Raw genomic sequence first — 57,671 nt, 5'->3', positions numbered from 1 at the left:
TCTGTCGTCTGCACGCGGGCGGCAAGTTCTCTAACAAGAACTACCAGTTCTCCGGCGGTCTGCACGGTGTGGGTATCTCCGTCGTCAACGCCCTGTCCAAACGTGTGGAAGTGAACGTGCGCCGCGACGGGCAGGTATACAACATCGCGTTTGAGAATGGCGATAAAGTGCAGGATTTACAGGTTGTCGGTACCTGCGGCAAACGCAATACCGGGACCAGCGTGCACTTCTGGCCGGATGAAAGCTTCTTTGACAGCCCGCGTTTTTCTGTTTCGCGCTTAACGCACGTACTGAAAGCAAAAGCGGTACTGTGCCCAGGCGTTGAGATCACTTTTAAGGATGAGGTCAACAACAGCGAGCAGCGCTGGTGCTACCAGGATGGTTTAAATGACTATCTGAGCGAAGCGGTGAATGGCCTACCGACGCTGCCGGAAAAACCGTTTATCGGTAATTTCAGCGGTGAGACGGAGACGGTGGACTGGGCGCTGCTCTGGCTGCCGGAAGGCGGCGAGCTGCTGACCGAAAGCTATGTGAACCTGATCCCAACCATGCAGGGCGGTACGCACGTTAACGGTCTGCGTCAGGGACTGCTGGATGCGATGCGCGAGTTCTGTGAATACCGTAACATCCTGCCGCGTGGCGTGAAGCTGTCGGCGGAAGATATCTGGGATCGCTGTGCTTATGTGTTGTCGGTAAAAATGCAGGATCCGCAGTTTGCCGGACAAACCAAAGAGCGCCTCTCTTCGCGTCAGTGTGCGGCATTCGTCTCTGGCGTGGTGAAAGATGCATTCAGTTTGTGGCTGAACCAGAATGTGCAGTCAGCCGAACTGCTGGCAGAGATGGCGATTTCCAGCGCGCAGCGTCGTCTGCGTGCGGCGAAAAAAGTAGTGCGTAAAAAGCTGACCAGCGGTCCGGCGCTGCCGGGTAAACTGGCGGATTGTACCGCACAGGATCTTAATCGCACCGAACTGTTCCTTGTCGAAGGTGACTCGGCGGGCGGATCGGCCAAGCAGGCGCGCGATCGTGAATATCAGGCGATCATGCCGTTGAAAGGTAAGATCCTCAATACCTGGGAAGTCTCTTCCGATGAAGTGCTGGCTTCACAGGAAGTTCACGATATTTCCGTGGCGATCGGTATCGATCCGGACAGCGACGATCTGAGCCAATTGCGCTACGGCAAGATCTGTATCCTGGCGGATGCGGACTCCGATGGCCTGCACATCGCCACGCTGCTGTGCGCGCTGTTTGTGAAACACTTCCGCACGCTGGTGAAACACGGTCACGTCTACGTGGCGCTGCCGCCGTTATACCGTATCGACCTTGGTAAAGAGGTGTATTACGCGCTGACGGAAGAAGAGAAAGCGGGCGTACTGGAGCAGTTAAAGCGCAAGAAAGGCAAGCCGAACGTGCAGCGCTTTAAAGGTCTGGGTGAAATGAACCCGATGCAGCTTCGTGAAACTACGCTGGATCCGAACACCCGTCGCCTGGTGCAGCTCATTATCGATGATGAAGACGATCAGCGTACCAACGCAATGATGGATATGCTGCTGGCCAAAAAGCGTTCTGAAGATCGTCGAAACTGGTTGCAAGAGAAAGGCGACCTGGCGGATCTCGAAGGGTAATTGCATGTAGAAAAGCCGGAGACGGGCGTAAAATGCCTTATCCGGCTCTCATCTGACGAAGCGATTTATGCCGGATAGCTAAGCGTCACCCGGCAAATCGACAATCTTAAATGCCCGACTCCAGAATACGAATATTCATGTCCAGCACGTCACCTTTCACGGCTTCGCTGTAGGCTTTCATATGCGGGGTCTGCAAATGCGCTTCAAGATGCGCGATGCTTTCCCACTGCTCAACCATCACGATTGAATCTGGCGCTGTGGTCTGAAAACTCACACCCGCGGCATGATCCACCATCGGCGCATAGCCGTGGCAGCCTTCTTCTTTCAGTACGGTCGGAACGATTTTAGCAAACTGATCCAGTACCGCCTGGCGGTGATGTTGACCTGGACGTGTACGGATTTCTGCAATAACGGTAAGCATGGTTAACTCCTTCTAATTCCAGGTTACCAGTTAACCAAAAATTTCGGTCAGATGCTTGCGATATTCTGCGATATAACGCGGGACGTCCGGCATTTTAATCACGTCATTGGTGATAAAGGTCGGCAGCGCTTCCATTCCCAGGAACTGGTTTGCTTTATGGAACGGGAGATAGACGCCATCAACGCCAACGCCATGGAAAAACTGGTCTTTTTCAGTGAAGGCTTCCATCGGTGCGTTCCAGGTCAGGGACAGCATGTATTTTTTGCCCTGAATCAGCCCGCCGGAGCCGTATTTTTTAGAGGCATCTGAACGTGTGCGGCCGTCGCTGGCGTACAGCGTACCGTGACCTTCGGTAAACACGTCATCGATGTATTTTTTCACGGTCCACGGTGCGCCCATCCACCAGCCAGGCATCTGCCAGATAACCGCATCGGCCCAGACGAAATTCTGCACTTCTGCTTTTACGTCATAATCGCTGTCTGCGCGTACGACTTTAACATCATGCCCGAGGTCGCGCAGGATACCGTCCGCGACCTCGGTCAGGGTGTCATTCAGTTGACCATTAGAATGGCCGAATTTTTTCGCCCCGTTGATAATTAGAATGTTGCTCATTTTGTGTCCTCAAGGAAATACGTTTGAGGACGATTTTACTCCCACCAGCGGTGCGGTGAAATTAGCAAAATGTGCAAAGTCTTTTGCTATGTGAGCAACAATAACGCAATTACCAACTGACTTTTGCTTCAAAGCCACCTTCCGGGGCATTGCCAAACGAGGCTGACATTCCATGCAGTGTTGCGATACGGCGGACAATCGACAGACCGAGACCGCTGCCAGTCACGCTTTGTCCCGGCGGACGATAAAAGCGTTCACCGATGTGTGTAAGTACCTCCGGCGCAACGCCAGGACCATTATCTTTGACGCTGAAGTTACGGGCGTTGAGTGTCACTTCCACAATGCTCCCCTGCGGACTGTAGCGAATGGCATTATCCAGCAGATTTCGTACCATCAGGCTCAGCAACAGCGGCTGTCCTGTGCGCGTTATATTGTGTGCGTTAATCTGCAAACGTACGTCAATATGCGCCTGCTGGGCCGGGTGGTAGATATCCATCACCGCGGATTGCAGTAGCTCCTCCAGCGAGATTTCTGCCACATCCTGAAGATTATCGAGGGAGTCGAGGCGCGAAAGCGTCAGGAGCTGATCGACCAGTCGGGTGGCGCGTTCAATTCCCGCATGCAGCTGCACCAGCGCTTTTTCCCGCGTTTGCGGGTCGTCGTCTGACAGTTGCACCACTTCGGTTTGCACCTTCAGCGCGGTCAACGGACTGCGTAGCTCGTGAGCAGCGTCAGAGGTAAAGCGTCGTTCGCGGACCATCATAGAGTGGATACGGGTAAACAGCTGATTAAGCGATTCAACCAGCGGGCGCACTTCGCTTGGCACACCTTTCGGGTCGAGCGGTTCTTCTGACTCCGGGGCGCGCCAGCGCAGAGCTTGCGCCAGTTTTTTTAGCGGCCTGAGTTCGCGACTCAGCATGACCACCAGGATCAGCAACATCAGCGGCAGCGCAACCAGCCACGGGGTTAACTGTGCGGTAAGGATCGACAGCGCCATATCCTCCCGGTATTCCCACTCCTGGCCCACCACAATGCGATATTTTCCATCAGCGGAATTCAGCCACAGGAAGCGCCAGGAATCGTTGTCGCCCCTGAGTTGGCCGTCGCTAAACCCCTCCCGGCTGTAGCTGTAGGGAATATCCTGGCCATTGTCGCCATCGTGTAGCACCATTTTGCCGTCGGTGGAGTAGATGGCAAACGCCAGTGCGTCGTCATCAATATGGCCATGTTTCAGTTTTTTTGGCGTGCGGGCCATCGTGCTTGAGGTGGTGACATCGCTGATATCCAGCGTGCTAAGCCGCTTGGCGAACAGCATCAGCTGCGTATCAAACAGTTCATCGACATTATCGGTAGTCTGCCTCCAGGCCACAAAACTGGATACGGCCCAGGTCGCTGATGCCAGAATCAGAAAAATAAGCGTTAGCCTGACTCGCAGGCTGAGGCGTTGTGTGAGTTTCATGCGTCACCCAGGGTATAGCCAATGCCATGCACGGTACGGATAAAGTCGCTGCCGAGCTTACGGCGTAAGTGATGGACGTGGACCTCAACCGCATTGCTGGAGACATTTTCGTCCCAAGTATACAGTTTTTCTTCAATCAGTTTGCGGGGCAGGACGCGACCTTTGTTGCGCATCAGCAGTTCCAGCAGCGCGAACTCTTTAGGTTTGAGTGACAAAGGTTCACCCGCCGCCGTGGCGACCAGCGCGCCGGGATCGAGCGTTACCTGGCCATGGCACAATGTGTTGCTGGCCTGGCCGCTGGCACGACGTACCAGTGCCTCCAGTCTGGCGGCAACTTCGATCAGCGCAAAGGGTTTGCACAGATAGTCATCTGCGCCCAGGCGCAGGCCTTCAACGCGTTCTGCCAGCGCGTCGCGAGCGGTCAGAATCAGCACAGGCTCCTGCTTTCCGTTGGCTCGCCATTCGCGCAAAATGTCCCGTCCGTCTATGCCCGGCAGCGTCAGGTCGAGGATTACCGCATCATAAGGTGCGCTGTAGAGTGCTTCTTTCCCTTGGCGACCTTCGGTAAACCAGTCGATGCTGAAACCCATTTTACTCAGACCTGTTTTCAGGCCATCGCCAATCAACGTGTCATCTTCGATCAGTAAAATACGCATATGTTCATCCCTGCGATAACTCATTTGCAGTCAGTAAACCTGTGGCTACAGTCTCTGTACAGCAAAAAAAGTATCTTTTTTTGCCTTAAGAACTTGTTAAGGATTAACTTATTTAATAGTCGTAAACCAACATGAAAGGGAGACATGACGATGAAAAAATTAGCTGCAATGGTTGCCGTAATGGCACTGTGTTCCGCACCTGTTCTGGCAGCTCAGCAGGGCGGCTTCTCTGGGCCAACGACAACCACCACGCAGAGCCAAAACGGCGGATTTGTCGGCCCGAACGGTAGCAGCACGACGGTAGAAAGCGCCAAATCACTGCGTGATGACACCTGGGTTACCCTGCGCGGGAACATCGTTGAGCGTATTTCCGACGACCTGTACGTGTTTAAAGATGCGACCGGCACGGTGAATGTGGATATCGACCACAAGCGCTGGAACGGCGTAACCGTCACACCGCAGGATGTGGTTGAAATCCAGGGTGAAGTGGATAAAGACTGGAACTCCGTTGAAATCGACGTGAAACAGATTACCAAAGTTGCTAAGTAATCCCCATCAGGGCCGCATTCGCGGCCCTTTTCTTTGTGACTCAACACGCCAGATAGGGTAGTATCTGCGGCAATATTGCCCTTCAATAGAGGGGTACAAAGTTGAGGAACCACGATTAATGAGCGATATGGCAGAGCGCCTGGCGCTGCATGAATTCACGGAAAACGCCTATCTGAACTATTCCATGTACGTCATCATGGACAGGGCGTTGCCGTTTATTGGCGATGGTTTGAAACCCGTTCAGCGTCGCATCGTGTACGCGATGTCCGAACTGGGGCTGAATGCCAGCGCCAAATTTAAAAAATCCGCCCGTACCGTCGGTGACGTGCTGGGTAAATACCATCCGCATGGCGACAGCGCCTGCTATGAAGCGATGGTGCTGATGGCGCAGCCGTTCTCTTACCGTTACCCGCTGGTTGACGGGCAGGGGAACTGGGGGGCACCGGACGATCCGAAATCCTTCGCGGCGATGCGTTATACCGAATCACGCCTGTCTAAATATGCGGAAGTCTTGCTGGGCGAACTCGGTCAGGGAACGTCGGACTGGGTGCCAAACTTCGACGGCACCATGCAGGAGCCGAAGATGCTGCCTGCGCGTCTGCCAAATATTCTGCTGAACGGCACGACCGGTATTGCCGTTGGTATGGCAACGGACATTCCGCCACATAACCTGCGTGAAGTGGCAAAAGCAGCGATTACCCTGATTGAGCAGCCGAAAACGACGTTGGATCAGTTGCTGGATATCGTGCAAGGGCCGGATTACCCGACCGAAGCGGAGATCATTACTTCGCGCGCGGAAATTCGTAAGATTTACGAGAACGGACGCGGCTCCGTACGTATGCGTGCGGTATGGACGAAAGAAGACGGCGCGGTGGTGATTTCCGCGCTGCCGCATCAGGTTTCCGGGGCAAAAGTGCTGGAGCAGATCGCTGCTCAAATGCGCAATAAAAAGCTGCCGATGGTAGACGACCTGCGCGACGAATCGGATCACGAAAACCCGACCCGTCTGGTGATTGTCCCGCGCTCGAATCGTGTGGATATGGAGCAGGTGATGAACCACCTGTTTGCCACTACCGATCTCGAAAAAAGCTACCGTATCAACCTGAACATGATCGGTCTTGATGGTCGTCCGGCGGTGAAAAACCTGTTGGAGATCCTCACCGAATGGCTGGCGTTCCGCCGTGATACCGTGCGTCGCCGCCTGAATTATCGTCTGGAAAAAGTGCTCAAGCGCCTGCACATCCTTGAAGGTTTGCTGGTGGCGTTCCTCAACATTGACGAAGTAATCGAAATTATTCGTCATGAAGATGAACCTAAGCCTGAGCTGATGTCGCGGTTTGGCATTTCTGAAACCCAGGCTGAAGCCATCCTTGAGCTGAAATTGCGCCACCTTGCCAAACTCGAAGAGATGAAAATCCGCGGTGAGCAGGATGAGCTGGCGAAAGAGCGCGATCAGTTGCAGGCCATTCTGGCTTCCGAACGTAAAATGAGTAACCTGCTGAAGAAAGAGCTGCAGGCCGATGCAGACGCCTATGGCGACGATCGTCGCTCTCCGTTGCAGGAACGTGAAGAAGCGAAGGCGATGAGCGAGCACGACATGCTGCCATCTGAGCCGGTGACCATTGTGTTGTCCCAGAGTGGCTGGGTGCGTAGCGCCAAAGGCCACGACATCGATGCACCGGGATTAAGCTATAAAGCGGGCGACAGCTTTAAGTCGGCAGTGAAGGGTAAGAGCAACCAGCCGGTGGTGTTCGTGGACTCGACCGGACGCAGCTATGCCATCGACCCGATTACGCTGCCGTCGGCGCGTGGTCAGGGTGAACCGCTGACCGGGAAGCTCACGCTGCCGCCAGGCGCGACGGTTGAGCACATGCTGATGGAAGGTGACGATCAGAAACTGCTGATGGCCTCCGATGCGGGCTACGGTTTTGTCTGCACCTTCAATGACCTGGTCGCACGTAACCGTGCTGGTAAGGCGTTGATTACGCTGCCAGAAAATGCGCGCGTGATGCAGCCGGTGGTGATTGAAGATGAAACCGACATGCTACTGGCTATTACCCAGGCCGGTCGCATGTTGATGTTCCCGGTGAGCGATTTACCGCAGTTGTCGAAAGGCAAAGGGAACAAGATCATTAATATCCCTTCAGCGGAAGCGGCGAAAGGCGAGGATGGTCTGGCGCAACTTTACGTGCTGCCGCCGCAGAGCACGCTGACCATCCACGTCGGTAAGCGCAAAATCAAACTGCGTCCTGAAGAGTTGCAGAAAGTGACCGGTGAGCGCGGTCGTCGCGGCACGCTAATGCGTGGTCTGCAGCGTATCGACAGCATTGAGATTGACTCGCCTCGACGCGCCAGTCACGGCGACAGCGAAGAATAACGCTACCGTCCGGCTCTCCCTGTTAAAGCCCAGGGAGAGTCAACGTTAAAAATTCCCGTGAAACCGTTGTTTATTCGTGCGTTGCGATTAACAATACGCTTTTCCAGAGAGCCGCCCTTAACAAAGCCCTAACCTGATACCGCATGATGAATCAGGTGACGTAAAATGCCAGGCTCTTAGGCCTTAGAGGTTGTTATGCTATATATTTTTCGTTTAATTATTACTGTTATTTACTGCGTTCTGGTCTGTATTTTCGGTTGCATATACTGTCTGTTCAGCCCACGAAATCCAAAACACGTCGCAACGTTCGGTCATATGTTTGGCCGCCTGGCTCCCCTTTATGGCCTGAAGGTCGAGTGCCGCATGCCGGCAGACGCGCAGAACTATGGTAATGCTATCTATATTTGTAACCATCAGAACAACTATGACATGGTTACCGCTGCGAATATCGTTCAGCCGCCGACGGTGACAGTAGGTAAAAAAAGCCTGCTGTGGATCCCTTTCTTCGGGCAGCTGTACTGGTTAACCGGTAACCTGTTGATTGACAGAAACAACCGCGCAAAAGCACACAGCACCATTGCTGCCGTGGTGAATCATTTCAAAAAACGCCGCATTTCTATCTGGATGTTCCCGGAAGGAACGCGTAGCCGTGGTCGCGGTCTGCTGCCGTTTAAAACCGGCGCGTTCCATGCAGCGATTGCTGCTGGTGTCCCGGTCATTCCGGTGTGCGTTTCCACGACCTCGAACAAGATAAAACTCAATCGACTCAATAATGGTCTGGCGATTGTCGAGATGTTGCCGCCGGTGGATATTAGCCACTTTGGGAAAGATCAGGTTCGTGAACTGGCAGCGCATTGCCGCACGCTGATGGAACAAAAAATCGCAGAACTCGATAAAGAAGTTGCTGAGCGGGAAGCCGCCGGTAAGGTTTAATCCGCGCAATTCGGGTTTTTTACAGGAAATGACTTCCTGCGTGTTAATAGCCAGTTTTTTATGGAGTTTATATGTCATTCAGTCGGCGTCAGTTCATTCAGGCATCGGGGATCGCACTGTGTGCAGGTGCTGTTCCGCTGAAGGCTAATGCTGCCGGTCAGCAACAACCGTTACCCGTGCCTCCGCTGCTGGAATCCCGCCGGGGGCAGCCGCTATTTATGACGCTGCAACGTGCGCACTGGTCCTTTACGCAAGGCACGCGCGCACCTGTCTGGGGAATTAACGGCCGCTATCTGGGACCGACAATCCGCGTCTGGAAAGGGGATGACGTCAAGCTTATCTACAGCAACCGTCTGACTGAAAATGTCTCGATGACCGTCGCCGGGTTACAGGTACCTGGCCCGCTGATGGGCGGCCCGGCGCGCATGATGTCCCCGAATGCTGACTGGGCGCCGGTGCTACCGATTCGCCAGAATGCCGCCACGTTGTGGTATCACGCTAATACGCCAAATCGTACTGCTCAGCAGGTCTATAACGGTCTTGCCGGGATGTGGCTGGTTGAAGATGAAGTGAGTAAATCACTATCTATTCCCAACCACTATGGCGTGGATGATTTTCCGGTCATTATCCAGGACAAGCGGCTGGACAACTTTGGCACGCCGGAATACAGCGAGCCCGGCAGCGGTGGCTTTGTCGGTGATACGCTGCTGGTCAATGGGGCGCAAAGCCCGTATGTCGAAGTCTCCCGCGGCTGGGTGCGCTTGCGTTTGCTGAACGCTTCAAACTCGCGTCGTTACCAGCTGCAAATGAGTGATGGCCGTGCTCTGCATGTGATTTCCGGCGATCAGGGTTTTTTACCTGCGCCTGTTTCGGTGAAGCAGCTCTCGCTGGCTCCGGGCGAGCGTCGTGAGATCCTGGTGGATATGACTAATGGTAATGAGGTCTCTATCACCTGTGGTGAGGCGGCCAGTATTGTCGACAGGATCCGCGGGTTCTTTGAGCCTTCCAGTATTCTCATCTCCACGCTGGTGCTGACTCTGCGTCCAACGGGGCTTCTGCCGCTGGTGACCGATAGCCTGCCAATGCGCCTGCTGCCAACGGAAATCCTTAGCGGTTCGCCGATTCGCAGCCGTGATATCAGCCTGGACGACGACCCTGGCATCAACGGTCAGCTGTGGGACGTCAACCGTATGGATATTACCGCTCAGCAGGGCTCCTGGGAGCGCTGGACGGTGCGGGCGGATATGCCCCAGTCCTTCCATATTGAAGGCGTCTCGTTCCTGATCCGTAATGTGAATGGCGCGATGCCGTTCCCGGAAGACAGAGGCTGGAAAGATACCGTCTGGGTAGACGGCCAGGTTGAATTACTGGTTTATTACGGTCAGCCTTCCTGGGCCCATTTCCCGTTCTACTTTAATAGCCAGACGCTGGAAATGGCGGATCGTGGCTCAATCGGACAGATGTTGGTGAACCCGGCGCCGTAATGCGCCGGGGTTCCCGTTACGCCCGCCAGAACATGCGCGAGAACAGGATCAGAATGGGGTAGATCTCCAGACGCCCCATGATCATAGCCGCGCACATCAGTAGCTTTGCTTCCTCATTTAAGGTGCCAAATGTCGTGGCGGTGACGCCAAATCCTAGCCCCATATTGTTGATGCAGGCGGCAACGGTGGCAAAAGAGGAGAAGAGATCGTAGCCCATCAGATTGAGCGCCCAGATAAAAAAGCTGGTGAACAAAACGTAGAGAAAGAAAAAGCTCCATACCGAACGCACCACCCGGTCGCTTACCACGCTATTGCCCACTTTGATGTTAAGCAGGGCACGGGGATGCGCGAGCTGGTGTAACTCCTGACGGCACTGCTTGAACATAATCAAAAAGCGCAGCACCTTAATCCCCCCGCAGGTCGATCCCACACAACCGCCGAAGAAACTGGCGCTGAGCAGCATGAAGATCGTGTGCGAAGGCCACAGCGCGTAATCCGCCGTCGACAGGCCATTATCTGTCAGCATCGAACTGGCCAGAAAAAAAGCATGCACCAGGCTGTCCGTTAATCCGTACATACCTGCCCGCCAAACTTGCCAGGTGGCGATCAGAGTGACCACCAACGCAATAAGCAAAAAGAAACGCAATTCGGCATTACGACGAAAGGGTTTGAAGGTACGTTTCACGATAGCAACGTACCAGAGGGTGAAGTTAAATGCAGACAGCAGTGAAAATATCCCGGCGACAAGCTCAATGGCATGGCTGTTATAAAAGCCGATGCTCTCGCTGCGAGTGGAAAATCCGCCGAGAGAGACCGTCGAAAGCCCGTGGCATAAGGCGTCGAAAAACGACATCCCGGCAGCCCAGTAGGCCAGAGTACAGATCAGACCCAGAATGACATAGGTCATCCACAGCGTACGTGCAGTATCAGCAAGTCTTGGCGTGAGGCGTTCTTCTTTAAAAGGGCCTGGCATTTCAGACTGATACAGCTTCATGCCACCAATACCCAGCAGCGGCAATACCGCTACGGCGAGGACAATAACACCCAGACCGCCAATAAAATTGAGCTGAGCCCGATAGTACAGATACGACTTCGGCAAGGCGCTGACGTCATCAATCACCGTTGCGCCTGTAGTGGTAATTCCAGAAACTCCTTCAAACAGGGCATCCGCAAAAGAGAGGTTTAAGCCATCGTCCATCCACATCGGCATCGCGCTGATAAACGAAAACAACAGCCAGAACAGGACGATAATGACGAAACCATCCCGGGTGCGCAGTTGAATACCCGCATGTTTGGTTGCCAACCACGCCCCGCCGCCGAGGGTGAAGAAAGTCATAAATGTGCTGAAAAAAGCGAACAAGCTCCGCTCTTTATTTAACAAAGCGATGAGCATCGGTGGCAGCATAGAAAAGCTGTAGAGAAGAACCAGAAATCCGCACAGGTGAACAACAACCCGTAACTGGGAAATATGCAGTGAATCGTTGAGTCGCAATGAAAAATCCCCCGCCGAAAAAGAGTTATCTCAGCTGGCTGGCATGGTGTTAATTATGATTGATAAAAATGATCGTCGTAAAATTTAACAATTTATATAACTTTCTACTGGTCTGGTTCAGACTCCACTTCATTTCTTGCCGATATACAGCGTATAATCCTCGGCCTTTGATTATTTTTTTACCATTTTTGGAAGCATTATGAGCGCAATATCCCTGATCCAGCCGGACAGAGACCTTTTCTCCTGGCCGCAGTACTGGGCTGCCTGTTTTGGCCCGGCACCGTTTTTGCCGATGTCACGCGACGAAATGGACCAACTTGGCTGGGATAGCTGCGACATCATTCTGGTTACCGGCGATGCATACGTCGATCATCCCAGCTTTGGCATGGCAATTTGCGGACGTATGCTGGAAGCACAAGGCTTTCGCGTAGGGATTATCGCCCAGCCGGAGTGGAACAACAAAGACGATTTTATGCGTTTGGGTAAACCGAACCTGTTCTTTGGTGTGACCGCAGGCAACATGGACTCGATGATCAACCGCTACACCGCAGATCGCCGACTGCGCCATGACGATGCCTACACACCGGACAACGTTGCGGGCAAACGTCCGGACCGCGCCACGCTGGTCTATACCCAGCGCTGTAAAGAAGCATGGAAAGATGTGCCGGTTATTCTCGGCGGTATTGAGGCCAGCCTGCGCCGTACCGCGCACTATGACTATTGGTCTGATACCGTTCGCCGCTCTGTTCTGGTGGATTCCAAAGCCGACATGCTGATGTTCGGCAACGGCGAACGTCCGCTGGTGGAAGTGGCGCATCGTCTGGCGATGGGCGAAACCATCGATCAGATCCGCGACGTGCGTAACACTGCGATTATGGTTAAAGAAGCGCTGCCGGGCTGGAGTGGGGTGGATTCCACGCGCCTCGACACGCCGGGCAAGATTGACCCGATCCCGCATCCGTATGGTGAAGATCTGCCGTGTGCTGACAACAAACCGGTCGCACCGAAAAAGCAGGAAGCGAAAGCGGTAACCGTACAGCCGCCGCGCCCGAAACCGTGGGAAAAAACCTACGTGCTGCTGCCGTCCTTCGAAAAAGTGAAGGGCGATAAAGTGCTGTATGCGCATGCGTCGCGTATCCTGCACCACGAAACCAACCCAGGCTGTGCGCGTGCGCTGATGCAAAAGCACGGCGATCGCTACATCTGGATCAACCCGCCAGCCATTCCGCTCTCTACCGAAGAGATGGATAGCGTCTTTGCGCTGCCGTACAAGCGCGTGCCGCATCCGGCGTATGGCGACAGCCGCATTCCGGCCTATGAGATGATCCGTTTCTCGATCAACATTATGCGTGGCTGCTTTGGCGGCTGTTCGTTCTGTTCGATCACCGAGCACGAAGGTCGTATCATCCAGAGCCGCTCTGAAGACTCGATCATCAATGAAATCGAAGCCATTCGAGACACCGTTCCGGGCTTTACCGGCGTGATTTCCGATCTCGGCGGCCCAACGGCAAACATGTATATGCTGCGCTGTAAGTCACCGCGCGCGGAACAGACCTGCCGTCGTCTGTCATGCGTCTACCCGGATATCTGTCCGCATATGGACACCAACCACGAACCGACGATTAACCTTTATCGTCGAGCGCGTGATTTGAAAGGCATTAAAAAGATCCTCATCGCTTCGGGCGTGCGCTATGACATTGCGGTTGAAGACCCACGCTATATCAAAGAGCTGGCGACCCACCACGTTGGCGGTTATCTCAAGATTGCGCCAGAGCATACCGAAGAAGGCCCGCTGTCGAAGATGATGAAGCCGGGGATGGGCAGCTACGATCGCTTTAAGGAATTGTTCGATACCTACTCTAAACAGGCGGGTAAAGAGCAGTATCTGATCCCGTACTTTATTTCCGCGCACCCAGGTACGCGTGACGAAGATATGGTGAATCTGGCGTTGTGGCTGAAGCAACGTCGTTTCCGTCTGGATCAGGTGCAGAACTTCTATCCATCGCCGTTGGCGAACTCCACAACCATGTATTACACCGGGAAAAACCCGCTGGGTAAAATTGGTTATAAGAGTGAAGATGTGGTGGTGCCGAAAGGTGATAAGCAGCGTCGTTTGCATAAAGCCCTGCTGCGTTACCACGATCCAGCTAACTGGCCGTTAATCCGCCAGGCGCTGGAAGATATGGGTAAAAAGCATCTGATCGGCGGTCGTCGCGAATGTCTGGTCCCGGCACCTACGCTGGAAGAGATGCGCGAAGCGCGTCGCCAGAACCGTCATACCCGTCCGGCGTTGACCAAGCACACACCGGTGGCGCATCAGCGCCAGACGCCTGCTGCAAACAAAAAACGCGGGAAAGTGGCAGGGCGCTAATCTGTCTTGCCCGATGGTGAAAGCTAATCCGGCCTACGTACAACACAGTTTTGTAGGCCGGATAAGTTCCTTGTACCGCCATCCGGTAGAAAGACGCAGTATTTATGCTTCACGAATTCTGGCCGCTAATGCGGCCAGTTTTGCATCATCCGCTCGTTCGTGGTCATGTGACGACAGATATCCTTCATATTGCTCGAAAAATTTATTCTGCCGCGCTTCAATCGGTTTCCAGTGGGTTAGATCGCCAGTGCCATGCATGGGGCTTAATTTGCTGTGTACATGGTCTACGCCGAAACCTTCGAAGAACATCCCTGTACGACTGACATCCGGGAAAGCCTTATCCAGTTTCTTAGCCACTTTTTGGGTTGCCAGCATCAGATCAGCCAGTGCCTGCGGCGGCATATCGAAGGCATAGCTGGGATAATGCTTTTTCGGGATCACCACGGTAAAACCGTCGGTGTTCGGGAAAATCGACAGAAAAGCCAGATGATGCTCGTCTTCCCAGACCTTATGGCAGGGGGCTTTACCTTCAACTATTTGACAGAAAATACAGGTCATTCCTTTTCTCCGCAGGTAAGGTGATTCGTCTGGACGCAGTCAGTTTAGTACAGACCCAACACCTTCCACCACATCAGACCCACGGTGATAAACACCGCCTGGTTAAACAAGCTGATGATAAATCCTGTGCGCCACCAGACGCCCGTTGGAACATACCCGGCACCAAACAGGATTGGACCGCGAGCGTGGGTGTACTGGGTGAGCGAGCAGTACAAACTGCTGGTGAAGGCCAGCATTAATGCCGTGGGGGCTGCGGGAATATTCAGATGCAGACCGACGCCGAGGAAAACGGCGTACAGCGCGGCAATCTGTGCATTACCGCTGGCAAAAAAGTAGTGGGTATAGAAGTAGGCGGCGTTCAGCAGCAGCAGGACGATCACCCAACTGGTACCGTGCATAGTACTGCTCAGGCTATCGCCGATCAGATTGCCAAACCAGGTGGTGAAGCCCAGTTTTTTCAGCTGGTTCGCCATCATCAACAGCGCGGCAAACCAAATCAGTGTGTCCCATGCACCTTTCTCGCTCTTCACATCTTCCCAGCTCAGAACACCGCTTAGCAATAAAATGGACAGCCCCACGAACGAGGCAGTGGTGGCGTCGACGCCTAACGTATCGCCAAAAATCCATAGCACCAGCAGTACGCCGACGGTAGCCAGCATCAGCCATTCGCCGCGAGACATACTGCCCATTTCCGCCAGCTCTTTGTGCGCCAGATTCGGGGCATCCGGCGTGTGCTTAATTTCCGGGCGCACGATCCAGTAGACCAGCAGTGGAACCAGCAGTAAGGACACCAGGCATGGCAGCAGCGCCGCCATAAACCAGCCGCCCCAGGTCAGCGTGACGCCTGCATTGGCCGCCAGTTTCACCGCCAACAGGTTGCCGGTATAGCCGGTCATAAAGAGCGCGGCGGTGACGTCGTTGACGTTGCCAATACAGGTGATAAGAAAGGTACCGATTTTACTGCGGGACTCATCTTCCGGGTTCGAATGGAAACTGCGTGCCAGAGAGTCAGCAATCGGATAGATGACGCCGCCGCAGCGTGCTGTATTACTCGGCATTGCCGGGGAGAGGATCAGATCGGCAAAAGCCAGACCATAGGCGAGTCCCAGCGTGCGCTTGCCGAGCAGACGGATCATCTGCAGCGCAATGCGTCGTCCGAGGCCAGTTTTGATAAATCCGCGGGCAATCATAAAAGCCACGACGATAAGCCAGATAAGTGAACTGTTCAGCTCACTCAGTGCCGTGGTGATAGCGCCGCTGGCGGTTTTATCCCCGGCAGCATAGGCGAGTGCAAAAACCGTAATCCCAATAATGCCGACCGCGCCGATGGGTAAAACTTTTGCCACGATAGAGGCAATCGTCGCGACGAAGATAATTGCCGAATGCCAGGCTGGCGCACTTAACCCCGAGGGAGGGGTAAGTTGCCACAGTCCGGCAGAAATGAATATTATAAGAATTAATGGGAGCCATTTGACTCCGCTACTTTTTTTCTCAGTCACGCTTACGCACCTATGGATATGGTGAATATATTCATTAAATAAATATATTTATTTAATAATTAACAGGTTATGTTGCGTAATGCTGCTCCAGCGACTGCAAGAAATACATCAATATATGTGCGTGAATTGTTTCCTGATATTTCAAATCAGTAAAGGCCCGACGAGAGTGTCGGGCTGGAGGGAAGAGGTTAACCGCCGAACTGATCCGGGTCTGGCCCCAGACGTTTGCCCTGATCGAGTTTCGCGATTTCGCCTAATTCGTCTTTATCCAGGCGGAAGTCCCAGACGTTAAAGTTTTCTGCGATACGCGCCGGGGTGACTGATTTCGGAATCACCACCAGCCCGCTATCCAGGTGCCAGCGGATGACAATCTGCGCCGGTGATTTGCCATATTTCTCGGCGAGGTCACGGATGATCTTTTGATCAAAGACGTCTTTGCCGCCCTGCGCCAGCGGGCTCCAGGATTCGGTCTGGATTTTATGCGTTGCGTTCCAGGCGTGCAGTTGGCGCTGTTGCATAAGCGGATGAAGTTCGATCTGGTTAATCACTGGAGGTACGCCGGTTTCATCCATCAACCGCTGGAGATGATTGATCTGAAAGTTGCACACGCCGATGCTCTTAATCAGACCTTCTTTTTGCAGGTCGATCATGTTTTCCCACGCTTCAACGTAGTGGTCGATCGCCGGAACCGGCCAGTGCATCAGGTATAGATCGAGGTAATCAAGCTGGAGTTTTTCCATGCTTTCGAGCAAGGCTTCCCGGGGGCGTTTTTGGTCATCATTCCACAGCTTGGTGGTGATGAATAACTCGTCCCGTGGTACGCCAGCATCGCGTATTGCTTTGCCGACACCTTCTTCGTTTTTGTACGCAGCAGCGGTATCAATTGAGCGATACCCCACTTCCAGCGCTTTATGAATGGCGGTGATGACTTCTTCGTTACTTGCCTTCCAGACCCCCAGGCCCAGTTGCGGCATGACGTTACCATCCTGTAGTTTGATAATGGTTGGACCGGTCATAATTCCCCCCCTGGATTACAGTCACCGGGGCAGCCCCCGGTGAGTTAGGTGTGACTTAAGCCTGGTATAAATACCCAAAAACGAAAGGCGGAGGTTAAAAAACCTTAGCGGGCAGCTTCGTAAATCCGACGGCTGACTTCAAGCGTAATGTCCTGATGTTCACCCAGTTGCGTACCACCGTGTGCTTCCAGTTTTTCCAGTAACGCCGGGATAGAGCTACCGTCCAGGCCGTAGTCAGACAGGCGAGTGGGTACGCCCATTTGTTCGAAGAAAGTGCGGGTAGCGGCAATGGCGGCGTCGATGCGCTGGTCGTCGGAACCTTCGGTGATATTCCAGATACGCTCTGCGTATTGCAGCAGTTTGGCACGCTTGGTATCACGTTTTTCATTCCACAGCGCTGGCAGAACGATGGCCAGCGTTTGAGCATGATCCAGACCATGCATTGCGGTCAGTTCATGGCCCAACATATGCGTTGCCCAGTCCTGCGGTACGCCTGCGCCAATCAGGCCGTTCAGCGCCTGGGTTGCCGCCCACATGACGTTCGCACGCACGTTGTAGTTTTCCGGCTCCTGCAAGGCTTTCGGACCTTCTTCTACCAGCGTGAGCAGAATGCCTTCGGCAAAGCGATCCTGAATTTTCCCGTCTACCGGATAAGTCACATACTGTTCCACGGTATGAACAAAAGCATCCACAACGCCGTTTGCAACCTGACGCGGCGGCAGGGTGTAGGTGTAAACCGGATCCAGTACGGCAAATACTGGCTGCACAAACGGGGTCATAAAGGCCAGTTTATCGCCGGTGGTTTTACGCGAAATTACCGCGCCGGAGTTAGATTCAGAGCCGGTTGCAGGCAGGGTTAATACGGAGCCCATCGGGATGGCGCTTGTTACGTCGCTGCCGTGGGTTTCCAGAATGCGCCATGGATCGATGCCGTCAGCGTACTGTGCCGCTGCCGCGATGAATTTGGTGCCGTCCAGCACTGAACCGCCACCTACTGCCAGCAGAAACGTCACTTTGTCATCACGCACGATTTTTACCGCGTTCATCAGCGTTTCATAAGACGGGTTTGGCTCGATACCGCCAAACTCCAGCACGTCCAGGCCTTTCAGCGCGTCCTGAACCTGTGCCAGGACGCCAGTTTTTTTCACGCTGCCGCCGCCGTAGGTAACCAGTACGCGAGCGTCCTGAGGAATTTGATCGCGCAGCTCAGCAATCGCGCCTTTACCAAACAAAATACGTGTTGGGGTATGGAGATTAAAGTTGTTCATTGCTCGTTCCCTTTGGTGGGTAATAAAAGAGGGCAGGAGAGTGTCTGCCGGATGATGAACATTGTGGTCGCCCGCCGCGCTGCTCTCAATGCTCATTTCTGCCGATGTCTTGCCCATTTCTACAGACTGCTGGAGAAAACGGATAAATCTGCGCATTATGTCAGGGTTGAAAACCGATGATGAAATGGTGCTCCATGAACCGTGATGAGATCTGCCTTCTGCTGACAGATAAAATTAAGCAGCTGAAAAACAATGAAAATAAACTTAACGAACTGCTGCCAGATGTCCGCCTGCTACACGGTACGGAGCCGGCGGCGCGTACACCGGTCATGTATCAGCCAGGCATCATATTTCTCTTTTCGGGACATAAAATTGGTTACATCAATGAGCGCGTATTTCGTTATGATGCCAACGAATACCTGCTGCTAACCGTACCTTTACCCTTTGAATGTGAAACCTATGCGACGCCGGAGGTTCCTCTGGCCGGTATTTACCTGAATGTCGATATTCTGCAATTGCAGGAGCTGCTGATGGACATTGGGGAAGACGAACTGTTCCAGCCCGCCATGGCTGCCAGTGGGATTAACTCTGCGACACTCTCTGACGAAATTCTCTGTGCCGCAGAGCGCCTGCTGGATGTAATGGAGCGGCCGCTGGATGCTCGTATTCTGGGGAAACAGATTATTCGCGAGATCCTCTACCATGTGTTGACCGGGCCGCGTGGCGGTGCCTTGCTTGCGCTGGTCAGTCGCCAGACGCATTTCAGTTTGATAAGCCGGGTACTGAAGCGGATTGAAACCAAATACACCGAAAACCTCAATGTAGAACAGCTGGCGGCAGAGGCGAACATGAGCGTGTCGGCGTTTCATCATAATTTTAAAGCGGTTACCAGCACGTCGCCGCTGCAATATCTTAAGAGTTATCGCCTGCATAAAGCGCGGATGATGATGATTCACGATGGAATGAAGGCCAGTGCGGCTGCCATGCGCGTCGGTTATGAGAGCGCATCGCAATTCAGTCGGGAGTTCAAACGTTTCTTTGGCGTAACGCCGGGGGAAGATGCGGCAAGAATTCGTATGATGCAGGGGAGTTGATTGCTTGTAGGCCTGACAGGTACACCGTAGGCTATAAAGCTGCGCGCCATCAGGCAAAATGCCGGGGATTACCCCGGCTACGGATAATACTCAGGCGCTACAGTATTTTTTTTTAATCACCACGAACAATGTTCCCAACAGACCTGCGGTTAACAGGGCAATCGGCAGGATCATTAAAAAGGTCATCACCTGATCTTCATGGCGTTTAACGAACGGGATCATGCTCAGCGCATAGCCGAAACTGGTGACGACGGTGACCCACAGCAGGCCACTCAGCCAGTTAAAAAACTGGAACCGACGGTTAGGAAGCCCTGAAATGCCCGCCATCGTTGGCAGCAAGGTGCGAACAAACGCCAGAAAACGCCCTGCCAGCAGCGCCATCAGACCGTGTTGGTCAAACATGCAGGTTGCGCGCTGATGGTATTTTTCCGGTAATTGCGCCAGCCAGCCTTTCACCGTGCGCGTGTTGCCCAGCCAGCGTCCCTGAATATAACTCAGCCAGCAGCCCAGACTGGCTGCGGCCGTCAGAATAGCTATGGTAGGTAAAAAACTCATCACGTCCTGAGCGATCAGCGCTCCTGCCAGTAATAACAGGCTGTCTCCGGGTAAAAAGGAGGCTGGCAGCAGGCCATTTTCTAAAAACAGCGTGGCGAACATGACGAAGTACACCACGCTCACAACGTGCGGATCCGCCAGTGCGGCAAAATCGTGTTGCCAGAGTGCGGAGACAATATCTTGAATGACTACCATGGACTTTCCTGTGGAACAGCGTTTATGTGTGGATTGTACTCCTGAATTGCCCGGGATGCCTTGATCCCGGACGCAACAATTGCAGACTTTTCCACCAGAAGTGTCTGCATATATGTCCATCTGTGGCAATTTTACTCGATTCGGGCAAATCCTGCGGCCAAATCGGCAATCAGATCGTCAACATTCTCTAAACCGATATGTAAACGGATGAGCGTTCCGCTGAAATCCACCTCGCCTTGCGGACGGATTGCCGCAATGTGTTCCGGCTGGTTGGCGAGAATCAGCGACTCAAAACCGCCCCAGGAGTAGGCCATGCTGAACAGGCTGAAGTGATCCAGATACGCAGCAAGCTCCTCATTATTGAGCTTCTTATTCAATATAAAGGAGAATAGGCCGCTGCTGCCGGTAAAATCACGCTTCCAGAATTCATGGCCTTTACTGCCGGGCAGTGCCGGGTGGTTCACGCGGGCGACCTGCGGATGGCTGGCCAGCCACTCGGCGACCTTTAAGCTGCTTTCATGGTGCTGACGCAGGCGAACGCTCAGCGTACGCAGTCCACGGCTAGTCATATAGGCGGTATCGGCGTCCAGCATTTGCCCCATCAGATAGGCATTTTCGCGCAGTTGATCCCAGCAGCGGGCATTAGATACCGCCGTGCCGACCATGCCGTCAGAATGACCAATCAGATATTTGGTGCCTGCCTGAATAGAAATATCGATGCCAAAATCCAGTGCTTTGAACAGCACCCCGGCAGCCCAGGTGTTATCAATCATGATGATTGCATCCGGCGCGACGCTTCTGACGGCGGCAACAATAGCGGGAACATCATGCACTTCCATAGTGACAGAGCCGGGAGATTCCAGAAATACGACTTTCGTGTTCGGCTGTATGTGCTTAACGATATCGGCGCCAACCAGCGGATCGAACCAGCCGGTGGACACGCCGAGCTTGCCGAGAATTTTGGTACAGAAATCCTGACTGGGTTCATAGGCGGTATTGGTCATCAGCACATGATCCCCTTGCTCCACAAAGGCAAGGATGGTGTTGGCAACGGCCGCCGCACCGCAGGGGAACAGCGCGCAACCCGCGCCACCTTCCAGTTCGCACATCGCTTCCTGAAGAGAGAAATGCGTCAGGGTTCCGCGACGTCCATAGAAAAGCGCGCCGTTCGCCCGGTTGTGCGTGGCCTGTTTTTTGGCCTCTACGGTGTCAAAAACCAGCGAAGAAGCGCGCTGGATAACGCTATTTACCGAGCCCAGCGTGTACTTTTTACTGCGTCCTGCGTGAACGAGTTTGGTTTCAAGTTGCTTATCTGCCATGTTGTCTTACCTGTTTTTATACGTCTGGATGTCTAAACTACCATGAATCAAAGATGACGCATCCTGCAGAACGGCCATACAGTAGAAAATAATCTCAAAATGCTTCTGGTGACTTTTTTACTGCGTGAGCGCAAGGAAAAGAAACCAAAGGTGCGGCAATATGTAAATAGTAATGAGAACGACTATCAATTCGACGTCGTTTTGATATGATTACGCTCAGATTTTGTGATTTGCGTCCTGGAGATACAGAGTGGGTAATAATTTGATGCAGACGGATCTTTCCGTCTGGGGTATGTATCAGCACGCCGATATCGTGGTTAAGTGCGTGATGATTGGGCTGATTTTGGCGTCAGTGGTCACCTGGGCTATCTTCTTTAGTAAGAGCCTTGAGTTCTTTACTCAGAAACGCCGCCTTAAGCGTGAACAGCAACTGCTGGCGGAAGCCCGCTCTTTAGATCAGGCAAGTGAGATTGCCGCAGGATTCGATGGCAAAAGCCTGGGCGCACAGTTGATTAACGAAGCGCAGAACGAGCTGGAACTGTCAGAAGGCAGCGAAGATAACGAAGGCATTAAAGAGCGTACCGGCTTCCGTCTGGAGCGTCGTGTGGCTGCGGTAGGTCGCCATATGGGCCGCGGTAACGGATACCTGGCCACCATCGGGGCTATCTCTCCTTTCGTCGGTCTGTTCGGTACCGTATGGGGCATCATGAATAGCTTCATCGGGATTGCACAAACCCAAACGACCAACCTGGCCGTTGTTGCGCCGGGTATCGCAGAAGCGCTGTTAGCGACCGCAATCGGTCTGGTCGCAGCAATTCCAGCGGTTGTTATCTACAATATTTTCGCACGTCAGATTGGCAGCTATAAAGCGATGCTGGGCGACGTCGCGGCACAGGTGCTGTTGTTGCAAAGCCGCGATCTGGACCTGAACGCGAGCGCATCCGCGCATCCGGTACGTGCAGCGCAGAAATTACGTGTAGGATAATGTTCCATGGCAATGAGCTTTAATGAAAACCTGGACGATAACGGTGAAATGCATGAAATCAACGTGACGCCGTTTATCGACGTTATGTTGGTTTTATTGATCATCTTTATGGTTGCCGCGCCGTTGGCAACCGTAGATGTGAAGGTGAATCTCCCTGCCTCCACCAGCACGCCGCAGCCGCGTCCGGAAAAACCGGTTTACCTGTCAGTTAAAGCCGATAAGAGTATGTTTATTGGCAACAATCAGGTGACGGATGAAACCATGATTAACGAGCTAAATGCGCTAACTGAAGGGAAGAAAGACACCACGATTTTCTTCCGGGCAGATAAAACCGTTGATTATGAAACCATGATGAAGGTGATGGATACGCTGCATCAGGCGGGCTTCCTGAAGATTGGTCTGGTTGGCGAAGAGACTGTGAAAGCGAAGTAATCCTCATCATTGCCGGGTAATGGTTGCCGCCTTACCCGGCGTGCCTCTCCTGATTCAACTCCCTCGCACACTTGTTCTTATCTGTTCTCATCTAACGCGACCGTGGTTATTCTGGTGGGTTCGTAGTTCCCTTCAGACAGCTTTCGCGTCAGGCGTAAGGTGGCCGTTTCCCGCGCGAGTATATGCTGGTAGGTGCTTTCCAGTCGGGCCATGATTTTGTCCCGCAGTTCTGGTTGCTGCTCCATAATGGCTTCGATCGCGGCACCGTAGATCTCTTCTTTAGCCTGTAGCGAGTAAATTTCACGGCGATTTTGCCATTTCATCCGCACCAGTGCAGCGGGAATAGAGACTATCTCCTGAGCAACGCTTTCCAGTGTCGTGTTTTTATTAGCAATCAACACGGCTAAATTTTGCTTTAAGACAAACTCATCGCTTTTATGGTTATCTAAAGCCAAATAAACATTATTATCCTCAACATCTTTCATTTTATTTCTCTTCCAGAGAATAAAAAATAGGGTCGCTGGTTTCACGGGTAATTAAATTAAGCCAAATTTTGTTGCCCTGTTCATTTATGATGGCTGTTTTTTGAGTCAAAATTTTACTTAATTCTTGAGCATTAATGTCGCCTTCTGCCTGTAGTGAATTGAGCAGGCGAGAGAATGACTCAATTTTTGCTGCACGAAATAGACGCTCTTTTAAATGGCGGTCGCACTCTTCAAATAGCATATTCCGTGACTGACCGGTAGCGGTTGAGCTAATCAAAATATCGGATTCGTAATCGCTTAATGTTATCTTCCCCTGAGTCAAATTTTCACTATTATCTGTAGAGGTGGTATTGTCAGGTGAGCTGGATAAGTGAAAACGCGAGGGAACAAGATGCTCGGGAAGCATGTTGAAATATCCTTTGATGCCAATGATATGTTGTTTTAAATAAACCATGCCGCGTTGACAATAGCATGGCGTAATTTTAAAATCAAAAAAAATGGAGCCAGTATATGAACAGTATATTTTATTCTGTTATTACCCTGCTATTGCTGACTTGCGGGGTACTTTTGTTGATGCACAGTGCAAATAAAAACCGTAATGCAGAAAATGGATACGCTGAAAACCAGCCGGAAATACTGAGTAAAGAAGAGGGTGAAGATCATTTCTCGGTACTGATGAATTCGATTACTCCGGTTTGGTATTGGCGTGTCAATCACGAATATATCGATTTTATCCACTCGACGATCAAACGGATGACAATGGTGGAGCTGAATGAGACGCCAGGGCTATTTGATGCACAGCGGCGTTGCAGCGATCTCAACTCTGCGGTGTATAAATATTACGACAATATTAAAAAACGCTGCCTGAGTGGCGAGAAAGTCCCGCATGCCGATCTGGACGTGCTTAACTTACGTCAGTGCTTCAGGGAGTTCAGCCTGGAAGCCTATCCTGCACTTGTTGCGCTGGTGTGGCCGGAATATCAGCGCCCAGAAATCAAAGCAGAAGAGGTGTGAGGAGCTGGCTGGCCCGTATTACGTGCCGGGAAGAACAACGTTGCTACCCGGCACGGGATTACCTACGGTTATTTGTCAGATGAGGCCTGCCACAGGTTCAGCTTACCGTCCGTGACGTGCTTATCGATCTGCGCCAGTTCTTCGGCGCTGAACGTCAGATTCGCCAGCGCCTGAACGTTCTCTTCCAGTTGCTCCGGTCGACTGGCGCCAATCAATACCGACGTTACCCTGTTGTCTTTTAGCAGCCAGCTTAAGGCCATTTGTGCCATCGACTGTCCACGCTGTTGCGCCATCTCATTAAGCAAACGCAGGCTGGTAAGGTTTTCTTCCGTCAGCATGTTTTCCGTTAACCCACGAACTTTTTTCCCTTCACGCTGCATGCGTGAACCTTCCGGAATACCGTTAAGGTATTTCCCCGTCAGCAGTCCCTGAGCCAGCGGCGTAAATGCGATGCAGCCCATACCGTTGGATTCCAGCGTATCCAGCAGGCCGCTGCTGTCTACCCAGCGGTTAAGCAGGTTGTAAGACGGCTGATGGATCAGCAATGGAATTTTCCATTCCCGCATCAACTCGGCCATTTTCTGCGTACGTTCCGGGGAATAGGATGAGATGCCGACATACAGCGCTTTACCGCTTTGCACGGCGTGGGCCAGCGCCGAGGCGGTCTCTTCCATTGGCGTATTTTCGTCAACGCGGTGAGAGTAGAAGATATCGACATAGTCGAGACCCATGCGTTTCAGACTCTGGTCGAGGCTGGCGAGCAGGTATTTGCGCGAACCGCCAGAACCATATGGCCCAGGCCACATGTCATAGCCTGCCTTGGTGGAGATAATCAGTTCATCGCGATAGTGTGCAAAATCCTCGCGCAGCAATCGGCCAAAATTCTCTTCTGCGCTGCCTGGTGGCGGCCCATAGTTATTGGCTAAATCAAAATGCGTGATGCCTAAATCAAATGCTTTACGCAACAGGGCTCGCTGTGAATCCAGCGCCTGAACGTGCCCAAAACTGTGCCATAAACCCAGCGATAGCGCGGGTAAACGCAAACCGCTGCGCCCACAGTAGCGATAGAGCATCTGCTCGTAACGTTCAGGATTGGCAAACCAGGCCATGAGATCTCCTAAGTGCAGGTGAATTTCGAAACAACGTTTCTATTCTAGCGGGTTCACGGTGAATATCCCGTTCACCAGGTCACACTGAGATGAAAAACTGGGCAAAAACAGGTCACTGTGCTTTGCTTAAAAAAACATCAATCAGGAGTGCGACGATGCCGCGTTTGACTGCCAAAGATTTTCCGCAAGAACTGCTCGACTACTATGACTATTACGCGCATGGCAAAATAACGAAACGCGAGTTTCTCAATCTGGCAGCGAAATATGCAGTGGGTGGCATGACGGCGTTGGCCTTATTCAATTTATTGAAACCCAACTATGCCCTCGCAACGCAGGTAGAATTTACCGATCCCGATATTCTGGCGGAATATATTACCTATCCTTCGCCTGAAGGGCATGGTGATGTGCGGGGGTATTTAGTTAAACCTGCGAAGGTGACGGGGAATGTTCCGGCGGTGGTGGTAGTACATGAAAATCGTGGGCTGAATCCGTATATTGAAGATGTGGCGCGACGGGTGGCGAAGGCGGGCTTTATGGCACTCGCGCCTGATGGATTAAGTTCGGTAGGGGGATATCCAGGCAATGATGATAAAGGTCGGGAATTGCAGCAGCAGGTTGACCCCGTAAAGTTAATGAACGACTTTTTTGCCGCCATTGAATTTATGCAACATTATTCGGGGACCACGGGAAAGGTAGGTATCACCGGATTTTGCTACGGTGGTGGCGTATCGAATGCCGCCGCAGTGGCATTCCCGGAACTGGCCTGCGCGGTGCCTTTTTATGGGCGTCAGGTTCCTGCGTCAGATGTCCCTAAAATAAACGCGCCTTTATTACTGCACTATGCGCAATTAGATACCCGAATTAATGAGGGATGGCCTGCCTATGAAACGGCACTGAAGGCGAATAAGAAAGTCTATGAAGCCTATATCTATCCCGGCGTTAATCATGGTTTTCATAATGATTCGACACCGCGTTATGATAAAGCAGCTGCTGATTTAGCCTGGGAGCGAACTCTTACGTGGTTTAACAAATATTTACGATAGAAAACAATAGATTATTTAATGCTCTTAATTAATCACCTGAATAATAATGCTACCTAATTTCATTAGCATTCATATTGATATAGTGTGGAGAGGGAGTGGATGTACTTAAGAAAGTAAAAAAATAAAGAACGCATTATATCTTCTCTGTTGCCTGCCGATAACAAGGATAAGTATCGCCTGATGGCGAATTCCTCATCAACGGCAAGGAAATTATTATGCGTTTGCTGAAAAACTTCACTATTCGTATTGTCATGTTGGCAATACTGGGACTTTTTTGCCTGCTCTGGTCAGGCGTGGGTTTATTCAGTCTTCATTCGTTATCAAAAATATCTGAAGGCAATGATATTGACCGTCATCTTGTCCATCAGATGACGGTTCTCAGTCAGGGCAACGATCAGTACTTTCGCTTCGTAACGCGCTTAAGTCGCGCCATGGATGTCAAAATGAGCGGCGGAACGCCTGATTTTGCGCCGGCGCAACAGTCCCTTGAGAATATGAGCAAAAAACTCCAGGAGATGAAAACATTATCTCCGGGCCCTATGGACCCTGACGTCGCTAACGCAGTACTGACGAAGTGGCAGGCGCTGCTGGACAACGGCGTGATCCCGCAAATGCAGCTGGCGCAGCAGGGTACGCTTACGGCCTTTGCGGAGCATGCCAGCACTATTACACCCGCGTTGAGCCGTGAATTTGGCGCCAGTGCCGAGCGTTTTAACGCCACGGCTGGCGAGCGACTCGATACCACCCGCGTGATGGTCGATGGCAAAACCTCTATCATCCGGACGCTAATTATCACCGCCGTTATCCTTGGGATTGCCCTCCTTTTCTTTACCGACCGCTACCTTGTTTCCATGATGGTGAAACCGCTGGGACGTATTCGCCAACAGTTCCAGCAGATTGCGCAGGGCGATCTCAGCCATCCCATCGAAGATTTTGGTCGTAACTGTGTGGGTCAACTGGTGCCGTTATTGTGCGCGATGCAGGATAGCCTGCGTGAAGCCGTCAGTACCATCCGTTCAGGTAGTGACAATATCTGGCGAGGGGCGACGGAAATTTCGACCGGGAATAACGATCTCTCCTCACGTACTGAAGAACAGGCTGCGGCACTGGAAGAGACCGCTGCCAGCATGGAGCAGCTGACCGCAACGGTAAAACTGAACGCAGAAAATGCGCGTGAAGCCAGCCAGCTTGCCGATACGGCCACAGAAACGGCAGGCAAAGGGAGCACGCTGGTTTCGGAAGTGGTTGAGACGATGGACGGCATTGCCGCCAGTTCTAAACAGATCGCTGAAATCACGTCAGTTATTAATAGTATTGCTTTCCAGACCAACATTCTGGCGCTGAACGCGGCGGTTGAAGCAGCCAGGGCAGGCGAGCAGGGGCGCGGTTTTGCCGTCGTTGCCGGTGAAGTACGCAACCTTGCCAGTCGCAGCGCCGGGGCGGCGAAAGAGATTGAGACGCTGATTGGCGAGTCATCTCGTCGTGTCGATCAGGGTGCTCGTTTGGTTAAAGAAACGGGATTAACCATGGAGGCGATTCTGCGCGGTGCCACCGAAGTGACTGTCATCATGAAGCAAATTGCCTCAGCCTCGGAAGAACAGAATAAGGGCATCTCGCAGGTGAGCGTGGCGATCACGCAGATGGACAGCGTAACGCAACAGAATGCTGCGCTGGTAGAACAAGTTTCCGCCGCGGCAGTAGCGTTGGAACGACAAACAGAGGAGCTGCAACGCTCGGTGCAACAGTTCCGCCTCTCAGCGAATGATGTGCAGTACGCCGCGGCCAATACCGCTTCCCCTTCAGCAGACAGCAAAACGTCTGCGGCAGCTAAAACGGATGAATGGGTGTCCTTTTAAGCCGTTATAAAAAGTTCGTGATACCTCTGGTCTTTGCTTAAAAAATCGCTATATAATTTATTATATAGCGATTGGAGGTTATGCATGGACAACCATTTTGGTAAAGGTCTGATGGCCGGATTAAACGCCTCAAGTGCGGATAGTGCACGCTCGGTGGCGAATTTTTGTGCGGATTATAAGCGTGGTTTTGTGCTGGGATTTTCACATCGAATGTTTGAAAAAACGGGCGATCGACAGCTCAGCGCGTGGGAAGCGGGGATCCTGACGCGCCGCTATGGGCTGGATAAAGAGATGGTGATGGATTTCTTTAAAGAGAACCAGTCCAGTACAACAATTCGCTTTTTCATGGCCGGCTATCGACTCGAAGCTTGATCCGAAAGGGGTATTATCTTGCTTTAATTAATTACACTATTGACCTACACCTTCGTTTTGTTGCTCCGCCGAAGTATTATAATGCACATAACCATATAAAAAGTGTGGTAATGGCGCGCCGATCGCAATATGCAACATGCGAATGGTGCAAAATAAAAAGCCAGGTCTTCGCAACGGAATAACTATAAAATGACTGGAGATAACTCTCTCATCAATTCGAGCGGCATTAATCGCCGTGATTTCATGAAGCTTTGTGCAGCACTGGCCGCTACCATGGGGCTCAGTAGCAAAGCCGCCGCAGAAATGGCCGAATCAGTTTCTCGTCCTCAGCGCCCACCGGTTATCTGGATTGGTGCTCAGGAGTGTACGGGTTGTACTGAATCGCTGCTTCGCGCGACACACCCTACAGTGGAAAACCTCGTTCTGGAGACAATCTCTCTGGAATACCATGAGGTGCTCTCTGCCGCCTTCGGCCATCAGGTTGAAGAGAACAAACATAACGCTCTGGAGAAGTACAAAGGGCAATATGTTCTGGTAGTGGATGGTTCTATCCCACTGAAAGATAATGGTATTTACTGCATGGTTGCCGGTGAGCCGATCGTGGATCACATCCGCCGGGCCGCAGAAGGCGCAGCCGCTATCATTGCCATCGGCTCTTGCGCCGCGTGGGGTGGTGTTGCTGCCGCTGGCGTTAACCCAACGGGTGCCGTCGGCCTGCAAGAAGTTCTGCCAGGTAAAACCATCATCAACATCCCCGGCTGTCCGCCGAACCCGCATAACTTCCTCGCAACGGTCGCGCATATCATCACTTATGGTAAGCCGCCGAAGCTGGATACCAAAAACCGTCCGACATTCGCCTATGGCCGTTTGATTCACGAACACTGCGAACGTCGCCCGCACTTCGATGCTGGTCGCTTTGCTAAAGAGTTTGGCGATGAAGGCCACCGTGAAGGTTGGTGCCTCTACCATCTGGGCTGTAAAGGACCAGAAACCTACGGCAACTGCTCAACGCTACAATTCTGCGATGTGGGCGGCGTGTGGCCGGTGGCTATCGGTCACCCTTGCTACGGCTGTAACGAAGAAGGCGTCGGCTTCCATAAAGGTATTCACCAGCTTGCTCATGTGGAAAACCAAACGCCGCGTTCCGAGAAACCTGACGTCAACATGAAAGAAGGCGGCAATGTTTCTGCCGGAGCGATTGGACTGCTGGGTGGCGTAGTAGGACTGGTTGCCGGTGTCAGCGTGATGGCGGTTCGTGAACTGGGGCGTCAGCAGAAGAAAGATAACGCTGACTCACGGGGAGAATAACCGTGAACAGACGTAACTTTATAAAAGCAGCCTCCAGCGGGGCATTGCTGTTGGGCGCAGCGCCGTCCATCAGCCATGCGGCTGCAGAAAACCGTCCGCCGATCCCAGGTTCTCTTGGGATGCTCTATGACTCGACGCTGTGCGTAGGCTGCCAGGCCTGTGTCACCAAGTGTCAGGATATCAACTTCCCGGCGCGTAACCCGGAAGGCGAGCAAACCTGGTCGAACAACGACAAACTGTCGCCGTATACCAATAACATCATTCAGGTGTGGCGTAGCGGAACAGGCGTTAACAAAGACCAGGAAGAAAATGGCTACGCATACATCAAGAAACAGTGCATGCACTGTGTTGATCCGAACTGCGTTTCCGTTTGCCCGGTCTCCGCGCTGAAGAAAGATCCGAAAACCGGCATCGTCCATTATGACAAAGATGTCTGCACGGGCTGTCGTTACTGCATGGTCGCCTGCCCGTACAACGTGCCTAAGTACGACTACAACAACCCGTTTGGTGCGCTTCACAAATGTGAACTGTGTAACCAGAAAGGCGTTGAGCGTCTGGACAAAGGTGGTTTACCGGGTTGTGTTGAAGTGTGCCCTGCCGGTGCGGTGATTTTTGGTACGCGTGAAGAGCTGATGGCTGAGGCGAAAAAACGTCTCGCGCTGAAGCCTGGTAGCGAATACCACTATCCGCGTCAGACGGTGAAAGCAGGCGATACCTATCTGCATACGGTACCGAAGTACTACCCGCACCTGTACGGCGAGAAAGAAGGCGGTGGTACGCAGGTTATGGTACTGACGGGTGTTCCTTACGAGGATTTGGATCTGCCGAAGCTGGATGATCTTTCAACTGGTGCGCGTTCCGAACATGTTCAACATTCCCTGTACAAGGGCATGATATTACCCCTGGCTGCGCTGGCGGGCTTAACCGTGCTGGTTCGTCGTAACACGAAAAACGACCATCACGATGGAGGAGACGATCATGAGTCATGATCCTAAACCGCTGGGCGGAAAAATAATCAGCAAACCGGTCATTATTTTTGGGCCGCTTATCGTCCTGTGTATGCTCCTGATCGTGAAACGTCTGGTCTTCGGACTGGGCTCAGTCTCCGATCTGAACGGCGGTTTCCCATGGGGTGTATGGATCGCGTTTGACCTGTTGATTGGTACTGGCTTCGCGTGCGGCGGTTGGGCGCTGGCATGGGCGGTGTACGTTTTCAACAGAGGACAATACCATCCATTGGTTCGTCCGGCGCTGCTGGCGAGCCTGTTTGGCTACTCGCTGGGTGGTCTGTCGATCACCATTGACGTCGGTCGTTACTGGAACCTGCCGTATTTCTACATTCCGGGCCACTTCAACGTGAACTCGGTACTGTTCGAAACGGCGGTCTGTATGACCATCTATATCGGCATCATGGCGCTGGAATTTGCTCCGGCTCTGTTTGAACGTCTGGGGTGGAAAGTTTCCCTCAAACGTTTGAATAAAGTGATGTTCTTTATTATTGCCCTCGGCGCGCTGCTGCCAACCATGCACCAGTCTTCAATGGGTTCATTGATGATTTCTGCGGGTTATAAGGTGCATCCGCTATGGCAAGCTTATGAAATGCTGCCGCTTTTCTCGGTATTAACCGCCTTTATTATGGGCTTCTCGATCGTCATCTTTGAAGGCTCGTTGGTACAAGCCGGTCTGAAAGGTAACGGTCCGGACGAGAAAAGTTTGTTCATCAAGCTGACGAATACCATCAGCGTGCTGCTGGCGATTTTCGTCGTCCTGCGCTTTGGCGAACTGATCTATCGCGACAAGCTGTCCTATGCGTTCTCAGGCGATCTTTACTCCCTGATGTTCTGGCTTGAAGTCGTGCTGATGGTCTTCCCGCTGGTGGTGCTGCGCGTCACTAAGCTGCGTAATGACTCGCGCATGCTGTATCTGTCTGCGCTGAGCGCGTTGCTGGGTTGTGCAACATGGCGTCTGTCCTATTCGCTGGTGGCGTTCAATCCTGGTGGTGGCTACCACTACTTCCCGACCTGGGAAGAGCTGTTGATTTCTATTGGTTTTGTGGCTATTGAGATTTGTGCATACATCGTACTCATTCGTCTACTGCCGATACTTCCTCCTTTAAAACAAAACGATCAAAATCGTCATGAGGCGAGCAAAGCATGAGCCAGAGAATTACTATTGATCCGGTAACCCGTATTGAGGGTCATTTACGCATCGACTGCGAAATCGAAAATGGCGTGGTATCTAAAGCATGGGCTTCCGGTACCATGTGGCGTGGCATGGAAGAGATCGTGAAAAACCGCGATCCGCGCGATGCCTGGATGATTGTGCAGCGTATCTGTGGCGTTTGTACGACCACTCACGCTATCTCTTCCGTTCGTGCAGCAGAAAGTGCGCTGAATATTGATGTTCCGGTGAACGCACAGTATATCCGTAACATCATTCTGGCCGCGCACACCACGCATGACCACATTGTTCACTTCTATCAGTTGTCTGCGCTGGACTGGGTGGATATCACTTCTGCACTGAAAGCCGACCCAGCGAAAGCGTCTGCCATGCTGAACGGCGTGTCCTCCTGGCACCTGAACAGCGCAGAAGAGTTCACCAAGGTTCAGAACAAGATCAAAGATCTTGTTGCCAGCGGTCAGTTAGGCATTTTTGCTAACGGTTGCTGGGGTCACCCGGCAATGCAGCTGCCGCCGGAAGTGAACCTGATTGCGGTCGCACACTACCTGCAAGCGCTGGAATGCCAGCGTGATGCCAACCGCGTTGTGGCACTGTTAGGCGGTAAAACGCCGCACATCCAGAACCTGGCGGTAGGTGGGGTTGCTAACCCAATTAACCTTGACGGCCTCGGTGTGCTGAACCTTGAACGCCTGATGTACATCAAGTCCTTCATCGATAAGCTGAGCGACTTCGTTGAGCAGGTGTACAAGGTTGATACCGCGGTTATTGCTGCGTTCTATCCTGAGTGGCTGGAACGTGGTCAGGGTGCGGTTAACTACCTGAGTGCGCCGGAATTCCCGACAGACGGTAAAAACGGCAGCTTCCTGTTCCCAGGCGGTTACATCACCGATGCCGATCTTTCGACCTATCGTCCGATCACCTCTCACTCCGATGAGTACCTGATCAAAGGGATTCAGGAGAGTGCGAAACACGCGTGGTACAAAGACGAAGCGCCGCAGGCTCCGTGGGAGGGTACAACGGTTCCTGATTACACCGGTTGGTCAGACGACGGCAAATACTCCTGGGTTAAAGCGCCGACTTTCTACGGTAAAACGGTTGAAGTGGGTCCGCTGGCCAACATGCTGTGTAAACTGGCGGCCAAACGCGAGTCTACTCATGCCAAGCTGAATGAAATCATCGCGATTTACACCAAGCTGACTGGTAAAACTATCGAAGTGTCGCAGTTGCACTCTACGCTGGGCCGTATTATTGGCCGTACAGTTCACTGCTGTGAACTGCAGAACGTTCTGCAGGATCAGTACAACGCGCTGATTGTGAACATCGGTAAAGGTGACCACACCACCTTCGTGAAACCGGATATTCCGGCAACGGGCGAATTCAAAGGTGTTGGTTTCCTCGAAGCGCCACGCGGTATGCTGTCTCACTGGATGGTGATTAAAGACGGCATTATCAGCAACTACCAGGCGGTTGTACCGTCAACCTGGAACTCTGGCCCACGTAACTTTAATGATGAAGTGGGACCGTATGAGCGCTCGCTGGTAGGTACGCCGATTGCCGATCCAAACAAACCGCTGGAAGTGGTTCGTACCATTCACTCCTTCGACCCTTGTATGTCATGTGCGGTGCATGTGGTGGACGTTGACGGGAACGAAGTGGTCTCAGTTAAGGTTCTGTAATGCGGATATTAGTCTTAGGGGTCGGCAATATTTTGCTGACCGACGAAGCCATCGGGGTACGTATCGTTGAGGCATTAGAGCAACGGTACATCCTGCCAGACTTTGTTGATGTTCTGGACGGTGGTACGGCTGGGATGGAGCTTCTCGGCGATATGGCGAACAGGGATCATCTGATCATTGCTGACGCCATCGTGTCGAAGAAAAACACGCCAGGAACGATGATGGTCCTGCGGAATGAAGAGATCCCGGCGCTGTTTACCAACAAAATCTCACCGCACCAGCTTGGCCTGGCCGACGTATTGTCGGCCCTGCGTTTTACCGGCGAGTTTCCGAAAAAGCTGACCTTAGTCGGTGTGATTCCGGAATCACTGGAACCGCATATCGGGCTAACGCCAACGGTTGAAGCGATGATTGAACCTGCGCTTGAGCAGGTTCTTGCCGCGCTTCGCGAATCAGGTGTTGAAGCGATCCCTCGGGAGGCGGCTCATGTCTGAGGAGTTTGTCGGTTTTCAGACGGCCCCGAAGATGCAGATTCAGGCAGCGTTTGAAGAGGTTGCCCAGCGTTCGATGCACGATCTCTCTTTCTTGCATCCGAATATGCCGGTATATGTCTCTGATTTTACTCTTTTTGAAGGACAGTGGACGGGGTGTGTTATCACACCCTGGATGCTCAGCGCACTGATTTTCCCCGGACCGGACCAGATCTGGCCGGTGCGTAAAGTCAGCGAAAAAATCGGGCTGCGTCTGCCGTATGGCGAGATGACCTTTACCGTTGGTGAACTGGATGGCGTATCGCAATACCTTTCCTGTTCACTGATGTCGCCGCTTTCGCACAATATGTCGGCGCAAGAGGGTGTGCGTCTGACTGACGATTGCGCGCGAATGTTGTTATCGCTGCCGGTGAGCGATCCGAATGCGCCGCAGTTAAATCGCCGCGCGCTGCTGCTGGGCCGTCGGAACTGCGAAAATGCATGAGCTGTCCCTTTGTCAGAGCGCGGTTGAGATTGTTCAACAGCAGGCAGAGCAGCACGGTGTCAAACGTGTAACCGGCGTTTGGCTGGAAATCGGAGCGCTCTCGTGCGTTGAAGAGAGCGCCGTCCGTTTCAGTTTCGACATCGTCTGTCAGGGCACGCTGGCGCAAGGGTGTGAGCTGCATATTGATTACAAACCAGCCCAGGCATGGTGCTGGGATTGCAGTCAGGTTGTGGAAATCACCCAGCATGATGCGCAGTGTCCACTATGTCAGGGCGATCGTCTGCGGGTTGATGCAGGCGATTCACTGAAAGTGAAAAGTATTGAAGTCGAATAACCCATAGGTTGCTATGGGGCGGAGTCAGATATGTGTATTGGAGTCCCTGGTCAGGTTCTGGCCGTTGGTGAAGATATTCACCAGCTTGCGCAGGTTGAAGTGTGCGGCATCAAACGTGATGTCAATATTGCCCTGATTTGTGAAGGTGATACCGCTGAGCTGGTCGGGCAATGGGTGCTGGTGCACGTAGGGTTCGCCATGAGCATCATTGATGAAGATGAAGCTAAAGCCACGTTAGACGCACTTCGCCGCATGGAGTACGACGTCACCAGCGCGTGATTTTATGCCGGATGGCGGCGCAAACGCCTTATCCGGCCTACGGCATGGCATCTTTGTAGGCCTGATAAGACGCCCCGGCGTCGCCATCAGGCATTTTAGCCCTGGCGCTTATCTTCGGTATTGGTGTCGAAATCGCTGGCGTCATGACGTTCATGAAGCTGCTCGTTCAGCGGCCCGTTAGTGCGGTTTACAATACGACCGCGCTTAACAGCCGGACGCGCGGCAACCTCTTTTGCCCAGCGCTGCACGTGCTTGTAACTTCCTGCATCGAGGAACTCTGCCGCGTCGTACACGTTACCCAGCACCACATTGCCAAACCATGGCCAGACCGCCATATCGGCAATGGTGTATTCATCTCCTGCCACAAACTGATGCTGTGCTAACTGCTTATCCAGTACGTCGAGTAAGCGTTTGGCTTCCATGGTGAAGCGGTTGATCGCGTACTCAATTTTTACCGGCGCATAGTTATAGAAGTGACCAAAACCACCGCCGAGGAACGGCGCCGCACCCTGTAACCAGAACAACCAGTTCAGCGTTTCAGTACGTTTTGCCAAATCCTGCGGCAGGAAATAACCGTATTTTTCCGCCAGATAGAGCAGAATTGCGCCAGATTCGAATACGCGAACCGGTGGGTTTTGCGAATGGTCACGCAGCGCCGGGATCTTCGAGTTCGGATTCACCTCAACAAAACCGCTGGAAAACTGATCGCCATCGCCGATGCGGATAATCCAGGCATCGTATTCCGCGCCCTTCACGCCCTGTGCCAGTAACTCCTCCAGCATAATTGTCACTTTCTGCCCATTTGGCGTACCCAGCGAATAGAGCTGTAGCGGATGCTTGCCAACCGGCAGCGTCTTCTCGTGGGTGGCGCCGGAAATCGGGCGGTTGATATTGGCGAATGCGCCGCCGTTCGACTTTTCCCACGTCCAGACTTTCGCGGGCTGATAGGTATTGTCTGACATATTGACCTGCCTTCTGAGTGGTTGTGTTGATGCAGTGTAGCAGTTAGGTAGAACTCAATTTAACAGATTGGGACTTTATGTCGCTTTGTGCTGAAAGGGGAAGATAAATCTAACCCGTTCATTGTACCTGGCCCGTACTCCATGAAGAGGAAATCAATGTTGGACGGAAATTGCTACCGTATTCACCATCAAAAATTGGCGGTGAATAAGCAGTAATAATGAAAAATGGTGTTCCAGGAGTAAGCGGTTATCAGGGCCCTGCGGGTGGGTGGGGTGCGGTAAAAGCCGTCACTGCTTCGGTGTTTTCGCAAAAGGCTGTCGCGCGCGACATTATCGCGATGTTCAAAATGAACCAGGTGAAAGGGTTCGATTGTCCGGGGTGTGCGTGGCCGGACCCCGGGCATCGTGCGCCAATGGAGCTGTGCGAAAATGGCGTTAAGGCGGTTTCCTGGGAGACAACCAGTAAGAAAGCGTCACCGGAATTTTTCAGCCGTCACCCGGTTTCCACACTCTGGCACTACAGCGATTATGAACTGGAAAACATTGGTCGTTTGACGCATCCAATGAAATACGATGCAGTGTCAGACACCTGGCAGGCGGTGGATTGGGATATCGCCTTTCGGGAGATCGGCGAGCGTCTGCACAGCTATGACTCAGCACAACAGGTTGAGTTTTACACCTCCGGCAGAACGTCAAATGAGGCGGCGTTCCTGTATCAGCTGTTTGCCCGCGAATATGGTAGTAGCAACTTTCCTGATTGCTCAAACATGTGCCACGGACCGACCAGCGCAGGGCTAACGCCGGCCATTGGTCTTGGGAAAGGGACCGTTGAACTTGATGATTTCGACCACTGCGATCTGGTGATTTGTATCGGGCATAACCCTGGTACTAACCATCCACGCATGCTGACCACCTTGCGCGACGTTGCCAAACGCGGAGCCAAAATTATCTCCATTAACCCGCTGAACGAAAGGGGGCTTGAGCGCTTTAGCTTCCCGCAAAGCGCGAAAGAGATGTTCACCGGTCAGGCGACGGAGCTGAGCAACGACTACTACCAGGTAAAAATGGGCGGTGACGCCTCGTTGCTCAAAGGCATAATGAAGGCGCTGATCGAAATGGACGAAGCGCGGATCCTACTGGATCAGCAGCCGACGCTCGATCATGCGTTTATCGACCAACATACCGCGGGATATGCAGCGCTGTATGACGACTTACGTCAGCATAGCTGGGCGGAGCTGGAACAGGATTCGGGCCTGACGCGTAGTCAGATGGAAGACCTGGCGCACAGCTACAGTAAATCCAGCGCCACGATTGTTTGTTATGGTCTGGGTATCACCCAGCATAAAAACGGCACTGAGAACGTCCAGCAACTGGTAAATCTGTTGCTGCTGAAAGGCAATATGGGTAAGCCGGGGGCGGGGATCTGCCCGTTGCGTGGTCATTCTAACGTGCAGGGCGATCGTTCTGTGGGGATCAACGAAGCGGCGTCTGAAGACTTCCTGCAACGCCTTGAGAAGCATTTTTCTATCCGAGTTCCTCGCAAACATGGCCGCTCCAGCGTGGAGAGTATTCGGGCCATCGAGCGGGGAGATGCAAAAGCGCTCATCTGCATGGGCGGCAATCTGGCGGTAGCGATGCCCCAGCCGCAGCGTACCTTTGCGGCGATGAAAAATCTGGATCTGCAGGTCCATGTGGCGACCAAACTGAACAGATCTCATCTGCTGCTGGCAAAGCATAACTACCTGCTACCTGCATTAGGCCGAACGGAGCGCGACATGCAGGCGACGGGGATCCAGTCGGTGACCGTCGAAGATTCTATGTCGATGGTTCACGCTTCCTGCGGCGCGCTGAAGCCGGCTTCACGCTGGCTAAAATCGGAGCCCGCGATTGTGGCGGGCATGGCGCGTGCCACGCTACCGCGTTCACCGATCAACTGGGAAGCATTTACCGGGGACTACGCGTTGATCCGTGACGCCATTGAAGCCGTGATCCCGGCGTTCCACGATTACAACGCACGTATTGCCGAGCCGGGCGGATTTCGTATGGATACGCCTGCTTCGCGCCGTGAATGGCAAACGGCGAATGGCAAAGCCAACTTTATCGTCAGTAATCAGCGGGCGGTGGAGCGGGAACATCAGCCTGCCGATGCGCTGGTGCTGGCGACGTTGCGTAGCCACGATCAGTACAACACCACGATTTATGGTATGAACGATCGCTATCGTGGCATTACCGGTCGTCGGGATGTGGTGTTTTTAAGCGCCGAAGAAGCAACGAGCCGCGGTCTGAGCCAGGGTGATGTGGTCAACGTTCAGGCGCTGGACGACAACGGTCAGCCCTGCGCGGATCGCATCATGTACGGCTTAACGGTGGTGATTTACAACATGGCGGCTGGCTCAATTGGCGCTTATCTGCCTGAAGCGAATGTCCTGCTTTCTCTGGATGCAGTAGATACACAAAGTTTGACTCCGGCGTATAAAAGCGTACCGGTCACCCTGACCAAAGCGTAGTTCCTGCTGTGAATTTTTCGCCTCTGAGCGCCAGCCGCTGCGTTGAGGTGTATGATGATGTCGACCTCTGTCCGGTTAGTGTCGCAGAGCAGGCAACCAGAGCGAAAAATTCACGCCAACCTGCTCAGGCTGTATTGTTTTGAGGTAAGGTGCATGAGCAAAGGAACGACCAGTCAGGATGCCCCATTCGGGACATTATTGGGCTACGCCCCAGGTGGCGTAGCAATCTACTCTTCAGATTACAGCTCCCTAGACCCACGGGACTACGACGATGATGCGGCATTTCGCAGCTATATCGACGATGAATACATGGGCCACAAATGGCAGTGCGTAGAGTTCGCACGCCGCTTTCTCTTCCTTAACTATGGCGTGGTCTTCACCGATGTTGGCATGGCCTGGGAGATCTTCTCCTTACGCTTCCTGCGCGAAGTCGTTAATGACAACATCCTATCGTTACAGGCATTTCCGAATGGTTCGCCCCGCGCGCCGGTAGCAGGCGCTCTGCTTATCTGGCAAAAAGGCGGCGAATTTAAAGATACCGGGCATGTGGCGGTCGTCACCCAGTTGCTGGAAAACAAAATCCGTATTGCCGAACAGAACGTGCTCCATACCCCGCTGCCTCCCGGACAGCAGTGGACGCGCGAACTGGAGATGGTGGTTGAAAACGGTTGTTACACCCTGCGTGACACCTTTGACGACACCACCATTCTAGGTTGGATGATCCAGACCGATGATACTCGTGACAGCCTGCCGCAGCCGGAGATAGCCAATGACTCGCTGAAAATTGCCGGCGCACGACTGGAAGATAACGGGCAATTTGACGGTAAATGGCTGGATGAACAGGATCCGCTGCAAAAAGCCTACGTGCTGGCGAACGGCCATGTGATTAATCAGGACCCCCATCAGTATTTCACCATTACCGAGAGTGCCGAGCAGGAGCTGATTAAAGCCACCAACGAGCTGCACCTGATGTATCTGCACGCGACTGATAAAGTGCTGAAAGACGACAACCTGCTGGCGCTGTTTGATATCCCGAAAATCCTCTGGCCGCGCCTGCGCCTTTCCTGGCAGCGTCGTCGGCATCATATGATTACGGGTCGTATGGATTTCTGTATGGATGAACGCGGACTGAAGGTGTATGAGTACAACGCCGATTCAGCCTCGTGCCATACCGAAGCCGGTTTGATTCTCGAAAGATGGGCCGAGCGTGGCTACACTGGGCAGGGACACAACCCGGCTGAAGGGTTGATCAACGAACTGGCGGGGGCCTGGAAGCACAGCCGCGCACGTCCGTTTGTCCACATCATGCAGGATAAGGATATCGAAGAAAACTATCACGCGCAGTTTATGCAGCAGGCGCTGCGTCAGGCCGGGTTTGACAGCAAAATTCTGCGAGGTCTGGATGAACTGCGCTGGGATGACGCCGGTCAATTGATTGACGGGGACGGCCGTCTGGTGAACTGCGTCTGGAAGACCTGGGCGTGGGAAACCGCGATTGAGCAGGTGCGTGAGGTTAGCGAAACGGAGTACGCCGCGGTGCCAATTCGTACCGGGCATACGAATCAGGAAGTGCGTTTAATCGACGTGCTGCTGCGCCCGGAAGTGTTGGTCTTCGAACCTCTGTGGACGGTTATCCCTGGCAACAAAGCGATTCTGCCGATCCTCTGGCAACTGTTCCCGCACCACCGTTATCTGCTAGATACGGATTTCACTGTTAATGAAGAGCTGGCGCAAACCGGTTATGCGGTGAAACCTATTGCAGGACGTTGTGGCAGCAACATCGATCTGGTGAGTCATCAGGAAGAGCTACTGGATAAAACCAGCGGTAAGTTTGCCGAGCAGAAGAACATTTATCAGCAGCTTTGGTGTCTGCCAAAAGTTGCCGGTAAATATATCCAGGTTTGTACCTTTACCGTAGGTGGTAACTACGGCGGTACCTGCCTGCGTGGTGACGAGTCGCTGGTGATTAAAAAAGAGAGCGATATTGAACCACTGATTGTGGTGAAGGAAGACTAATCTTTCTGCTCGCTCACGACTGAGATATGAAAAACCGGAGTATCTCTCCGGTTTTTTTATTTATGATTAGATTGATAGTACTTATATTTAAATGAGTGTCTATATTTATATAAACGACAGAAAATATTCTCATGGTAAATGATTATTTAATGATTGATGCATTCGTTAAATGAATGCATCAATCATTAAATAAATATTTTTGTTTGTATTAGATAAATATCTTCTTGATTGTTATTTTAAATATAAAAACATAATGTGTTATTCGATTAATTAATGACATTGATCATGTTTTTACCTATGGAATATATCGGATTGCATTAGCGTGATAATTATAATAGTTAATTGTCATCAACAGCCATTGTTAACTGCCTGCAGAAATGACGTTGTAAGAAACATGTTGAGCGATTGGAACGTGCTCCATTAGGAAACGCAAAATACCGGCAGGAGTCGCCGGTCTGAGAGGGACGTATGGGTGACAGTTTTCAGAATGAAGTGCCGACGGCACGCGTTAATATTAAGTTAGATTTGCACACCGGAGGCGTTCAAAAGAAAGTTGAATTGCCTTTAAAACTACTGACTGTCGGTGATTTCAGTAATGGCAGAGAGCAGCGACCATTATCTGAGCGTGAAAAGATAGATATTAATAAAAATAATTTTAACGATGTGTTGGCCAAGTTTTCACCAGTGGTTAATTTAAGTGTTAAAAATACGTTAGCTGATGATGACAGAAAGGACGATATTAACCTTACCTTTAAGAATATCCGCGATTTTGAACCTGAACAGGTCGCACGAAATATCCCACAATTACGTGTTCTGTTGGCTATGCGTAACTTACTACGTGACCTGAAATCTAACTTACTCGATAACGCTGCTTTTCGTCGCGAGCTGGAAACAATCCTTAAGGATCCAGCCCTGAGTCAGGAATTGCGTAATGAGCTGGCAACTATGATGCCAGAAGAGATTTAACGCTCTACAGGGTTTCCTCCGCTAAATCGGCAGGAATAGTAAAGGAACATAAAAGGAATATGTTGATGTCTGTTCAGGAACATACCTCTTCAGCCGCGACCACCACGACCAGTGAACGCAGTGTTTATCAGTCCCTCTTTGAAAAAATTAATCTTTCCCCCGTCGCGTCATTAAAAAATGTAGATGCGTGGCAGAGTGATGAAGCGCTTTCTGATGCTGCTCCGGCTGAGCGTGTGACCGCTGCTATTCAGGTTCTGGTCTCATGTCTGGCTGATGCCGCACAACCCTTAGAACGCCTGGATAAAACGCTACTCGATGAGCAGATTGCTCGTCTGGATAAGCAGATTAGCGATCAGGTTAATGAAGTTATGCATCATGCTGAATTTCAAAAACAAGAATCGCTCTGGCGTGGTTTGCATTCAATGATCTCTGGCATTGATTTTCGCCGAAATGTCCGTGTCGAAATGATGGATGTCAGTAAGGATGCGCTGCGTGATGATTTTGATGACGCGCCGGAACTTATCCAGAGCGGATTATATCGTCATGTTTATATTGAAGAATATGACCAACCAGGTGGCGAACCTATTGCGGCAATGATTTCAGCGTACGAATTTGATAACAGCCCGCAGGATATTGCGCTACTGCGCAATATTTCTGGCGTATCGGCAGCCTGCCATATGCCATTTATTGGTTCAGTTGGGCCGAAATTCTTCCTGAAAGAAAATATGGAAGAGGTCGCAGCCATAAAAGATATCAATGATTATTTCGAACGTGCTGAATACATCAAATGGAAAGCATTTCGTGATAGTGATGATTCACGCTATATCGGATTAACCATGCCGCGTGTACTCGGGCGTTTGCCCTACGGCCCTGATACCATTCCTGTGCGCAGCTTTAACTATGTCGAGGAAGTTAAGGGCCCGGATCACGAAAAATATCTGTGGACCAGCGCATCTTTCTCTTTCGCTGTGAATATGGTGAAAAGTTTTATCAAGAATGGTTGGTGCGTCCAGATCCGTGGACCACAGGCGGGTGGCGCGGTTAAAGATTTACCTATCCATTTGTACGATCTGGGGACGGGTAATCAGGTGAAAATCCCGTCTGAAGTGATGATCCCGGAAACTCGTGAATTTGAATTCGCCAACCTCGGTTTTATTCCGCTTTCTTATTATAAGAATCGTGATTACGCCTGTTTCTTCTCTGCTAACTCGGCTCAAAAACCTGCGCAGTTTGATACCCCGGAAGCAACAGCTAATAGTCGAATTAACTCACGTTTGCCGTATATCTTCCTGCTTTCTCGTATTGCTCATTACCTGAAAATCTTGCAGCGAGAAAACATTGGTACGACCAAAGATCGCCGCCTGCTTGAGCTTGAACTAAACAACTGGTTACGCAGTCTGGTTACCGAAATGACCGATCCTGGCGATGATTTGCAGGCTTCACATCCGCTTCGTGATGGGCGTGTCGTGGTGGAGGACATTGAGGATAACCCGGGTTTCTTCCGCGTGCGCCTGTACGCCATCCCGCATTTCCAGGTTGAAGGTATGGATGTCAGCTTGTCGTTAGTTTCACAGATGCCTAAGTCGAAATCTTAACGGCGTAATGCACAGGAGGTGCGATGAAGATCTATCGTCCGTTATGGAGCGAGGGGGCTTTTCTGGCTCCCCAACAGTTTCAGCAACAGACACGTTGGGATGCTTACGTTGCTGACGTTGTTGCTCACATGTCACTTTCATCACCGTGGGGCGTCATCAGCGCGGAGTTTGATGAAAGTGCGTTAACGGTTTCCCGTTTGAATCCCGTTAATCTGGTTGTGCGCTTTCCTGACGGTACTTTAGTGGATACAGGTATTTCAGATAACCTGCCTCCAGCGTGTGATTTATCGCATCTTACTGGCTACAGCAGCGTTGATATCGTGCTGGCATTGCCGTTGCTTTCAGCTAATGGCGGCAATCTTTCATCAGGCAACGGTGTCAGCCGTCCGTGTCGCTGGCAGCAGGAATGGCTGCCAGTTCAGGATCTCTCCGGTCAGGAACGGACTGATATGGCAGTGCTGCGGCATGCTATCACCCTCCGGTATGCCCATGATGATAACAGCGCTTACCTGACTTGTCCGGTAGCTTGCCTTATTCGTAATGCTCAGGGGCAATGGGAGCTGGGACGTGATTTTTTACCCCCATCGCTTTCACTCTCAGCCAGCCCCTTATTAATCAATTCGCTCAGTGATTTGGTGCATCGTATCCAGGCTCGTTGTCGCCGCCTGATGGCCTTGCGCCGAGAAAGTAACGAACGAATGGCGGATTTTGCAGTAGCAGATGTTTCGTTGTTTTGGCTGCTGAATGCGCTTAATAGTTCGGAACCTGTTCTGAAAGAAATGCTGCAAAACCCAGGCCGTCATCCCGAACTTTTGTGGCGTGAGCTGGCGCGGTTAGCGGGCAGCCTGCTGACCTTCTCGTTAGAAAATGATGTCAGTGTTGTACCTCCATATCAGCATGCAAATCCGCAGCAGGTATTCCCGCCGCTGTTTGCTCTGCTGGTGGAACTGCTGGAAGCCAGTCTGCCGTCTCGTGTTGTCGCTATTGAACTGACGCAGGAGCGACAGTTCTGGTATGGGGCTCTGTCGGATGCCCGACTGCGTGAAGGTGCTGATTTTTACCTGTCCGTTCGCTCGGGCCTCCCCGCACATGTCCTCCTGGCGCAATTTCCACAGCTCTGTAAAGCAGGGAGCCGGGCAGATGTGTCAGATGTCGTCAATGTGGCACTCAGCGGTATTCCATTAAAACCGCTGACACATGTACCCGCAGCCATCCCATTACGACTGGAAAATCAATACTTTGCTCTTGAGATTAATCATCCAGCAGCCCAGGCCATGTTGGACGCTGGTAATTGTGCTTTCTATGTGCCGGGAACGCTGGGAGAGATTCAACTTGAGCTGTTTGCAGTATTAAGGGATTGAAATAAATGAATAAGGAAATTGATCAGGTTTTCTGGCCAACATGGCTTGCTGTAAGCCAGCTACGTGACGGGGCAGAAGTCGACGACGGAGCTGTTCTTTATCGTCGGGCCAGCCAATGGGTTGAATCTGCACGTGAGGCATTGCGTGATATGGGGTACAGCGAACACAGCGTTGAACATATGCTCTACACGCAATGTGCGTTACTGGATGAAAGCGTGTTGAACCGCAACCGGCAGGATAGCGGTTATATCACCTGGCTTGCGACGCCCTTACAGGCCCGTTATTTCAATACCACCAACGCAGGGGAAGAGCTTTGGGAACGCATCCGGTCTGTACTGCGTGAGCCCGTTCCTGATACCGCCGTAATAACCTGCTTTTATCGCGCAATCACGCTCGGTTTTGTGGGGCGCTATCGTGAGCAAGGTGACGAACGTCGTGAAGATGTTCTTGAGGCGCTAGCGGCTCAGGCGAGGCCTTTTAAGTTAAAGCACGATGCGCCTGTAATCATGCAGGCGTCCGGTTTCTCTGGCAGTAAGCGCCGCTGGTGGCAGGCATGGATTGTCGGCGCGGTGGCGTTGGGGGTTTTATGGTTAACATTTTCTCATGTCTTACAAGGGCTGGTTGCTCAGCTTATTGGGCAGGGCTAAAACATGGCTCAGTTGCGAGGGATCGTTAACTATGTGCTGACAGCTGTGCTGGCTTTGTTGCTGGTTTGGGGATTCAGTCCGTTAAGTGCGGGTGTTCGGGGCGGCCTGACCGTCTTTATTTTACTGTTTTCCATTCCAGGGATCGTTTATGGCTGGCGCCAATATGGCCAGTTGAGATCAGCGCATTCCGAGCATGAAGTTCAGCTCCCTCCGGAGAATTTCAGTGGGCCAGTTGTGCTGGTGTGTGGCGATAATGCCCCCTTGTTTGCCGGACGCAGCGGTTCTTGCGAGAGCTCGCAGGGCTGGTATTTATCTGTCCAGTCCCCGGAGCATTACATTGCTCTGGTTCGTCAGATAGCTGCTCAGCGTCCAGGGCTTCTTATGCGCGTCTCCGTAATGCTGGCATTAACTCCGGAACGGCATACTGATGAGGATGCGCTTAAGCACATACTGCTCAGTTGGCGGCGAGTGGTGACCCAGAGTCGGCGTTGGTTATCAGGTGTACCGCCGTTTTGGTTGTGCTGTTGGCTGAATTCTCCTCAATGCAATGAGGCTGTACGCTGGTTTATTCGAACCCCTCAGGATGCAGAAGTGCAGTCGGCTACGGGATTAGACGACTTTGCTCCTTTCTCTTCGCAAGAGAGCCCAGCCCGCCATTTTCATCTTACACATGCAGTGTGGTTAGATAATTTACTGGGCTGGCTGAAGAAGGTACAAGGCGATACTGAACACCATGCTCTTCCTGTTTTCTTTGCATTACGGGTTGTGTGTTTCACATCATCAGCGGTCTGCGAAAATAACCTCTGGCAACGGCATATCATTGCTCAAACAACGCTTTCCCCTGCGGCGTCAGTAGCGCCCGCACTGCTGCCTTTTCCAGATTTAGCATTGCCATTCTTATCCCGCCGTCGGGCGTTGACAGCATTTCAACGGACGGTGGGCGTAAGTGGTCTGCTATGCGGCATTTTCATCGGAATGGCGATGGCAAGCAGCTTTATCAATAACCAACATCTCATCAGGATCACAAACGATCACCTGATGCTATACCGCCAACTTAGCGGTAATCCCGCCGAGCCAAAGATCCTGGCCCAGGATCAACTTCGTCGTGATGCGCAACTCCTTGATCGCTGGTATCAGCGTGGCGAACCACTTTCTCTTTCAATGGGATTGTATCAAGGGATGAGATTGATCCCCCCTTTACAGGTTGCCATAAGTGACTGGGGGTCACCCGAAAAACCGAAAGTGACTGCCCTGCAAACTGTACGTCTCGACAGTATGTCGCTGTTTGATACGGGTAAGTGGGCGCTAAAAGCGGGTTCAACAAAAGTACTCATTGGGGCTTTGGTCAATATCAAAGCCAAACCCGGGTGGCTGATAGTCATCGCCGGACATACCGATGATGTGGGTGACGATAAATCTAATCAGCTGCTCTCTCTCAAACGCGCGGAATCTGTTCGTGACTGGATGCGAGATACCGGTGATGTCGCGGAGAGCTGTTTTGCCGTTCAGGGCTACGGCGAATTACGCCCCTACAAAAACAACGATACGCCGGAGGGGCGGGCAGCCAACCGCCGTGTAGAGATCAGTCTGGTACCGCAGGCTGATGCCTGTCGGCTGCCGGGCATGAAGGAACCGTCACCACAAGGTGGTGACGCATTAGCGAAGTAAAAATGGAGAAAGAGTTATGGCAATTCCAGTCTACCTTTGGCTGAAAGATGATGGCGGCGCGGATATTAAAGGTTCTGTTGACGTAAAAGACCGTGTAGGCAGTATCGAAGTGGTGGCTCAGGAACATAACCTGTACATCCCTACCGATAACAATACCGGTAAGTTGACCGGTACTCGCATCCATACCCCGTTCCTTTTCACTAAGGAAATCGATGCCTCCAGCCCGTATCTGTACAAGGCTGTAACCACTGGTCAGACCCTGCGCCAGGCAGAGTTCAAATGGTATCGCATCAATGACGCGGGTCAGGAAGTGGAATACTTCAACACCACTTTGCACAACGTGAAAGTGGTGAAAGTAAACCCTGTGATGTACGACATCAAAGATCCCGCTAAAGAGAAGCATAACCACCTGGAACAAATTGAACTGCGCTACGAGAAGATCGTCTGGACGTATAAGGATGGCAACATTATCCATTCTGACGCCTGGAACGAGCGTACCACCGCGTAATGCGCTAACGGATGAGGGTTTCCTCATCCGTTTTTTTATGCCTTCTGCTGAGCGTCCGGGGCGGGGGTTTAGCAGAGAGTATCAACATCACTATTACCTTATGGGCATTGGATTACGGCTACGGGCGGTAGCGTGCCTGAATACAGGGAGCCAGGAAGCAAATGGAACACCAGTCAGCAGTGCTATTACGACGTCTAAACCCCTATTGTGCTCAGGCGCTTGAAGCAGCGGCATCGTTATGTCAGACGCGCGCGCATGCAGAAATTACTCCCGAACACTGGTTACTGAAGTTGTTGGAGCAGGGTGAAGGCGATATTACTGTCATTGCTCGTCGTTATGAATGGGATATCGATAATCTTTGGCAGTCGCTGCTGGCACATCTGGATGTTCAGCCTCGTTCCGTGAAAAGCCGTCCGCAGTTGTCTGATGCGCTCCTCTCTTTAATCCAACAAGCGTGGTTGTGCGCTGCAACGGATGAAAATTCGCAGATACGTGGTGTGCATCTACTGATGGCGCTGGTGGGAAAGCCTTCGCTACTGAAGTGTGATGGCCTGTGGCCGCTTCTGAGTACCGGACATACTCAACTGGAACGACTCCTGCCGCTATTAAATTCCCAGTCGGATGAACGTCCGGAAAGGCAGCAGGAAGCCGCTCTGGTGCAGGTTTCCCCTGATGATGAACCGCGTCCGGCTGAGTCGACGTTATCGCCAGCATTACAAGGCGTGCTCGATAAATTTACGCTGGATGTAACCGCGAAAGCGCGTGTCGGCGATATCGACCCGGTATTTGGTCGCGATAATGAAATCCGGCAAATGGTGGATGTGTTGTCCCGTCGGCGAAAAAACAATCCTATTCTAGTTGGGGAGCCCGGCGTCGGCAAAACCGCTCTGGTGGAAGGTCTGGCGCTGCGTATTGCTGAAGGTAATGTGCCGGATAGCCTGAAATCAGTAACATTACGCACGCTGGATCTTGGGCTGTTACAAGCAGGTGCCGGGGTGAAAGGTGAGTTTGAGCAGCGGTTAAAAAATATCATTGATGCCGTTCAACAATCGCCAACGCCTGTTCTGCTCTTTATCGATGAAGCACACACCATCATTGGGGCCGGTAATCAGGCGGGAGGCGCTGATGCAGCCAATCTGCTAAAACCCGCTCTGGCCAGAGGTGAATTACGAACTATCGCGGCGACCACATGGAGTGAATATAAACAGTATTTTGAGCGTGATGCTGCGCTGGAGCGGCGTTTTCAGATGGTTAAAGTGGATGAGCCGGATGATGACACTGCCTGCTTAATGCTGCGTGGTCTGAAATCACGCTATGCAGAACACCATGGCGTTCACATCACCGACGAAGCGGTTAAAACTGCTGTTACGCTCTCTCGCCGCTATCTTACCGGGCGACAATTACCCGACAAAGCCGTCGATCTGCTGGACACCGCAGGTGCAAGAGTGCGGATGAGCCTTGATACCGTTCCGGAACCACTGACGAGTTTGAAGTCAGAGATCACCGCGCTTGAAATGGAAAAACAGGCACTACTTGAAGATATCTCCGTAGGAAATGGTCAGCATGGTGAAAGGCTGTCCAGCATTGAACAGCGTGAAAATCTTCTGCTTGTCGAGCTGGATGAACGAGAAACTCAGTATGGTCAGGAATTAGCGCTCACAGAGCAACTGCTTGCCAGCCGCCGTGATATTTCTCGTCAGGCGGAAACGGTTGAATTGCAGCAGCAGCTTAGTGTGCTTCAGCAGGACCATCCGTTACTGTTTCCGGATGTAGACGCGCGCACCGTGGCTACGGTGATCGCCGACTGGACCGGTATACCATTGTCTTCATTAATGAAGGACTCCCAGGCAGACTTACTGACGCTTGAAACCCAGATGGGAAACCGGGTTGTCGGCCAGGATTACGCGCTGAATGCGATCGCACAGCGGTTGCGGGCATCAAAAACAGGACTGACGCCGGAAAACGGCCCACAGGGTGTGTTCCTGCTTACCGGGCCGAGTGGAACCGGTAAAACGGAGACGGCGCTGGCCCTGGCTGACATTCTGTTTGGCGGTGAAAAATCGCTGATCACAATTAATTTGTCTGAATATCAGGAGCCGCACACCGTGAGCCAGTTAAAGGGCTCACCTCCGGGATACGTGGGTTATGGTCAGGGAGGGATCCTGACCGAAGCGGTGCGAAAACGCCCCTATAGCGTGGTACTGTTGGATGAAGTAGAAAAAGCGCATCGCGACGTCATGAACCTGTTTTACCAGGTATTTGACCGTGGTTTCATGCGTGACGGTGAAGGTCGTGAAATTGATTTTCGCAACACTGTTATTTTGATGACCTCCAATCTTGGCGGCGACGCAGTGATGCAACTGCTGGAAGAACAGCCGGAAGCCACCGAGTCTGAGCTGCACGAACTGCTGCGCCCACTTTTGCGCGACCATTTTCAGCCGGCGCTACTGGCCCGCTTCCAGACGATTATCTACCATCCGCTCAGTGAACCGGCGTTACGTACGATTGTACAAATGAAACTGGATCAGGTTAGCCAGCGATTACTGCGTCATTACGGCATCACCACAACGATATCCGAGAACCTTTTTGATGCCCTGACCGCCGCTTGCCTGCTACCGGATACGGGGGCAAGGAATATTGATAGTCTACTCAACCAACAAATTTTACCTGTGCTTAGCCAGCAGTTGTTAACGTATCTTTCCCAGCAGCAAAAACCTCAGCAACTCACTTTAAGTTGGAATGATGAAGAGGGAATTGAACTGATAATTGATAGCGAGTGAAAAATAAAACCCAGTGATAATACTAGCGCTGGGTTTTACTTTGTATCGGGATATGCTTTGCGCTAAAGGACTAAATATGGATGGTGCTAAAGATCTTGCAAAAGATATGCTCGAAGCTATTAACGTTGATGATTCTGGGTTTATAGCTGCTTTGGCTAAAGGGCTTATATCATTTCCTGTGAGTATGGGATATCTGGCCTACGATTTTATGGATACAGAACATCGCAGAACGAATGAAGATGATAAATACAGGTTTGCCAGACTTCTTAATAAAGCAAAGCTAAATAAGGAGTTGATAGGTCAGGTTATTGATATCTTTATTAGTGATTTTTCTTCGCGACTGGACGTTGCTTTAATGACGGAGAAAATTGTTGGGAGTAGTGCTGGAAGGATAATTTTCTCAGAACTAACTGGCGTTAAAATTGGAGCTGTTATTTCTAATCGGTTAGCCACAGCATTTTTTTCAGGTGTTCTTATAGGCTCGCTTCTTACGTTGGGAGCGGAAGTATCCAGAGCAATCTATACATCTCGCTATCTGGCTGCAAGGAGTCCGGGTAATTATCAGAAATTGAAAGATATGGGGGATCTGGATTTGCTTTATTTTCTGATAGAAGATCTTGTTTCACCTTTTGAAAAAGCAATTGAACTTCACAATGCAAATGAAGTGTTTTTTAATGAGGTTTGCCAATGTTTTCTGGACGGTTTGGGAAGTTTAGAGAAGTAGCTATATATTTAATGTATTATTTTTCATATCTGCTAGGTAATATCTTATGCATGTTTGGTATTGCCTTTTCTATTTGGTTTTTCTTCATTTCTGACGATGGGTTTAGATATTTATGGGGCATGGGGAATTTTTTATTGATCGTTTTAGGGTATTTTGTGATGAAATTTGGCTGGCCTCATGTGCGTAGTAATTGGGATGATTATCTGTAATTTTTTATTTAATGGAAAACTATGCCGATCAGTTTTTATTATTATTTCATAAGCGTGTAAATATAGTTTATTAAATGGAGTTAACTCTATGAATATGGAACTAACAACATCAGGGCCTACGCTTAACCGCTACAGCTTAACGATCCCTTCATGCCCGCATAAACTGGATGTGGAGCGTTTTGAGGGACTGGAGCAGTTAAGCGTACGTTACCATTATTCAGTACGTTTCATCAGTAGTATTGAGTTTGAGTTATGAAGAACGAATGACTCTGGAGTTTAATGATGAGTAAACGTAACGATATTATTGAACCTTCCGAGTGGACATCGGATCGTAAAACAGGGCTTGTTTATAGCGAAATATTGGGATGGATAGATATAGGCCATGCACAGGGAAGTGATATTAAAAACCTACTGTCAGATATAAAACGAGGTGAATCAAGTCGTGATGGTTATTATGACGTCACCTATAGCCAAAAGATGTTTGTATATCATCGCCAGTTTGGTACAGGAAAGTTTGTTAAGTGGCGTATCAAACAAGGTTTATCTGCATGTGAGAAAAATAGCGTTGCGTTAGCCATGATGATGACGACGGCACGCTTGTTTGAAAGTTTGCAATCTAATTGGTGTTTTAGTTGGTATACCGACAGTGGATTTAGCGGTGAGGATCTTACCTCCGACCTTTTAGGCTTCTACCGGGCAATCCTTCCTTCAGACTACCAGTCAAGACTGAGACTTGTCAGTAAAGAGCAGGCCCTGAGTAGATGGGATTTTTATGGGCCGATAGGCAATTATAAGAATAAAGGATTTTTACCATTACTGTTTCCAGCCCCCAAGGATAACTGTGCTGTGCATCAACCCTATAAGGGGGGCTTACCTTCGTTTATGACATGGGTGCAACCGTGGAGTGATTTCACTTCTGGTCGGGTAGAAATTATCACCGGGGATGGCGGTTATTATTCATTTTTGTCGAGGTGAATGGTAATGAGTTACTATAAAATAATACTGGTGATGATTATTTTGATTTTCTTGTCACCGCTGTTAATACCCTGGCCAGATAAATTAGAATATCGGGAAAGCGATCTTTTTGACTACTATTTCTATACTGATGTTGATATCAAACAGACTCCAAGGATATCAAATAATTATCGCTTTGAATATATTTCTCCTGATGGAAGTACACGGGAAACAAGCCTTGTTGTTTTTTACGGTGGTGATGTGGGAATTATTCGTGATTATCTAACAGGTCTTGGTTTTCATCTTTATGATTATAGTGATAATGGAAGAGAAGAACTTTGGATATCAAATGATAATCGTCGATTTACTTTTTCTATTGTCACTAACAAGAAAAAAGATTTGGTCAGTTTAATAAAAACAATGCGTTGAGGGTAAGTTTTTGCTCTGGAAATAGCTCTTTATAAAATTACAGGGGGTGAATATATGGGGATGGGTGAATCACTTGGCGGCGGGATATCATTTATATCTGAAAATACGCTGAATCGTTATCAATTGTATATCCCTTCATGCAAGTCTGTACTGGATGTTATTAGCTTTAATGGTACAGAGGAAATGAGTTCGCTGTATCGATACGTAGTACACTTTTCCAGCCAGGATAAAGATATTGCGGCCGAATCGATACTTAGAAAATCAACGACATTGACTATGGGAATGGGGAAGTTAAGTGAGTTAACTGCCCGTAAAATGGTACATGGTATTGTGACATCTTTCCATCGTATCAGTGGTTCAAAAGACCAGACAATTTATCAGATAATCATTGAACCCTTTGTCGCGTTGCTGAAAAACCAATTTCGTACACACCGTTTCTTTATTAATATGTCAGTTCCGGAAGTTGTTACTAAAATTTTACAGGAGCATGGTTTAAAAGACTGGGAATATAATTTTGATTTAGTAATGGAATATCCCAAAAGAGAGCAAATTAATCAGTATCAGGAGAGTGATCTGGTTTTTATTGAACGCCTGCTCTCTGAAGTTGGGATTTTCTTCTTCTTTAGGCTTCAGCCTGATGCTGGCACTGAGGTGATCTATTTTGCTGACAAACAAAGCGCATGGGAGTTTGGCAAAACATTACCGCTGAATAGTCCCTCCGGAATGAATGACAATGGCATCGACTCAGTCTGGGATATTCAGTTCCAACAGTCTGCGGTGCAGGCATCGGTTACTGCCGGGGATTATAACCATCGCCAGGCTCAGAAAATATTATTTTCTGCACAAGCCGATATGACTTACGGTGAAGGTGACGAGGTGACTTACGGGGATGTTTACCACTATCGCCCACGCCATCTTGAAACGGGTGATAAGGTTTCGCCGGCGCCTGAGACAGGGAATTTTTGGGCGCGTCTGGAACATGAGCGTTATCTCTCCTCACAAGCGACAATCTCTGGATTATCAACCGATGTAAGCCTCAGCCCGGCTCAGGTCCTGAATATTACGGAATCCACACCTGTCCCAACGCTTCCTGTCAGTGTGCGTAACAGCTTGCTGGTTACGGCGGTTTCATTCAGCGCAAGCCGCAAGGAAGCGCTACAAGTGGTGTTGATGGCGACCATTTACAGTGAAACGCGCTGTTGGAGACCTCCACTCAAACCGCGACCAGTAATTAGCGGTACGCTAATGGCACGTGTTTCAAGCCCGAAAAAGAATGATGAATATGCTCATTTAAATCAGAGCGGGCTTTATTGGGTTAAGTTTGATGCGGACCGCGATGCTAAACAACAGGGCTACGAAAGTATGCCAGTACGCCTTGCCAAACCCTACGGCGGCGACACTTACGGTATTCACTTCCCGCTGATACAGGGCACAGAAGTGGCGGTGGCGTTCCATGAAGGTGACCCGGACCGACCCTATATCGCGCATGCGCTGCATGACTCCCGGCATCCTGACCACGTGACACAGGCAAACCATACCCGTAACGTCATCCGCACGCCCGCGAACAACAAGCTGCGCATGGAAGACAAACGGGGTGAGGAACACGTCAAGCTCAGTACCGAGTATGGCGGGAAGACGCAGCTTAATCTGGGGCATAACGTGGATGCGGGGCGTGCGCTGCGGGGAGAGGGGGCCGAGCTGCGCACAGACGACTGGGTGGCGGTACGCGGCGGTAAAGGGGTTTTTATCACTTCGGACAGGCAGAGTGAAGCTTCGGACAGGATGCTGGAGATGAAAAATGCTGCCGCGCAAATGGTTCAGGCGCTGTCTGTGAGTGATGCCCTGGCGAATGCTGCCGATATCGCACAGGCCTGGCCGGCAGATTCAGAAACAGCAAAGGCACTGAATACAGCGTTAAATAATCTTACTCAGCCAGGGATTGTGCTCAATGCACCGGAGCACATCAGCATCAGTAGTCCGAAGTCGGTGCGTCTGTCGTCCGGGAGTGAAAGCGTGGGGCTGGTCGCGGGTGGTAATACTGATATCAGCGTGATGAAGAAATTTACTGCCGTGGCCGGGGAAGCCATCAGTCTGCTGGCCCTGAAGCTGGGTATACGTTTATTTGCTGCAAAGGGGAAGGTTGAAATCCAGGCCCAGGATGACGGGATAGATACCGTGGCGAAAAAGGACATTACCGTCACCAGCGTGGAGGGCAAAGTGGTTGTGACGGCAGCCGACGAGCTGGTGCTGAACTGTGGCGGAGCCTATATCAAACTCAGCGGCGGAAATGTGGAGATAGGCTGTCCGAAAAATATTCTGCTCAAATCTATCAGCGTGCAGAAAATGAGTATGACGGATTTTCGTATACCACCGATCGAGTTGCCTAAAGGGTTCGAAGAGCGTTTTACGGTGAGAGATAAAAAGAGTGGTGAGATTGTTCCGTTTGCCCGTTACCGGATAACCACTGAAAAAGGTCAGATATTTGAAGGGCGAACGGATACAGAAGGGAAAACGGCCAGTGTTTATACCGCATTGCCTGAATCACTGAAAGTAGAACTACTGTAAACCATGGAAGGGAGAAAGCCGTGATGGCACAGATACTGGGGACCGGAGAAGGGAAAACATCATCAGCGGCAAAAGAGCCGGTTGTTGAGCGCATGCCCGCACAGGTGTTTTTTGAATCAATGGCGTTAGCTAACTCTGCGGCTGGCACATACATTGAGCTTTCGCAAGCAGCACCAGCAACAGGAACAATGGGGGAAGTCTCAGGCACTCTGGGCAGGGCTGTTGGTCAAGCAGTCACCAGAGTTGGTGTAGAAACAGTTGCTACGGTTGGTCGGCGTTTTGCGCTGGGGGCACTCTTCTATTCGAAAGGGTTAAATGCAGGTGAGACGGAAATGCTACAGAGCATACGTGGCGACCAGCTCTACCATAACCTGATCCATGGACAAATACTGATTGGCGCATACACCCGTGAGAACTTAACCGTCACTCGGGAAGAGTATCTTTCTGAATATACTCTGAGGAGTATTGCTGAACAAAACGGGAAAGCCCGTACACGTGTACTTTTTCGTATTGAAGAAGACCCCGCGACAGGGAAAATGATTTCCCGCAGTTACGAGGTGGGGGAAAAAAGCGGGCTGGATCGGGTTCGGGTCCGGTTTGCAGAACAAATCAATGACGATTTGTGGCAATTTGAAGATGCCTTATCTGGTGTGACGCTGCTCTGGTCGAGGTCTGCCGGACAGGGGCGATTTGAGTGGGGAGCCAGCCCGACCACTGTCCATGATGGTAAAACAGGCGGTTATTCCACGCCACCTACACCAGTTCCGGACTCTCGGGGTATTTGGGGATTGCCTAACCCGGCCCCTGAACCGTTACCCCCCGTACCGGGCACGCCGATCCCGGAGGAGCAGAAGCCAAATATTGAAACATTTCCTATCGAAGACCGGGATTTCAATGACTTTATCATTGTTGACCCGAAGGGGGTTGTCCCTGCAATCTATGTCTATTTTCAGAAAGCTTCAGTTGGAGATTTAGAGGTTGACTATTACGGAAATTTTGAAGGCCGTTCAAGGCAGGGTTTAGAAGTAGATCATATTCCTTCAAAGGAAGCAGTTAGGATATATTTGAAAGGAAGATATCCGCACTTGGATAATGATACTATAGAGCAAATGACTGACAGGGTGGCTGCTGTCGCTATTCCGGCGGAAGTACACCGGCAATGTAGTGAAACCTATGGTGGAAGAAACAATAGTAAATTTAAAACAGAAGACGGGGAATTGATTCCTCAAAAGGTTCTGGATGCTAGTAATCTGAGAGCCGCAGTTGATTTTAACTGGGATGTTAATGCTGAGTGTCTTAAAGATTATTATAATGTTAGCAATGAAAAACTTGAGCAAATTAGAGCCAGGCTACATGAATTAAATCAGGACGCGGGGTTATATTAAATGAGCTTGAATGTTGAAAAATTGATAGAAAATATTGGGGAATCATATCAGGATATTTATGATCAAGGTTTAATTCCCTACAAAACAAAACCAACGGGTACTGTTAGTGATGATATTGCCAGGTTGAATATGAGGCGAGAAGGAATATTTTTATCTTTTATCAATAACCAGGAAAAAAATCTTGAAGAAGTGACTTTGCGGTTAGAAGATGAAAATAAAACGGATTGGTTATTTCCTAATCCGCTGCCATTTGGTCTTGAACCTGTAATGTCCCAGAAATGGGTAAGGGACAAACTTGGTCATCCAATGATTTACACTGATGCGCAGATAATCATGACTATTTATGTTGGTGTGAAGGAATTTTATACTTTGCCGGCCCCTCATCAATATATCGTTGCTGCATTTACCTATGACAAAGATTTTTTTGTACAAAAAGTCACATTCTACTCAATTGAGCGAGTCAAAGAAATACAAGCCGCGTTAGAGAAAAAACGGCTGGGTGGATAATGAGTGTGAGTGCTGAGGTGTTTTTATTAACCCCAGTCGTTAATGAATTTAAGCATGTTAGATGGGATTCTATTTATTAAACGGAGTTAACGCTATGAATATGGAACTAACAACATCAGGGCCTACGCTTAACCGCTACAGCTTAACGATCCCTTCATGCCCGCATGCTCTGGATGTGTTGCGTTTTGAGGGACTGGAGCAGTTAAGCGTCCAAAAAGGTCAGATATTTGAAGGGCGAACGGATACAGAAGGGAAAACGGTCAGTGTTTAGAAGAAGATCCCGCGACAGGGAAAATGATTTCCCGCAGTTACGAGGTGGGGGAAAAAAGCGGGCTGGATCGGGTTCGGGTCCGGTTTGC

The 57,671-nt window shown here is 51.2% G+C and carries 53 protein-coding genes (1 of these 53 running past the window's edge); 38 read left to right on the top strand and 15 right to left on the bottom strand.

Annotated features, from left to right (window positions below; genetic code table 11):
• Positions 1-1,622: the 3' portion of a DNA topoisomerase IV subunit B gene (parE, locus tag OGY72_RS14465; protein WP_003024571.1), read on the top strand. The gene continues 271 nt to the left of window position 1, outside the view; the window shows 1,622 of its 1,893 coding nt (coding positions 272-1,893); its start codon lies off the left edge, out of view; it ends in the stop codon at positions 1,620-1,622.
• A 106-nt stretch (positions 1,623-1,728) separates the two neighbouring features.
• Here the strand turns inward: parE and OGY72_RS14460 are convergent, their stop codons facing one another.
• From OGY72_RS14460 to qseB, 4 genes are all read right to left on the bottom strand, one after another.
• Positions 1,729-2,043, bottom strand: a complete 315-nt coding sequence (locus OGY72_RS14460; RefSeq protein WP_003024557.1) for a putative quinol monooxygenase — start codon at positions 2,041-2,043, stop codon at positions 1,729-1,731.
• A gap of 30 nt (positions 2,044-2,073) precedes the next feature.
• Positions 2,074-2,655, bottom strand: a complete 582-nt coding sequence (locus tag OGY72_RS14455; protein ID WP_003828397.1) for an NAD(P)H-dependent oxidoreductase — start codon at positions 2,653-2,655, stop codon at positions 2,074-2,076.
• Between the two features lie 109 nt (positions 2,656-2,764).
• The gene (gene qseC / locus OGY72_RS14450; protein WP_148361471.1) at positions 2,765-4,114 is read right to left on the bottom strand and encodes a quorum sensing histidine kinase QseC; all 1,350 of its coding nucleotides are present in this window, start codon (positions 4,112-4,114) and stop codon (positions 2,765-2,767) included.
• Positions 4,111-4,770 carry a quorum sensing response regulator transcription factor QseB gene (qseB, locus tag OGY72_RS14445; RefSeq protein WP_003828394.1) on the bottom strand — a complete coding sequence of 220 codons (660 nt, stop codon included), beginning with the start codon at positions 4,768-4,770 and terminating at the stop codon, positions 4,111-4,113. The genes qseC and qseB overlap by 4 nt, the downstream gene beginning before the upstream one ends.
• 150 nt (positions 4,771-4,920) lie before the next feature.
• Between qseB and OGY72_RS14440 the strand changes: the two genes are divergently transcribed.
• From OGY72_RS14440 to ftsP, 4 genes are all read left to right on the top strand, one after another.
• On the top strand, positions 4,921-5,319 hold the full coding sequence (locus OGY72_RS14440) for a YgiW/YdeI family stress tolerance OB fold protein (RefSeq protein ID WP_003024544.1): 399 nt from the start codon (positions 4,921-4,923) through the stop codon (positions 5,317-5,319).
• A gap of 118 nt (positions 5,320-5,437) precedes the next feature.
• The gene (parC, locus tag OGY72_RS14435) at positions 5,438-7,696 is read left to right on the top strand and encodes a DNA topoisomerase IV subunit A (RefSeq protein WP_003828391.1); all 2,259 of its coding nucleotides are present in this window, start codon (positions 5,438-5,440) and stop codon (positions 7,694-7,696) included.
• A 195-nt stretch (positions 7,697-7,891) separates the two neighbouring features.
• Positions 7,892-8,629 (top strand): 1-acylglycerol-3-phosphate O-acyltransferase, encoded by a 738-nt coding sequence (gene plsC, locus OGY72_RS14430; protein ID WP_003024540.1) that lies wholly within the window; start codon positions 7,892-7,894, stop codon positions 8,627-8,629.
• A gap of 71 nt (positions 8,630-8,700) precedes the next feature.
• Complete coding sequence (ftsP, locus tag OGY72_RS14425; protein ID WP_008785819.1) at positions 8,701-10,113, top strand: cell division protein FtsP; 1,413 nt, start codon at positions 8,701-8,703, stop codon at positions 10,111-10,113.
• A gap of 16 nt (positions 10,114-10,129) precedes the next feature.
• On the opposite strand, the gene OGY72_RS14420 is transcribed toward ftsP, so the two are convergent.
• Positions 10,130-11,605 carry a TrkH family potassium uptake protein gene (locus OGY72_RS14420; protein WP_286548060.1) on the bottom strand — a complete coding sequence of 492 codons (1,476 nt, stop codon included), beginning with the start codon at positions 11,603-11,605 and terminating at the stop codon, positions 10,130-10,132.
• Between the two features lie 199 nt (positions 11,606-11,804).
• Between OGY72_RS14420 and OGY72_RS14415 the strand changes: the two genes are divergently transcribed.
• Positions 11,805-13,976: a YgiQ family radical SAM protein gene (locus OGY72_RS14415; RefSeq protein WP_003024532.1), complete on the top strand. Its 2,172-nt coding sequence runs from the start codon at positions 11,805-11,807 to the stop codon at positions 13,974-13,976.
• A gap of 102 nt (positions 13,977-14,078) precedes the next feature.
• Here the strand turns inward: OGY72_RS14415 and OGY72_RS14410 are convergent, their stop codons facing one another.
• The 4 genes from OGY72_RS14410 to yqhD all read right to left on the bottom strand — a co-directional run bounded on the left by OGY72_RS14410 (position 14,079) and on the right by yqhD (position 18,317).
• The gene (locus tag OGY72_RS14410; protein WP_008785817.1) at positions 14,079-14,534 is read right to left on the bottom strand and encodes an HIT family protein; all 456 of its coding nucleotides are present in this window, start codon (positions 14,532-14,534) and stop codon (positions 14,079-14,081) included.
• Between the two features lie 44 nt (positions 14,535-14,578).
• The gene (locus tag OGY72_RS14405; RefSeq protein WP_286548057.1) at positions 14,579-16,033 is read right to left on the bottom strand and encodes a DASS family sodium-coupled anion symporter; all 1,455 of its coding nucleotides are present in this window, start codon (positions 16,031-16,033) and stop codon (positions 14,579-14,581) included.
• 188 nt (positions 16,034-16,221) lie between these two features.
• On the bottom strand, positions 16,222-17,049 hold the full coding sequence (dkgA, locus tag OGY72_RS14400; RefSeq protein WP_008785816.1) for a 2,5-didehydrogluconate reductase DkgA: 828 nt from the start codon (positions 17,047-17,049) through the stop codon (positions 16,222-16,224).
• Positions 17,050-17,153: 104 nt separating this feature from the next.
• The gene (gene yqhD, locus OGY72_RS14395; protein ID WP_286548055.1) at positions 17,154-18,317 is read right to left on the bottom strand and encodes an alcohol dehydrogenase; all 1,164 of its coding nucleotides are present in this window, start codon (positions 18,315-18,317) and stop codon (positions 17,154-17,156) included.
• 194 nt (positions 18,318-18,511) lie between these two features.
• Between yqhD and OGY72_RS14390 the strand changes: the two genes are divergently transcribed.
• Positions 18,512-19,411 carry an AraC family transcriptional regulator gene (locus OGY72_RS14390; RefSeq protein ID WP_153983661.1) on the top strand — a complete coding sequence of 300 codons (900 nt, stop codon included), beginning with the start codon at positions 18,512-18,514 and terminating at the stop codon, positions 19,409-19,411.
• A 90-nt stretch (positions 19,412-19,501) separates the two neighbouring features.
• On the opposite strand, the gene yghB is transcribed toward OGY72_RS14390, so the two are convergent.
• Positions 19,502-20,161, bottom strand: coding sequence for a DedA family general envelope maintenance protein YghB (gene yghB / locus OGY72_RS14385; RefSeq protein WP_003024510.1), 660 nt, complete (start codon positions 20,159-20,161; stop codon positions 19,502-19,504).
• Positions 20,162-20,292: 131 nt separating this feature from the next.
• Positions 20,293-21,480, bottom strand: a complete 1,188-nt coding sequence (metC, locus tag OGY72_RS14380) for a cystathionine beta-lyase (protein WP_003828372.1) — start codon at positions 21,478-21,480, stop codon at positions 20,293-20,295.
• A gap of 250 nt (positions 21,481-21,730) precedes the next feature.
• Between metC and exbB the strand changes: the two genes are divergently transcribed.
• Positions 21,731-22,465, top strand: a complete 735-nt coding sequence (gene exbB / locus OGY72_RS14375; protein ID WP_003828371.1) for a tol-pal system-associated acyl-CoA thioesterase — start codon at positions 21,731-21,733, stop codon at positions 22,463-22,465.
• Positions 22,466-22,471: 6 nt separating this feature from the next.
• The gene (exbD, locus tag OGY72_RS14370) at positions 22,472-22,897 is read left to right on the top strand and encodes a TonB system transport protein ExbD (protein WP_003828370.1); all 426 of its coding nucleotides are present in this window, start codon (positions 22,472-22,474) and stop codon (positions 22,895-22,897) included.
• A 77-nt stretch (positions 22,898-22,974) separates the two neighbouring features.
• Here exbD and OGY72_RS14365 read toward each other — a convergent pair whose 3' ends face one another.
• Both OGY72_RS14365 and OGY72_RS14360 read right to left on the bottom strand, forming a co-directional pair.
• The gene (locus OGY72_RS14365; RefSeq protein WP_148361476.1) at positions 22,975-23,382 is read right to left on the bottom strand and encodes a cytoplasmic protein; all 408 of its coding nucleotides are present in this window, start codon (positions 23,380-23,382) and stop codon (positions 22,975-22,977) included.
• A 1-nt stretch (position 23,383) separates the two neighbouring features.
• Positions 23,384-23,788, bottom strand: a complete 405-nt coding sequence (locus OGY72_RS14360; RefSeq protein WP_003828367.1) for a hypothetical protein — start codon at positions 23,786-23,788, stop codon at positions 23,384-23,386.
• Positions 23,789-23,892: 104 nt separating this feature from the next.
• Here OGY72_RS14360 and OGY72_RS14355 point away from each other — a divergent pair, with 104 nt between their 5' ends.
• Positions 23,893-24,396 (top strand): ESA_00282 family adhesion-associated protein, encoded by a 504-nt coding sequence (locus OGY72_RS14355; RefSeq protein WP_003828365.1) that lies wholly within the window; start codon positions 23,893-23,895, stop codon positions 24,394-24,396.
• 68 nt (positions 24,397-24,464) lie between these two features.
• Here OGY72_RS14355 and OGY72_RS14350 read toward each other — a convergent pair whose 3' ends face one another.
• On the bottom strand, positions 24,465-25,505 hold the full coding sequence (locus tag OGY72_RS14350; RefSeq protein WP_003828364.1) for an aldo/keto reductase: 1,041 nt from the start codon (positions 25,503-25,505) through the stop codon (positions 24,465-24,467).
• Positions 25,506-25,660: 155 nt separating this feature from the next.
• Here OGY72_RS14350 and yghX point away from each other — a divergent pair, with 155 nt between their 5' ends.
• The 11 genes from yghX (at position 25,661) to hybG (ending at position 35,529) form a co-directional block, all read left to right on the top strand.
• A complete protein-coding gene (gene yghX, locus OGY72_RS14345) occupies positions 25,661-26,548 on the top strand; it encodes a YghX family hydrolase (protein WP_286548225.1) in 888 nt (295 codons plus the stop codon).
• A 215-nt stretch (positions 26,549-26,763) separates the two neighbouring features.
• Complete coding sequence (locus tag OGY72_RS14340) at positions 26,764-28,404, top strand: methyl-accepting chemotaxis protein (protein WP_191236010.1); 1,641 nt, start codon at positions 26,764-26,766, stop codon at positions 28,402-28,404.
• Positions 28,405-28,488: 84 nt separating this feature from the next.
• On the top strand, positions 28,489-28,776 hold the full coding sequence (locus OGY72_RS14335; RefSeq protein ID WP_003024490.1) for a DUF2623 family protein: 288 nt from the start codon (positions 28,489-28,491) through the stop codon (positions 28,774-28,776).
• Between the two features lie 189 nt (positions 28,777-28,965).
• Positions 28,966-30,084 (top strand): hydrogenase 2 small subunit, encoded by a 1,119-nt coding sequence (hybO, locus tag OGY72_RS14330; protein WP_003024486.1) that lies wholly within the window; start codon positions 28,966-28,968, stop codon positions 30,082-30,084.
• A gap of 2 nt (positions 30,085-30,086) precedes the next feature.
• Positions 30,087-31,073 (top strand): hydrogenase 2 operon protein HybA, encoded by a 987-nt coding sequence (gene hybA, locus OGY72_RS14325; RefSeq protein ID WP_003828357.1) that lies wholly within the window; start codon positions 30,087-30,089, stop codon positions 31,071-31,073.
• Positions 31,063-32,241, top strand: a complete 1,179-nt coding sequence (gene hybB, locus OGY72_RS14320) for a Ni/Fe-hydrogenase cytochrome b subunit (protein ID WP_003828354.1) — start codon at positions 31,063-31,065, stop codon at positions 32,239-32,241. The genes hybA and hybB overlap by 11 nt, the downstream gene beginning before the upstream one ends.
• Entirely contained in the window at positions 32,238-33,941 is a 1,704-nt protein-coding gene (hybC, locus tag OGY72_RS14315; protein WP_003828353.1) for a hydrogenase 2 large subunit, read from the top strand. Before hybB ends, hybC begins: the two co-directional genes overlap by 4 nt.
• Complete coding sequence (locus tag OGY72_RS14310) at positions 33,941-34,435, top strand: HyaD/HybD family hydrogenase maturation endopeptidase (RefSeq protein ID WP_286548048.1); 495 nt, start codon at positions 33,941-33,943, stop codon at positions 34,433-34,435. Before hybC ends, OGY72_RS14310 begins: the two co-directional genes overlap by 1 nt.
• Positions 34,428-34,916 carry a hydrogenase-2 assembly chaperone gene (gene hybE, locus OGY72_RS14305; RefSeq protein ID WP_286548046.1) on the top strand — a complete coding sequence of 163 codons (489 nt, stop codon included), beginning with the start codon at positions 34,428-34,430 and terminating at the stop codon, positions 34,914-34,916. Before OGY72_RS14310 ends, hybE begins: the two co-directional genes overlap by 8 nt.
• On the top strand, positions 34,909-35,250 hold the full coding sequence (gene hypA / locus OGY72_RS14300) for a hydrogenase maturation nickel metallochaperone HypA (protein ID WP_003828349.1): 342 nt from the start codon (positions 34,909-34,911) through the stop codon (positions 35,248-35,250). The genes hybE and hypA overlap by 8 nt, the downstream gene beginning before the upstream one ends.
• 30 nt (positions 35,251-35,280) lie before the next feature.
• Complete coding sequence (gene hybG, locus OGY72_RS14295; protein WP_003024459.1) at positions 35,281-35,529, top strand: hydrogenase maturation factor HybG; 249 nt, start codon at positions 35,281-35,283, stop codon at positions 35,527-35,529.
• A gap of 95 nt (positions 35,530-35,624) precedes the next feature.
• On the opposite strand, the gene yghU is transcribed toward hybG, so the two are convergent.
• Positions 35,625-36,491: a glutathione-dependent disulfide-bond oxidoreductase gene (gene yghU / locus OGY72_RS14290; RefSeq protein ID WP_048225529.1), complete on the bottom strand. Its 867-nt coding sequence runs from the start codon at positions 36,489-36,491 to the stop codon at positions 35,625-35,627.
• A 218-nt stretch (positions 36,492-36,709) separates the two neighbouring features.
• Between yghU and OGY72_RS14285 the strand changes: the two genes are divergently transcribed.
• From OGY72_RS14285 to OGY72_RS14205, 17 genes are all read left to right on the top strand, one after another.
• Complete coding sequence (locus OGY72_RS14285) at positions 36,710-38,998, top strand: FdhF/YdeP family oxidoreductase (protein ID WP_286548042.1); 2,289 nt, start codon at positions 36,710-36,712, stop codon at positions 38,996-38,998.
• A 153-nt stretch (positions 38,999-39,151) separates the two neighbouring features.
• On the top strand, positions 39,152-41,014 hold the full coding sequence (gene gss / locus OGY72_RS14280; RefSeq protein WP_286548040.1) for a bifunctional glutathionylspermidine amidase/synthase: 1,863 nt from the start codon (positions 39,152-39,154) through the stop codon (positions 41,012-41,014).
• A 468-nt stretch (positions 41,015-41,482) separates the two neighbouring features.
• A complete protein-coding gene (tssB, locus tag OGY72_RS14275) occupies positions 41,483-41,980 on the top strand; it encodes a type VI secretion system contractile sheath small subunit (protein WP_048225523.1) in 498 nt (165 codons plus the stop codon).
• A gap of 65 nt (positions 41,981-42,045) precedes the next feature.
• A complete protein-coding gene (gene tssC / locus OGY72_RS14270; protein ID WP_191219681.1) occupies positions 42,046-43,575 on the top strand; it encodes a type VI secretion system contractile sheath large subunit in 1,530 nt (509 codons plus the stop codon).
• A 23-nt stretch (positions 43,576-43,598) separates the two neighbouring features.
• Positions 43,599-44,936, top strand: a complete 1,338-nt coding sequence (tssK, locus tag OGY72_RS14265) for a type VI secretion system baseplate subunit TssK (RefSeq protein WP_149335707.1) — start codon at positions 43,599-43,601, stop codon at positions 44,934-44,936.
• A 5-nt stretch (positions 44,937-44,941) separates the two neighbouring features.
• Positions 44,942-45,583 carry a type VI secretion system protein TssL, short form gene (gene tssL / locus OGY72_RS14260; RefSeq protein WP_191219682.1) on the top strand — a complete coding sequence of 214 codons (642 nt, stop codon included), beginning with the start codon at positions 44,942-44,944 and terminating at the stop codon, positions 45,581-45,583.
• 3 nt (positions 45,584-45,586) lie between these two features.
• Complete coding sequence (locus OGY72_RS14255) at positions 45,587-47,251, top strand: OmpA family protein (protein ID WP_191219683.1); 1,665 nt, start codon at positions 45,587-45,589, stop codon at positions 47,249-47,251.
• 16 nt (positions 47,252-47,267) lie between these two features.
• Positions 47,268-47,759, top strand: coding sequence for a type VI secretion system tube protein TssD (gene tssD, locus OGY72_RS14250; RefSeq protein WP_003024437.1), 492 nt, complete (start codon positions 47,268-47,270; stop codon positions 47,757-47,759).
• A 161-nt stretch (positions 47,760-47,920) separates the two neighbouring features.
• Positions 47,921-50,539: a type VI secretion system ATPase TssH gene (tssH, locus tag OGY72_RS14245; protein WP_286548032.1), complete on the top strand. Its 2,619-nt coding sequence runs from the start codon at positions 47,921-47,923 to the stop codon at positions 50,537-50,539.
• Positions 50,540-50,615: 76 nt separating this feature from the next.
• Positions 50,616-51,263 (top strand): Ssp6 family T6SS pore-forming effector, encoded by a 648-nt coding sequence (locus OGY72_RS14240; protein WP_286548030.1) that lies wholly within the window; start codon positions 50,616-50,618, stop codon positions 51,261-51,263.
• Positions 51,264-51,560: 297 nt separating this feature from the next.
• Positions 51,561-51,728, top strand: coding sequence for a hypothetical protein (locus tag OGY72_RS14235; RefSeq protein ID WP_267445192.1), 168 nt, complete (start codon positions 51,561-51,563; stop codon positions 51,726-51,728).
• A gap of 26 nt (positions 51,729-51,754) precedes the next feature.
• Positions 51,755-52,447, top strand: a complete 693-nt coding sequence (locus OGY72_RS14230; protein WP_286548223.1) for a hypothetical protein — start codon at positions 51,755-51,757, stop codon at positions 52,445-52,447.
• Between the two features lie 6 nt (positions 52,448-52,453).
• Positions 52,454-52,855, top strand: coding sequence for a hypothetical protein (locus tag OGY72_RS14225; RefSeq protein WP_200921178.1), 402 nt, complete (start codon positions 52,454-52,456; stop codon positions 52,853-52,855).
• A gap of 54 nt (positions 52,856-52,909) precedes the next feature.
• Positions 52,910-55,420 (top strand): type VI secretion system Vgr family protein, encoded by a 2,511-nt coding sequence (locus tag OGY72_RS14220; protein WP_286548025.1) that lies wholly within the window; start codon positions 52,910-52,912, stop codon positions 55,418-55,420.
• A 23-nt stretch (positions 55,421-55,443) separates the two neighbouring features.
• On the top strand, positions 55,444-56,805 hold the full coding sequence (locus tag OGY72_RS14215) for an S-type pyocin domain-containing protein (protein WP_286548023.1): 1,362 nt from the start codon (positions 55,444-55,446) through the stop codon (positions 56,803-56,805).
• Positions 56,806-57,312: a DUF6392 family protein gene (locus OGY72_RS14210; RefSeq protein ID WP_286548022.1), complete on the top strand. Its 507-nt coding sequence runs from the start codon at positions 56,806-56,808 to the stop codon at positions 57,310-57,312.
• 94 nt (positions 57,313-57,406) lie between these two features.
• The gene (locus tag OGY72_RS14205; RefSeq protein ID WP_286548020.1) at positions 57,407-57,583 is read left to right on the top strand and encodes a hypothetical protein; all 177 of its coding nucleotides are present in this window, start codon (positions 57,407-57,409) and stop codon (positions 57,581-57,583) included.
• Positions 57,584-57,671: the final 88 nt, after the last annotated feature.

The sequence above is a fragment of the Citrobacter sp. Cpo221 genome (assembly GCF_030332345.1).
Lineage (GTDB): Bacteria > Pseudomonadota > Gammaproteobacteria > Enterobacterales > Enterobacteriaceae > Citrobacter > Citrobacter portucalensis.
This window is presented reverse-complemented; position numbering and strand designations above follow the sequence as displayed.

Bases quoted from the DNA above. Each gene is read 5' to 3' on its own strand.
- hybB (WP_003828354.1), top strand. From the start codon at position 31,063: ATGAGTCATGATCCTAAACCGCTGGGCGGAAAAATAATCAGCAAACCG.
- OGY72_RS14410 (WP_008785817.1), bottom strand. From the start codon at position 14,534: ATGACCTGTATTTTCTGTCAAATAGTTGAAGGTAAAGCCCCCTGCCAT.
- OGY72_RS14360 (WP_003828367.1), bottom strand. From the start codon at position 23,788: ATGCTTCCCGAGCATCTTGTTCCCTCGCGTTTTCACTTATCCAGCTCA.
- yghB (WP_003024510.1), bottom strand. From the start codon at position 20,161: ATGGTAGTCATTCAAGATATTGTCTCCGCACTCTGGCAACACGATTTT.
- plsC (WP_003024540.1), top strand. From the start codon at position 7,892: ATGCTATATATTTTTCGTTTAATTATTACTGTTATTTACTGCGTTCTG.
- yqhD (WP_286548055.1), bottom strand. From the start codon at position 18,317: ATGAACAACTTTAATCTCCATACCCCAACACGTATTTTGTTTGGTAAA.
- OGY72_RS14390 (WP_153983661.1), top strand. From the start codon at position 18,512: ATGAACCGTGATGAGATCTGCCTTCTGCTGACAGATAAAATTAAGCAG.
- OGY72_RS14225 (WP_200921178.1), top strand. From the start codon at position 52,454: ATGAGTTACTATAAAATAATACTGGTGATGATTATTTTGATTTTCTTG.
- tssC (WP_191219681.1), top strand. From the start codon at position 42,046: ATGTCTGTTCAGGAACATACCTCTTCAGCCGCGACCACCACGACCAGT.
- qseC (WP_148361471.1), bottom strand. From the start codon at position 4,114: ATGAAACTCACACAACGCCTCAGCCTGCGAGTCAGGCTAACGCTTATT.
- exbD (WP_003828370.1), top strand. From the start codon at position 22,472: ATGGCAATGAGCTTTAATGAAAACCTGGACGATAACGGTGAAATGCAT.
- OGY72_RS14455 (WP_003828397.1), bottom strand. From the start codon at position 2,655: ATGAGCAACATTCTAATTATCAACGGGGCGAAAAAATTCGGCCATTCT.
- yghX (WP_286548225.1), top strand. From the start codon at position 25,661: ATGCCGCGTTTGACTGCCAAAGATTTTCCGCAAGAACTGCTCGACTAC.
- OGY72_RS14220 (WP_286548025.1), top strand. From the start codon at position 52,910: ATGGGGATGGGTGAATCACTTGGCGGCGGGATATCATTTATATCTGAA.
- yghU (WP_048225529.1), bottom strand. From the start codon at position 36,491: ATGTCAGACAATACCTATCAGCCCGCGAAAGTCTGGACGTGGGAAAAG.
- tssB (WP_048225523.1), top strand. From the start codon at position 41,483: ATGGGTGACAGTTTTCAGAATGAAGTGCCGACGGCACGCGTTAATATT.
- ftsP (WP_008785819.1), top strand. From the start codon at position 8,701: ATGTCATTCAGTCGGCGTCAGTTCATTCAGGCATCGGGGATCGCACTG.
- OGY72_RS14340 (WP_191236010.1), top strand. From the start codon at position 26,764: ATGCGTTTGCTGAAAAACTTCACTATTCGTATTGTCATGTTGGCAATA.
- OGY72_RS14210 (WP_286548022.1), top strand. From the start codon at position 56,806: ATGAGCTTGAATGTTGAAAAATTGATAGAAAATATTGGGGAATCATAT.
- tssK (WP_149335707.1), top strand. From the start codon at position 43,599: ATGAAGATCTATCGTCCGTTATGGAGCGAGGGGGCTTTTCTGGCTCCC.
- OGY72_RS14355 (WP_003828365.1), top strand. From the start codon at position 23,893: ATGAACAGTATATTTTATTCTGTTATTACCCTGCTATTGCTGACTTGC.
- OGY72_RS14255 (WP_191219683.1), top strand. From the start codon at position 45,587: ATGGCTCAGTTGCGAGGGATCGTTAACTATGTGCTGACAGCTGTGCTG.
- OGY72_RS14240 (WP_286548030.1), top strand. From the start codon at position 50,616: ATGGATGGTGCTAAAGATCTTGCAAAAGATATGCTCGAAGCTATTAAC.
- OGY72_RS14350 (WP_003828364.1), bottom strand. From the start codon at position 25,505: ATGGCCTGGTTTGCCAATCCTGAACGTTACGAGCAGATGCTCTATCGC.
- OGY72_RS14310 (WP_286548048.1), top strand. From the start codon at position 33,941: ATGCGGATATTAGTCTTAGGGGTCGGCAATATTTTGCTGACCGACGAA.
- metC (WP_003828372.1), bottom strand. From the start codon at position 21,480: ATGGCAGATAAGCAACTTGAAACCAAACTCGTTCACGCAGGACGCAGT.
- OGY72_RS14215 (WP_286548023.1), top strand. From the start codon at position 55,444: ATGGCACAGATACTGGGGACCGGAGAAGGGAAAACATCATCAGCGGCA.
- OGY72_RS14415 (WP_003024532.1), top strand. From the start codon at position 11,805: ATGAGCGCAATATCCCTGATCCAGCCGGACAGAGACCTTTTCTCCTGG.
- OGY72_RS14335 (WP_003024490.1), top strand. From the start codon at position 28,489: ATGGACAACCATTTTGGTAAAGGTCTGATGGCCGGATTAAACGCCTCA.
- hybG (WP_003024459.1), top strand. From the start codon at position 35,281: ATGTGTATTGGAGTCCCTGGTCAGGTTCTGGCCGTTGGTGAAGATATT.
- hybE (WP_286548046.1), top strand. From the start codon at position 34,428: ATGTCTGAGGAGTTTGTCGGTTTTCAGACGGCCCCGAAGATGCAGATT.
- OGY72_RS14460 (WP_003024557.1), bottom strand. From the start codon at position 2,043: ATGCTTACCGTTATTGCAGAAATCCGTACACGTCCAGGTCAACATCAC.
- tssD (WP_003024437.1), top strand. From the start codon at position 47,268: ATGGCAATTCCAGTCTACCTTTGGCTGAAAGATGATGGCGGCGCGGAT.
- hypA (WP_003828349.1), top strand. From the start codon at position 34,909: ATGCATGAGCTGTCCCTTTGTCAGAGCGCGGTTGAGATTGTTCAACAG.
- hybC (WP_003828353.1), top strand. From the start codon at position 32,238: ATGAGCCAGAGAATTACTATTGATCCGGTAACCCGTATTGAGGGTCAT.
- OGY72_RS14440 (WP_003024544.1), top strand. From the start codon at position 4,921: ATGAAAAAATTAGCTGCAATGGTTGCCGTAATGGCACTGTGTTCCGCA.
- qseB (WP_003828394.1), bottom strand. From the start codon at position 4,770: ATGCGTATTTTACTGATCGAAGATGACACGTTGATTGGCGATGGCCTG.
- gss (WP_286548040.1), top strand. From the start codon at position 39,152: ATGAGCAAAGGAACGACCAGTCAGGATGCCCCATTCGGGACATTATTG.
- tssL (WP_191219682.1), top strand. From the start codon at position 44,942: ATGAATAAGGAAATTGATCAGGTTTTCTGGCCAACATGGCTTGCTGTA.
- hybO (WP_003024486.1), top strand. From the start codon at position 28,966: ATGACTGGAGATAACTCTCTCATCAATTCGAGCGGCATTAATCGCCGT.
- OGY72_RS14205 (WP_286548020.1), top strand. From the start codon at position 57,407: ATGAATATGGAACTAACAACATCAGGGCCTACGCTTAACCGCTACAGC.
- OGY72_RS14230 (WP_286548223.1), top strand. From the start codon at position 51,755: ATGAGTAAACGTAACGATATTATTGAACCTTCCGAGTGGACATCGGAT.
- OGY72_RS14235 (WP_267445192.1), top strand. From the start codon at position 51,561: ATGAATATGGAACTAACAACATCAGGGCCTACGCTTAACCGCTACAGC.
- OGY72_RS14285 (WP_286548042.1), top strand. From the start codon at position 36,710: ATGAAAAATGGTGTTCCAGGAGTAAGCGGTTATCAGGGCCCTGCGGGT.
- OGY72_RS14365 (WP_148361476.1), bottom strand. From the start codon at position 23,382: ATGAAAGATGTTGAGGATAATAATGTTTATTTGGCTTTAGATAACCAT.
- tssH (WP_286548032.1), top strand. From the start codon at position 47,921: ATGGAACACCAGTCAGCAGTGCTATTACGACGTCTAAACCCCTATTGT.
- parC (WP_003828391.1), top strand. From the start codon at position 5,438: ATGAGCGATATGGCAGAGCGCCTGGCGCTGCATGAATTCACGGAAAAC.
- dkgA (WP_008785816.1), bottom strand. From the start codon at position 17,049: ATGACCGGTCCAACCATTATCAAACTACAGGATGGTAACGTCATGCCG.